General features: G+C 58.7%; 53 protein-coding genes and 1 pseudogene (2 of these 54 running past the window's edge). 34 read left to right on the top strand and 20 right to left on the bottom strand.

Annotated features, from left to right (window positions below):
- From E0F99_RS08545 to E0F99_RS08530, 4 genes are all read left to right on the top strand, one after another.
- Positions 1–517, top strand: partial view of a HesA/MoeB/ThiF family protein gene (locus E0F99_RS08545; protein WP_083355744.1) — the final stretch only. 569 nt of this gene lie to the left of the window's left edge; 517 of the gene's 1086 nt are visible here — the last part of the coding sequence; the start codon falls outside the window, past its left edge; it ends in the stop codon at positions 515–517.
- A 430-nt stretch (positions 518–947) separates the two neighbouring features.
- Positions 948–1625: a vWA domain-containing protein gene (locus tag E0F99_RS08540; protein ID WP_083360328.1), complete on the top strand. Its 678-nt coding sequence runs from the start codon at positions 948–950 to the stop codon at positions 1623–1625.
- Positions 1603–2370, top strand: a complete 768-nt coding sequence (locus E0F99_RS08535; protein WP_165447610.1) for a PP2C family serine/threonine-protein phosphatase — start codon at positions 1603–1605, stop codon at positions 2368–2370. Before E0F99_RS08540 ends, E0F99_RS08535 begins: the two co-directional genes overlap by 23 nt.
- Before the next feature lie 32 nt (positions 2371–2402).
- Positions 2403–4568, top strand: coding sequence for a helix-hairpin-helix domain-containing protein (locus E0F99_RS08530; RefSeq protein WP_162276177.1), 2166 nt, complete (start codon positions 2403–2405; stop codon positions 4566–4568).
- Positions 4569–4836: 268 nt separating this feature from the next.
- Here E0F99_RS08530 and E0F99_RS08525 read toward each other — a convergent pair whose 3' ends face one another.
- Together E0F99_RS08525 and E0F99_RS08520 are read right to left on the bottom strand one after the other, a co-directional pair.
- The gene (locus E0F99_RS08525) at positions 4837–5124 is read right to left on the bottom strand and encodes a type II toxin-antitoxin system RelE family toxin (protein ID WP_083355746.1); all 288 of its coding nucleotides are present in this window, start codon (positions 5122–5124) and stop codon (positions 4837–4839) included.
- Positions 5114–5353: a type II toxin-antitoxin system RelB/DinJ family antitoxin gene (locus tag E0F99_RS08520; protein ID WP_083355747.1), complete on the bottom strand. Its 240-nt coding sequence runs from the start codon at positions 5351–5353 to the stop codon at positions 5114–5116. The genes E0F99_RS08525 and E0F99_RS08520 overlap by 11 nt, the downstream gene beginning before the upstream one ends.
- A 697-nt stretch (positions 5354–6050) precedes the next feature.
- On the opposite strand from E0F99_RS08520, the gene E0F99_RS08515 reads away from it, so the two are divergent.
- A complete protein-coding gene (locus E0F99_RS08515; RefSeq protein ID WP_083355748.1) occupies positions 6051–6335 on the top strand; it encodes a DUF3077 domain-containing protein in 285 nt (94 codons plus the stop codon).
- Between the two features lie 115 nt (positions 6336–6450).
- Here E0F99_RS08515 and E0F99_RS30850 read toward each other — a convergent pair.
- The 3 genes and pseudogenes from E0F99_RS30850 to E0F99_RS08500 all read right to left on the bottom strand — a co-directional run bounded on the left by E0F99_RS30850 (position 6451) and on the right by E0F99_RS08500 (position 8682).
- A pseudogene (locus tag E0F99_RS30850) lies at positions 6451–6997 on the bottom strand (SDR family NAD(P)-dependent oxidoreductase).
- Between the two features lie 14 nt (positions 6998–7011).
- Complete coding sequence (locus tag E0F99_RS08505) at positions 7012–7215, bottom strand: tautomerase family protein (protein WP_083355749.1); 204 nt, start codon at positions 7213–7215, stop codon at positions 7012–7014.
- 150 nt (positions 7216–7365) lie between these two features.
- Positions 7366–8682 carry an OprD family porin gene (locus E0F99_RS08500; RefSeq protein WP_083355750.1) on the bottom strand — a complete coding sequence of 439 codons (1317 nt, stop codon included), beginning with the start codon at positions 8680–8682 and terminating at the stop codon, positions 7366–7368.
- 411 nt (positions 8683–9093) lie between these two features.
- Between E0F99_RS08500 and E0F99_RS08495 the strand changes: the two genes are divergently transcribed.
- On the top strand, positions 9094–11181 hold the full coding sequence (locus tag E0F99_RS08495) for a TonB-dependent receptor (RefSeq protein WP_083355751.1): 2088 nt from the start codon (positions 9094–9096) through the stop codon (positions 11179–11181).
- Between the two features lie 263 nt (positions 11182–11444).
- Here E0F99_RS08495 and E0F99_RS08490 read toward each other — a convergent pair whose 3' ends face one another.
- The 3 genes from E0F99_RS08490 to E0F99_RS08480 form a co-directional block, all read right to left on the bottom strand.
- A complete protein-coding gene (locus tag E0F99_RS08490; RefSeq protein WP_083355752.1) occupies positions 11445–11660 on the bottom strand; it encodes a hypothetical protein in 216 nt (71 codons plus the stop codon).
- Positions 11661–11894: 234 nt separating this feature from the next.
- A complete protein-coding gene (aguA, locus tag E0F99_RS08485; RefSeq protein ID WP_083355753.1) occupies positions 11895–13001 on the bottom strand; it encodes an agmatine deiminase in 1107 nt (368 codons plus the stop codon).
- A 121-nt stretch (positions 13002–13122) separates the two neighbouring features.
- Positions 13123–16026: an aminotransferase gene (locus E0F99_RS08480; protein ID WP_083355754.1), complete on the bottom strand. Its 2904-nt coding sequence runs from the start codon at positions 16024–16026 to the stop codon at positions 13123–13125.
- A 152-nt stretch (positions 16027–16178) separates the two neighbouring features.
- On the opposite strand from E0F99_RS08480, the gene rfbB reads away from it, so the two are divergent.
- The 4 genes from rfbB to E0F99_RS08460 are packed head-to-tail and all read left to right on the top strand — an operon-like array spanning position 16179 to position 20972.
- Positions 16179–17261 (top strand): dTDP-glucose 4,6-dehydratase, encoded by a 1083-nt coding sequence (gene rfbB / locus E0F99_RS08475; protein WP_083355755.1) that lies wholly within the window; start codon positions 16179–16181, stop codon positions 17259–17261.
- A 38-nt stretch (positions 17262–17299) separates the two neighbouring features.
- The gene (locus E0F99_RS08470) at positions 17300–19108 is read left to right on the top strand and encodes a sensor histidine kinase (protein WP_083355756.1); all 1809 of its coding nucleotides are present in this window, start codon (positions 17300–17302) and stop codon (positions 19106–19108) included.
- Entirely contained in the window at positions 19105–20490 is a 1386-nt protein-coding gene (locus tag E0F99_RS08465; RefSeq protein ID WP_083355757.1) for a sigma-54-dependent transcriptional regulator, read from the top strand. The genes E0F99_RS08470 and E0F99_RS08465 overlap by 4 nt, the downstream gene beginning before the upstream one ends.
- A 26-nt stretch (positions 20491–20516) precedes the next feature.
- Complete coding sequence (locus tag E0F99_RS08460) at positions 20517–20972, top strand: thioesterase domain-containing protein (protein ID WP_083355758.1); 456 nt, start codon at positions 20517–20519, stop codon at positions 20970–20972.
- Positions 20973–21038: 66 nt separating this feature from the next.
- Here the strand turns inward: E0F99_RS08460 and cysQ are convergent, their stop codons facing one another.
- Positions 21039–21875 carry a 3'(2'),5'-bisphosphate nucleotidase CysQ gene (gene cysQ / locus E0F99_RS08455; protein WP_083355759.1) on the bottom strand — a complete coding sequence of 279 codons (837 nt, stop codon included), beginning with the start codon at positions 21873–21875 and terminating at the stop codon, positions 21039–21041.
- Positions 21872–22438, bottom strand: coding sequence for an ADP compounds hydrolase NudE (gene nudE / locus E0F99_RS08450; RefSeq protein ID WP_083355760.1), 567 nt, complete (start codon positions 22436–22438; stop codon positions 21872–21874). Before nudE ends, cysQ begins: the two co-directional genes overlap by 4 nt.
- A gap of 87 nt (positions 22439–22525) precedes the next feature.
- Between nudE and yrfG the strand changes: the two genes are divergently transcribed.
- Positions 22526–23188, top strand: a complete 663-nt coding sequence (yrfG, locus tag E0F99_RS08445; protein WP_083355761.1) for a GMP/IMP nucleotidase — start codon at positions 22526–22528, stop codon at positions 23186–23188.
- Between the two features lie 109 nt (positions 23189–23297).
- Here yrfG and lysM read toward each other — a convergent pair whose 3' ends face one another.
- Positions 23298–23738: a peptidoglycan-binding protein LysM gene (gene lysM, locus E0F99_RS08440; protein WP_083355762.1), complete on the bottom strand. Its 441-nt coding sequence runs from the start codon at positions 23736–23738 to the stop codon at positions 23298–23300.
- Between the two features lie 130 nt (positions 23739–23868).
- On the opposite strand from lysM, the gene E0F99_RS08435 reads away from it, so the two are divergent.
- The 4 genes from E0F99_RS08435 to E0F99_RS08420 all read left to right on the top strand — a co-directional run bounded on the left by E0F99_RS08435 (position 23869) and on the right by E0F99_RS08420 (position 28812).
- Entirely contained in the window at positions 23869–24756 is an 888-nt protein-coding gene (locus E0F99_RS08435) for a LysR family transcriptional regulator (protein ID WP_083355763.1), read from the top strand.
- Between the two features lie 97 nt (positions 24757–24853).
- Positions 24854–25693 carry a formate dehydrogenase accessory sulfurtransferase FdhD gene (fdhD, locus tag E0F99_RS08430; RefSeq protein ID WP_083355764.1) on the top strand — a complete coding sequence of 280 codons (840 nt, stop codon included), beginning with the start codon at positions 24854–24856 and terminating at the stop codon, positions 25691–25693.
- Positions 25690–28038: an FdhF/YdeP family oxidoreductase gene (locus tag E0F99_RS08425; RefSeq protein ID WP_083355765.1), complete on the top strand. Its 2349-nt coding sequence runs from the start codon at positions 25690–25692 to the stop codon at positions 28036–28038. The genes fdhD and E0F99_RS08425 overlap by 4 nt, the downstream gene beginning before the upstream one ends.
- Before the next feature lie 291 nt (positions 28039–28329).
- The gene (locus E0F99_RS08420) at positions 28330–28812 is read left to right on the top strand and encodes a glycine zipper domain-containing protein (RefSeq protein ID WP_083355766.1); all 483 of its coding nucleotides are present in this window, start codon (positions 28330–28332) and stop codon (positions 28810–28812) included.
- 141 nt (positions 28813–28953) lie between these two features.
- On the opposite strand, the gene E0F99_RS08415 is transcribed toward E0F99_RS08420, so the two are convergent.
- Both E0F99_RS08415 and E0F99_RS08410 read right to left on the bottom strand, forming a co-directional pair.
- Positions 28954–29385: an acyl-CoA thioesterase gene (locus tag E0F99_RS08415; RefSeq protein WP_083355767.1), complete on the bottom strand. Its 432-nt coding sequence runs from the start codon at positions 29383–29385 to the stop codon at positions 28954–28956.
- Positions 29386–29408: 23 nt separating this feature from the next.
- Complete coding sequence (locus tag E0F99_RS08410; protein ID WP_083355768.1) at positions 29409–31346, bottom strand: RecQ family ATP-dependent DNA helicase; 1938 nt, start codon at positions 31344–31346, stop codon at positions 29409–29411.
- A gap of 293 nt (positions 31347–31639) precedes the next feature.
- On the opposite strand from E0F99_RS08410, the gene E0F99_RS08405 reads away from it, so the two are divergent.
- The 6 genes from E0F99_RS08405 (at position 31640) to E0F99_RS08375 (ending at position 35939) form a co-directional block, all read left to right on the top strand.
- Entirely contained in the window at positions 31640–31810 is a 171-nt protein-coding gene (locus E0F99_RS08405) for a YhfG family protein (RefSeq protein ID WP_096236773.1), read from the top strand.
- On the top strand, positions 31810–32409 hold the full coding sequence (locus E0F99_RS08400) for a Fic/DOC family protein (RefSeq protein ID WP_083355769.1): 600 nt from the start codon (positions 31810–31812) through the stop codon (positions 32407–32409). Before E0F99_RS08405 ends, E0F99_RS08400 begins: the two co-directional genes overlap by 1 nt.
- A gap of 171 nt (positions 32410–32580) precedes the next feature.
- On the top strand, positions 32581–32904 hold the full coding sequence (locus E0F99_RS08395) for a hypothetical protein (RefSeq protein ID WP_083355770.1): 324 nt from the start codon (positions 32581–32583) through the stop codon (positions 32902–32904).
- 267 nt (positions 32905–33171) lie between these two features.
- Complete coding sequence (locus tag E0F99_RS30395; RefSeq protein ID WP_232000114.1) at positions 33172–34296, top strand: DUF1493 family protein; 1125 nt, start codon at positions 33172–33174, stop codon at positions 34294–34296.
- Between the two features lie 263 nt (positions 34297–34559).
- On the top strand, positions 34560–34916 hold the full coding sequence (locus E0F99_RS08380) for a DUF1493 family protein (RefSeq protein WP_083360330.1): 357 nt from the start codon (positions 34560–34562) through the stop codon (positions 34914–34916).
- 159 nt (positions 34917–35075) lie between these two features.
- Positions 35076–35939, top strand: a complete 864-nt coding sequence (locus E0F99_RS08375) for an EamA family transporter (protein WP_232000115.1) — start codon at positions 35076–35078, stop codon at positions 35937–35939.
- 57 nt (positions 35940–35996) lie between these two features.
- Here the strand turns inward: E0F99_RS08375 and E0F99_RS08370 are convergent, their stop codons facing one another.
- Together E0F99_RS08370 and hslO are read right to left on the bottom strand one after the other, a co-directional pair.
- Positions 35997–37538 (bottom strand): phosphoenolpyruvate carboxykinase, encoded by a 1542-nt coding sequence (locus tag E0F99_RS08370; protein ID WP_083355773.1) that lies wholly within the window; start codon positions 37536–37538, stop codon positions 35997–35999.
- 179 nt (positions 37539–37717) lie between these two features.
- On the bottom strand, positions 37718–38620 hold the full coding sequence (gene hslO, locus E0F99_RS08365; RefSeq protein WP_083355774.1) for an Hsp33 family molecular chaperone HslO: 903 nt from the start codon (positions 38618–38620) through the stop codon (positions 37718–37720).
- A 125-nt stretch (positions 38621–38745) separates the two neighbouring features.
- On the opposite strand from hslO, the gene E0F99_RS08360 reads away from it, so the two are divergent.
- A complete protein-coding gene (locus tag E0F99_RS08360; RefSeq protein WP_083355775.1) occupies positions 38746–39549 on the top strand; it encodes a phosphatase PAP2 family protein in 804 nt (267 codons plus the stop codon).
- 71 nt (positions 39550–39620) lie between these two features.
- Here E0F99_RS08360 and E0F99_RS08355 read toward each other — a convergent pair whose 3' ends face one another.
- The gene (locus E0F99_RS08355; RefSeq protein ID WP_083355776.1) at positions 39621–40028 is read right to left on the bottom strand and encodes an RNA-binding S4 domain-containing protein; all 408 of its coding nucleotides are present in this window, start codon (positions 40026–40028) and stop codon (positions 39621–39623) included.
- A 116-nt stretch (positions 40029–40144) separates the two neighbouring features.
- Between E0F99_RS08355 and rimA the strand changes: the two genes are divergently transcribed.
- The 3 genes from rimA to rimK are packed head-to-tail and all read left to right on the top strand — an operon-like array spanning position 40145 to position 42322.
- Positions 40145–40924, top strand: coding sequence for a S6 modification regulatory phosphodiesterase RimA (gene rimA, locus E0F99_RS08350; RefSeq protein WP_083355777.1), 780 nt, complete (start codon positions 40145–40147; stop codon positions 40922–40924).
- Between the two features lie 13 nt (positions 40925–40937).
- Positions 40938–41420, top strand: a complete 483-nt coding sequence (rimB, locus tag E0F99_RS08345) for a retropepsin-like aspartic endopeptidase RimB (RefSeq protein WP_083355778.1) — start codon at positions 40938–40940, stop codon at positions 41418–41420.
- Positions 41417–42322, top strand: a complete 906-nt coding sequence (gene rimK / locus E0F99_RS08340) for a 30S ribosomal protein S6--L-glutamate ligase (RefSeq protein WP_025855543.1) — start codon at positions 41417–41419, stop codon at positions 42320–42322. The genes rimB and rimK overlap by 4 nt, the downstream gene beginning before the upstream one ends.
- Before the next feature lie 138 nt (positions 42323–42460).
- On the opposite strand, the gene E0F99_RS08335 is transcribed toward rimK, so the two are convergent.
- Both E0F99_RS08335 and ompR read right to left on the bottom strand, forming a co-directional pair.
- Positions 42461–43774 (bottom strand): ATP-binding protein, encoded by a 1314-nt coding sequence (locus E0F99_RS08335; RefSeq protein WP_083355779.1) that lies wholly within the window; start codon positions 43772–43774, stop codon positions 42461–42463.
- 117 nt (positions 43775–43891) lie between these two features.
- Positions 43892–44632, bottom strand: a complete 741-nt coding sequence (gene ompR, locus E0F99_RS08330; protein ID WP_053255745.1) for an osmolarity response regulator transcription factor OmpR — start codon at positions 44630–44632, stop codon at positions 43892–43894.
- Between the two features lie 356 nt (positions 44633–44988).
- Between ompR and E0F99_RS08325 the strand changes: the two genes are divergently transcribed.
- The 9 genes from E0F99_RS08325 (at position 44989) to E0F99_RS08285 (ending at position 55206) form a co-directional block, all read left to right on the top strand.
- Positions 44989–47313 (top strand): Tex family protein, encoded by a 2325-nt coding sequence (locus E0F99_RS08325; RefSeq protein ID WP_083355780.1) that lies wholly within the window; start codon positions 44989–44991, stop codon positions 47311–47313.
- Entirely contained in the window at positions 47313–47696 is a 384-nt protein-coding gene (locus tag E0F99_RS08320; protein WP_083355781.1) for a PaaI family thioesterase, read from the top strand. Before E0F99_RS08325 ends, E0F99_RS08320 begins: the two co-directional genes overlap by 1 nt.
- 214 nt (positions 47697–47910) lie before the next feature.
- Positions 47911–49494, top strand: coding sequence for a glutamate--cysteine ligase (gene gshA / locus E0F99_RS08315; protein ID WP_083355782.1), 1584 nt, complete (start codon positions 47911–47913; stop codon positions 49492–49494).
- Positions 49495–49740: 246 nt separating this feature from the next.
- Positions 49741–50718 (top strand): taurine ABC transporter substrate-binding protein, encoded by a 978-nt coding sequence (tauA, locus tag E0F99_RS08310; RefSeq protein ID WP_083355783.1) that lies wholly within the window; start codon positions 49741–49743, stop codon positions 50716–50718.
- A gap of 17 nt (positions 50719–50735) precedes the next feature.
- Entirely contained in the window at positions 50736–51515 is a 780-nt protein-coding gene (gene tauB / locus E0F99_RS08305) for a taurine ABC transporter ATP-binding subunit (protein WP_083355784.1), read from the top strand.
- On the top strand, positions 51512–52348 hold the full coding sequence (tauC, locus tag E0F99_RS08300) for a taurine ABC transporter permease TauC (RefSeq protein ID WP_083355785.1): 837 nt from the start codon (positions 51512–51514) through the stop codon (positions 52346–52348). Before tauB ends, tauC begins: the two co-directional genes overlap by 4 nt.
- Positions 52349–52359: 11 nt before the next feature.
- On the top strand, positions 52360–53196 hold the full coding sequence (gene tauD / locus E0F99_RS08295) for a taurine dioxygenase (protein WP_083355786.1): 837 nt from the start codon (positions 52360–52362) through the stop codon (positions 53194–53196).
- 126 nt (positions 53197–53322) lie between these two features.
- Positions 53323–54000: a hypothetical protein gene (locus tag E0F99_RS08290; RefSeq protein ID WP_083355787.1), complete on the top strand. Its 678-nt coding sequence runs from the start codon at positions 53323–53325 to the stop codon at positions 53998–54000.
- 3 nt (positions 54001–54003) lie between these two features.
- Entirely contained in the window at positions 54004–55206 is a 1203-nt protein-coding gene (locus E0F99_RS08285; RefSeq protein ID WP_083355788.1) for a helix-turn-helix domain-containing protein, read from the top strand.
- Positions 55207–55271: 65 nt separating this feature from the next.
- Here the strand turns inward: E0F99_RS08285 and mgrA are convergent, their stop codons facing one another.
- A complete protein-coding gene (gene mgrA / locus E0F99_RS08280) occupies positions 55272–56309 on the bottom strand; it encodes an L-glyceraldehyde 3-phosphate reductase (protein WP_083355789.1) in 1038 nt (345 codons plus the stop codon).
- Between the two features lie 108 nt (positions 56310–56417).
- Positions 56418–57671, bottom strand: partial view of an OprD family outer membrane porin gene (locus E0F99_RS08275; RefSeq protein ID WP_083355790.1) — the 3' portion only. Its footprint extends 96 nt past the window's final position; 1254 of the gene's 1350 nt are visible here — the last part of the coding sequence; its start codon lies beyond the right edge, outside the window — the gene reads right to left on this strand; the stop codon is at positions 56418–56420.

The following is a 57671-nucleotide window of genomic DNA, read 5'->3' as shown; positions in this document are numbered from 1 at the left end:
AGCATACGATGTTGACATAACCGCCGTCTGCAAAAAAATGGAATCAGTCGAAGATTTATCGCTAACCGACTTCCCAGATCTAGTTATAAATTGCGCAGACTCTCCGAGCGTGGACACCACATCTAAAATTGTTTCAGACTTTTGCCTGAACCACAAAATACCACATATAATTGGAGGCGGATATAACTTACATCTAACATTGATTGGACAAGTAATAATTCCTGGTGTTACTGCTTGTCTTCACTGCTTCGACAAAATACTCTCCCCCACTAATGCGGCAGAATTATTTGGCGTAAAGAAGCTAAATAGAAAATATCGCAAGATTGGTAGCATGGGACCTGTATGTGGCGTTTCCGCATCAATTACTGCCACAGAAGCAATTAAAGTAATCTTCGGAGTCCCCATCCGATTTTTAGCAGTAGTCAATAAACGACTAGAGTTCAATCTGAGCACTTTTGATTTCGGCGCATTTTCAGTAGAACGAGACATTACTTGCGCCTATTGCGCCACTGACTGATATTTTTGGTAAATTTTTTATCGTAAACATTTACCATAAGTCGCCTTTCTGAGCGAGACAGCGATACCACCCCTAATACTAAAGCTTTATATTTTTATTTATAAATTTATGACTGAATATTAATTAACAATCTCCGTTGTGGATATACCCACACAGATCAGACGCAGCGCTCATACGTCGAGCAGGCCATCAAACACCATCGGTAGGTAGCCCGCTTGGTGGCCATAAGCTATGATCAAGAGTCAGGACGATGGCAAGCGGACTCTGCCAAAAAGCATCGCCCGCTGGTTAGTTTCGCGGAAATACCCAGCGCCCTGCTGAATGGCTAGCAGCTAAGCCTTTTTAAAGACTGTGCTTCTGCACATCATTTGGCTGGCGCGCATTTTGCTTACTGAGCAGATTGAAGTCAGGAACGATGAACGAGGGAAAAATGGATAATTTCGAGCAACAACCTTTTGCGGATGCGGAGTTCGCGGAAAACCCCGAACAGCGTTGCCCTTGCGTGCTATTGCTTGATACCTCTGGATCGATGCAAGGTCGTCCGATCCAAGAGTTAAATGATGCGCTGCAGTTCTTCAAAGAAGACCTGCACGCCGACACCATGGCCGCCAAACGCGTAGAGCTCGCTGTGGTGACGTTCGGTCCTGTCTCTGTCCGAACAGAATTTACTACAGTGGATGGCTTCTACCCCGAAATGTTGGAGGCGAGCGGCACGACGCCGATGGGGGAGGCTGTGGTACGCGCGTTAGACCTTTTGCGCGAAAGGAAAGATAGCTACCGCGCAAATGGCATCAAGTACTACCGGCCATGGGTATTCCTCATTACTGATGGAGCTCCCACGGACAGTTGGAGCGAAGCTCGTCAACGAGTTCATTCTGGCGAAGAGCGTAAAGAGTTCATGTTCTACGCGGTAGGGGTAGAGGGCGCTGATATTTCCATCCTCACGCAGCTCGCGACCCGGCAACCCCTCAAGCTAAAGGGCTTAGCGTTCCGTGAACTGTTCGCATGGCTCTCTAGCTCCCTGAGTGCAGTTTCGCAATCCAATCCAGGGGATGCTGTGCCGCTGACGAATCCTACTGCTCCCGATGGGTGGGCCGTTGCTGGCTAACCCTCGCTGGCGCTGGGCGGCAGCTTCTAGAATCGGCACATCCCACCAGCGACTGGGAACCCGGAAGCAGGACGCCTACGGCGTCCGGCTCACTTCGCGTGCGCTTTGTACGGTGGTTTCCGACGGTGCGGGCAGCGCCAGCCACGGTGGCGAAGGAGCATCCTTGGTCTGTCGTCACCTTATACTCGCTTTCAAGGATTGGTTCTCAAATCACGATCATCTGCCGGGTGACGAGGTCATTCGGTGCTGGATAGACGAGTTGCGTGACCGCCTCAGCGCGGTGGCGGCACGACGTAATCTCACTCGTCGTCAGTTTGCTGCAACTTTGGTCATGTTAGTCGTGTTCAAAGATGAGCTCCTGACTCTTCAGATCGGTGATAGCGCACTTGTGGGCCGTCAAAAGGGGGCGTGGGAGGCTTTATGTTGGCCCGAGAATGGCGAGTTCGCGTCCACTACGTATTTCGTCACGGATGATCCCGAGCCTCGATTGCGTCTCTTCCGTGGTCAGTGTGAATACGATGCCTTTGCACTTTTTTCTGACGGGCTTGAGACAATTGCGTTAGAGCAGGCAACCCAGCAGCCATATGCCCGCTTCTTCGACCCGATGATCAAGGCCGTAGACGGGGCCGACGGTAAAGGGCGGCTCGCCGGATTGTCGGACGCGCTTGCCCAGTATCTCGATAGTCCACGGCTGTGCGAACGCACGGACGACGATAAAACTCTGATCTTGATTTCGAGGCGATGAGTAGTTCTCCGATTCGCATTGATGGGAAGAGCATGGAGCTCGGTAAGCGCCTAGGCAAAGGGGGCGAGGGTGACGTCTACGCCATACCTGGTCGCACCGATCAAGCAGTCAAGGTATACAAGGAAAATTTACGGAGCTCACGTGAATCTAAAGTCCGTGCCATGGTGGAAAGCCAGCTAGCGGAAAAGACCAGCCTGATTGCATTCCCGTCTGAGATCGCGACTGATAATTTGGGAGTCTTCGCCGGTTTCACCATGCGATTGGTGTCGGGATACCGCCCAATACATGAGCTCTATAGCCCCAAGTCCCGGAAGATTCAATTTCCCGATGTCGATTATCGCTTCCTGATCCGGGCCGCACAAAACGTCGCGCGTGCTGTGGCGACCGTACATCAAGCCGGATGCGTCATCGGAGACTTTAACCACTCCGGCGTCCTGGTTGCTCCCGACGCCACTGTGGCGCTAATTGACGCCGACAGCTTTCAGTTCAACTTGAACGGCCGTTCCTATCCATGTGTTGTCGGAACTGAGGATTTTACGCCGCCGGAGCTACATGGTCTGAACCTGAGCCAGGTCGAACGAACATACGCGCATGACAATTTTGGCCTCGCTGTCGCGATCTTCCAGTTGCTGGCCATGGGTAAACACCCTTACTCCGGCCGCTATAGCGGCGCAGACCTCTCTCTTGGTCAAGGCATTGCGCAACACCGATTTGCTTATTCGGTGGTACGACGGAGCACGACGCAAACCATACCACCGCCTGGAGCGATCCAACTCATTGACTTGCCGCAACCAGTCGCGGAGGCATTTGAGGCCTCGTTTGGTCTCGATCCCGCAGCCCGCCCCAACCCTACGATCTGGGTCAAGCTTCTGCAGGAACTGGAAACCAGCTTGCGTCGGTGCCCAAAAACGCCCACGCACTACTTCCCTAATGCAGCATCAAGCTGCGTGTGGTGCCGGATCGCCAGTCAGTCCGGTGTTGAGATGTTCCCTGCAGTCTTTACTTCAGGAACAGCGTCAGTGCCCACCTCAGGGGGCGAGCCCTTTGATCTCGTCAAGATCGCGGCGGCCATTCGAGCGGCCCCCATGCCTCGCCCCGCAGACATCCTTCCGACGTGGAAGGGTGATCCTGGCTCCTCGCCCAGCACCCTCAGGGAAGCCAAAAGCAGGCAAACGACCCAACGGTTTGTCGGTGGCCTGATCATGCTGGCTGCCCTTATCGCATTTGCAATCGCTCCGCGTGGTGCGATTGTCTGGATCGGTTTGGGTGTTTTCGGTTTGTCTCGCTTACTGTCCGCGAAAGTCGATCATGCACCACCACTTAAGGCTTATGCAGATGCCGACAATCGGGTGCAGGTGGCTTCTATTGCTCACCTTCAGCGAGTCGGCTTCACTGAACTCTTCCACTTACGCAATGATCTGGAAAATTGCATAGGGCAGTACCAACAACTCGAAGCAGGGTTGGCCCGTGAGCTGGAACGCTTGAAGACAACCCGCGAAGCTCGTCAACGTCACCAGTTCTTGGATCGATTCCTTCTAAGTCGAGTGAAGATCTCAGGGATCGGTCCGGCAAAGATGGCCACATTGGCCTCATTTGGCATCGAATCTGCGGCAGATATCAGCTACGACGCAGTGATGGCTGTACCTGGTTTCGGCGAATCGTTGACCGGCAAGCTTCTCCAATGGCGTCGTGAGCAAGAGATGAAGTTTCGATATAACCCAACGCCTGGTCCTTCAGATCAGCAAGTCGAAGATGCTGCTCGGGCAGCGGCAGCATCCAAACGAGCAGCCTTGCAGGGCAAATTGCGGGCAGGGCTGGCGGCCCTGCGGGGTGCGCCATCGAGACTGATCAGCAACAAAGGTCTGCCTGAGCCGGCTCTAATACAAGCCTTGGTCGATCGCGCCCAAGCCGAACAGACTTGTGCCGCTCTGGGAATTAAGACGCCACCACACGGTGCTCTTAATTTGCCCATACTAAAGCCTATGCCAGCCCCATCGAGCCATTACCATGCGCCGCCGCATGTCCCTCCTTCTTCAAACATACAACGGGGATCAGCTCCAGGTCGGGCAACATCTGTCCTCACGTGCCCAATATGCCGTGCTTCGATGGTGAAGCGTAAGGCCAAAAAAGGTCCTTACGCCGGGAAGTCGTTCTGGGGGTGCTCGCGATATCCCCAATGCAAAGGAACGCGAAATTAGAGTGCCACCCCGAGATTAGCTGAGAGCTCAGCAGAGAGTTGGTGTGACAAATAAAATGCGAAGGCTGATCAGGATAATCATAGGGATAGTAATCTTTATAATTGATATTAAAAATATATAAATCAGTTCGTTAATTTCTTATTCGACTCCTGGTGCCCCATCATGTCCCACTGAATGCTTCGTAGCACTACGCACTACTCCCAGAATCATGCTCGCGTTTTCACACAATCTGACCCGGTGAGGTTTCACTTACACGTTGCATACTCCGCTAACTTAACCGCTCAGCCGCTTTGCGATAAACCTGCTCACGCTCGTGCTTATCGACGGCCACCACGAACACCATGATCTCCTGGTCGATCACCTGATAAACTAGCCGATAGCCGCTACTGCGCAGCTTGATCTTGTAGCAGTCGGGTAAGGCATGCAGACGGTTGGCTTCAATGCGCGGATTGACCAGAATCGTGGCCAACTTCTTCTTGAGTTGCTGGCGTACGGTATCCCCCAATTTGTGCCACTCCTTTAATGCCCGCGCATCGAATTCGAGGCTATAGGTCATCTAGTGAAACTTTAACCCGCTGGGGAGCAGCCAGCCGCTCGCGCACCGTTGCGATCAAGGCTTCATCTTCCTCGGTCATCAGGACTGGCTTAAAAGGTAGCTGACCGCGCTCTGCTACGTACTGCAAGGCTTGGCGCATCAGCTCAGAAGGGGTGACGCCGAGCTTTTCCAGCTCGTGGTAAGCACGCGCTTTGAGATCGTCGTCGATACGGACATTGATGGACGCCATGGGATGGCCCTCACTGTAAAGACATTAGTCTTTACGGTGAGGTAAAAACCTCATTTGGGCAAGCCTACAAACGGTTGGTTTTTACACAACTCACAGGGTTACGTGTGTCGCTCGCAACTCTACGTACCGAGCACAGCACATGCTCACAGTTTACTAGTCCCGAATTCGATTCCACCGAACGCCATAACTAGCTGATTTATCTATAGTTACTAGTTGGGGTACGCCGAAATTTCCACCAAAATCCAGACGCCCGGAAAACATCGCCCCGCAGAAACATACCGTTCGTCTGGTGCCGGCACCATATAAGACGAAGCCCTCACAGCAATGTGAGGGCTTTGTTGTTTCTGGGGTTTGGGTGTGCGTCATGCGTTGAAATAGACGGGTTATAGCCCCGGAAGCCACCTCCTCCGCTGGCACTTCTATCTTTATGCAAAATTATGGCTGGCCAATAATTATGGCGTATCCATAAAACAAATAATTTCCTCAGCAGCCTATCCATCACGCTCGGATAGGCTAAAAAACAACCAATCCATTTTCCCGATTGCTCCCCCTCCCCCCACCACGCTAACCTCCGCTCCGTCACTGCCAATGCAGCGACCGGGCCTGAGAACCCGATTTTGATGCAGGCGCCCAAAGCGCCACGTATTCGTTGAAACTACGAACGTGGTAGCTCTCACTCGATATGGGAGTCTCACCAATGACCGTTACAAATCCCTCCGCGTTAACCACCCTCGGCGTCACCCCTTTCTCCTTCCACTGCGATCAACCTCTGTTCCGCGTTAACAGCGGCGTCCCTCTGCATGAAGCCTTGCACCACGTTTCCGATTTGCTCCACGTCGCCAAACTGCTAGCAGAAGATGCGGCGATGACGAAGGAGACGGACCGTTATGCTTGGGCGTCGCATTATTTGCAGGAGATGGTCAAGGCGGTGATTGATGATGTGGTGAAGGTGTTGGAGTCGCCCTGCAATGCCGAGCAATAAGAGGTGAATGGGGTGGCCGGGCGGGCGCTATCGCGGGCAAGCCCGGCTCCCACAGGTGGTTTACATCGGTAGTTGATAGAGCGCCTCGGCTTGGAAAGGCCGGGGCGTTTTTTTGTCAGTGCCCGGCGCTTTGGCGGCCGTCCACGTGCAGGATCTCGCCGGTGACGAACCCGGCGTTTTCCAGGTAGATGATCGCCTGGGCAATGTCACTCGCTTCGCCCATGTGCCCGACCGGATGCAGGCGGCCCAGCGCCGCGTGGGTTTCTTCGCCGTGCATGGGCGTTTTGATAATCCCGAGGCTCACTGCGTTCACGCGAATACCGCGTTTGGCGTATTCAATTGCCAGGGATTTGGTCGCGGCGTTCAGGCCGCCTTTGGTCAGCGAGGCCAGCACTGACGGCACGCCGTCAATCGCGGGGTCGACCAGGCTGGTGGTGATGTTGACGATGTGCCCGGCCAGCATGTTTGCGTAGTCTTCGTGGGTGTAGCCGGTGAAGGGTTTGGCAACGAAGATGCCGGCCACGGTGTGGATGTTCGGGTCAGTGGACGGCTAAATCGAGCGCGAGGTGGCGACCACGCGATAATCGAGGGCGCGGTAGCGCGTGGACCACGGCGGCGCCGATGCCTTGGGAGGCGCCAGTAATGACGACGACTTTGCTCATGATAGTGCTCCAGTTCAGGCTTGGGATTTGCGATATTCGGTGGTGGTGATACCGGCGTAGCCCCAGCTATCGGTGTCGGCTTCTTCGATGACGATGTAGGTCAGGTCGGGGCTTTTGCTGAGAACGCGTTCGAAGGTTTCGGTGAATTCGGCGATGACCTGGGCTTTTTGCTCCGGGGTAACGCCGTCACGGGTGATGGGCGGGCAAGTGGGGCTCATTTAGGCGGGCGCCTGAAGGGGATAAAGGTGGCGCGGAGCACTTCATTAGTACTGCGATGTAACAAATCAGAGGCCGGCAGGCGCGCATAAAAAAACCCCGAACCAGTCGGGGTTTTTTATCGCCTGGAATCAGGCGCGACGCCGAATCAATTAGAAAACGTTGATTGGGTAGTCGGCGAACAGACGGATTTCGTTACCGCCTACGTTGTACTCGCTGGCGTTGCTGGAGACGCGCAACCAGGAGGCACGAGCGCGCAGGCTCAGGTCTTTGGCTGGGCCGCTCTGAACGACGTATTTGAACTGGTTGAAGATTTCACGCTCGGTGCCACGGCCGCGGTTGGTACCGTCGTCAATGTTGGTGCCGCGCACGTAGGCGATGTTGTAGGTCAGGCCAGGTACGCCGAAGGCGCTGAAGTCCAGGCCGTAGCCTGCTTGCCAGGAGCGCTCGTCCTTACCGTTGAAGTCGGACCAGTAGGAGTTGGCCAGCAGGATGGTATTGCCGCCGTCGCCGATGCCGCCAGCGTTGCGGTAGCCGCCGTACAGGTAGCCGGTGTCGCCGGTGCTGCGCTGGTGAGCGACGGTGAAGCTGTGCGGGCCAACAGCCCAGGTAGCGCCCAAGCTCCAGATTTTGTTGTCGCGGGCGTCTGCATCACCTTGGTTTTCCAGGGCGAAGCTGCGGTCCAGCTTGGTTTTGTAGCCGTTGAAGTCAAAGGTCAACGATTGCTTCTCTGGCAGGGCCAGCACGTAGTTAACGTTGACGTATTGCTTCTTCAGCACGTCCTGCATGTCGGAAGCGTACAGAGCAGCCGACAGGCTTTCGGTGAATTTGTAGCTACCGCCGAGGTAGTTGATGCTTTTCAGGCGACCGCTGTCGGTGCCTTCCATGCTCTTGCGGGCTTCTTTGGTGAAGTGACCGGCGTCCAGTTGCAGACCGGCGATCTCTTTGGAAACGATCGAAGTACCGGTGTAGGTTTCGGACAACAGACGGGAGTTGTCGTACTGCAGCACAGGCACGGCCGGGAACTGGTCACCGTACTTGAGCACGGTGTTGGAAACGCGGAACTTCACGGCAGCGCCGCCTTTGGCCAGGTCGTGCGGTGCCGAACCTGGGTTGTTCGTGCCGTCAGGGTTGGTCGTGCCATTGCCCTGCTTGAAGAAGTCGATACCGCCTGCGCCAGCGCGACCTTTACCACCGTCCAGACGGATAGCGTATTGGCCAATCACGTCCACACCCACACCAACGGTGCCTTGGGTGAAGCCGGATTCAAACTTACCAATGAAGCCTTGGCCCCATTCGGCTTTGTCTTGCTTACCGTTTTTGTAGTCACGGCTGATGTAGGCGTTACGTGCTGCGATGTTCAGGTGGCTGTCTTCAACAAAACCTTTGGATTGCTCCTGGTCGTTGGCCATTGCTTGAGTGGCGCTCAAAATCCCCAGAGCGATCAAACCCATCCGTTGCTTCAACATTTCTTATATTCCTTATTACTGGTTGAGTACGCGCTGTGACACCAGGCTCCGTGTTGCTTTTCTGGTGTCAACTTTCTCCAGGAAAAAGAAGGCCTGCGGACGACTGAACTGCCGCAGGCCTTTTTTTATTAGATGAGTTATGGCTGTTAGCCACAGGCGTTGGGCGCAATCCTATGCGCGCGTTGAACTATGTGTCAATTTCGTGAATCGTCTGTATTTAGGCGAAAAAAGTCTAAGCGGTGCAGTCCAAGGCCTTCGCACACGCCCTAAAAACCATCCAATTCGTCAAGAAAACACATCATGTAACATTTTCGACGACGTATATTTTTGGGAATAGATAACGCGCGCAAATGCAAAGCATTACCATTAGCGCAAATTTTCTCCTCCCGCACTTTTTGGATACATTCCTCCATGCCTGCCTCCCGCCTGACGCCTATCACCCTTGGGCTTTCTGTTCTGCTGTCTGCCGGTTTTGCCTGTGCCGCCACGATCTTGCCGGAAACCTCGATCAGCACCGAAGCTGATGAAGACGACCCACGCGTCAAAGAGACCAACACCGCCACTCGCACCAACACGTCGGTGCGTTATGTGCCCCAGGCCATCGATTCGGTCAAAACCGAAAACCTGCGCGCCTACGGCACCAACGACCTGGGCCAGGCACTCAGCGGGATTCCCAACGTCAGCAGCGGCGCCGACACGCGCTTCGACAGCCTGCGCATTCGTGGTTTTGACGCGAGCAATGACTTCTACCTGGACGGCATTCGCGACGACAGCCAGTACGTGCGCGACTTGCACAACATCGAGCGCATCGAAGTGCTCAAAGGCCCGGCAGCCGTACTGTACGGGCGAGGCGGCCAGGGCGGTATCGTCAACCGCGTAAGCAAATTGCCCACGGCGGGGCAAAAATCCAGTATCGAAGCCCAAGGCGGCAGCAACGATCTGCGCAGCCTGTATGCCGACCTCAGCACCGACCCCACCGACACCATCAGCCTGCGCCTGAACATGGGCAACCAGGACAACAACAGCTTCCGTGACGGCGTCAGCGGCAACCGCCAGCTGTTTGCGCCATCGATGAGCTGGCAGCTGACGCCCGACCTGAATTGGTTGGTGCAATACGAATACAGCCGCTACAACCGCACACCGGACCGTGGCATTCCCGGGGTCAACGGCCGCCCGGCAGACGTGAGCCGCAGCAGCACCTACTTCGACAGCCGCGACTACATCGATGACAAATCCCAGTCCCTGCGCTCCAAGCTCGCCTATGAACTCAACGCCAACTGGCAACTGCGCCACACCCTCGGCGTGTTCAAGCTCGACAGCGATTTCGACAACACTTACCAGACCGGCTACGACCCCAAAACCAACCAGGTCACGCGCCAGCGCTGGCAACAGGACCTGAACACTCGCAACGTCTTCAACAACCTGGAGCTGGAAGGTGGCTTTGACACGTTCGGCCTGGAACACCGCCTGCTCACCGGCATAGAGCTGGGCAGCCAGCGTCGCGATCCGAAGCTCTACAGCGCCACCGCCGTCAACCGTGGCGGCCAGGCCGTGCCGAGCCTGGACCTCAACTCGCCCAACCGCCACCGGAGCCACACGGGGCGCATGAGTCTTTCAAGTGACAACCACACCGAAGTCGAAAGCCGCGCGGTGTATGTGCAAGACCAATTGCGTTTCAACGATCAATGGCAACTGTTGGCAGGCCTGCGTTACGACCACTTTGAAGTGGACACCACCAGCAAGGTGCTCAACACCCAGCAAGACGTCGATAGCCGCAGCACCAGCCCGCGCGTGGGCCTGGTGTGGACGCCGCTTGAGAATCACTCGTTCTATGCCTCGTGGAGCAAGACCTTCTCCCCGGCTGGCGGCGGCCTGATCGGCATCACGCCAAACGCCGCCGGCAGCGTTAACGACCTGAGCCCCGAGCTGACCAAACAAAAGGAAATCGGCGTGAAGAGCGACTGGCTCGACGACCGTCTGAGCACCACCCTTGCCGTGTACGAGCTTGAACTTTATAACCGTCGCACCAGCGACCCGCTGGACCGAACCATTACCCTGCTCAGCGGCCTGCAACGCTCACGCGGTGTGGAGCTGACCGCCACCGGCAAAATCGTCGGCAATTGGTATGTGCGCGGTGGCGTCGGCCTGCAGGATGCCAAGGTCGAGAAGGACAACAACGGCTTTGAAGGCAAGCGCGTCAGCGATGTGGCCAAGCGCAATGGCAGCCTGTTTATCACCTGGAAACCGGAGATGGGCTGGTACGCGGAAACCGGTTTGACGCTGGTGGGCGACCGTTATGCCGATAGCCTCAACACGGTGGCGCTGCCGGGGTATGGCCGTTGGGACGCGTTGGCCGGGTTCCGCCAGAAGGAATGGGATGTACGCGCGGCGCTGAACAATATCGCCGACAAACACTACTACGAATCAGCGACGAGTGCGGCGCAGATTCAGCCGGGTGAGCCGCGTAGTTTGGTGGTCACAGGCACCTACAGTTTCTGAAGCCGATCACGCTCTAATGTGGGACCAAGTTTGTGGTGAGGAGTGGGCTTGTTGTTGAAAGCGGGCTTGTTGTGGCGAGCGGGCTTGCCCTAATGCCGTTCAGTTAAGCGAACGCAATGCTCAGAGCAGCGAAGATCAAAGGTGGGAGCGGCGGTGCGACGATTCGACTTGCTCGCGAAAACGTCGGCCCAGCAAACATTGATGTTGACTGACGCACCGCTTTCGCGAGCAAGCCCGCTCCCACAATTGATCGCGGTGCTTTTTCAGTTTTGCATCAACTCACACAACGCATGCACTTCATCCTCACTGAACAACCCCACCGGGTAACGTTCACTCATCACGCTGCGCAAGTCAGGCTGTTGCCTTGCCTGTCGCGAGCCGTTTGCCTTCAACCAGAGCGCCAGCGCCTGGATCGCTTCACCGTCGACCCGCGTGGGGTGGAATGGGCGCGTGTGGATCAGGTTGATATCGGCATTCATTTCAGCGCTCTCTCCTACTGCTTGAGCGGCTAACTTACTCAAGGTTTATGACAGAACTGTGCAGTCACGACCTTGGGTTACTGTGCCAACACCGATACAAGAGCTATGCCAATGTCCTGTGTTTATAGACATTCGAACACAAAAAAGCCCGCGACCTTGCTGGGCCGCGGGCTTGCTGTGAGCGCTATAAACAGGTAGCGCTGGGGTTTCGCTCAAGCGCTGTTACAACTGCACTCAGTTTTTGTGCGGCGCCGGCTGTTGTTGGGTCAGGCAGTGGATATTGCCGCCGCCCAGTAACAGTTCGCGCCCCGGCACCATCACCACTTCGTGCTGCGGGAACAGGTTCTGCAGGATTTGCTTGGCCTGGCCGTCCATCGGGTCGTCGAAGCTCGGCGCAATAATGCCGCCGTTGACGATCAGAAAGTTTACGTAGGACCCGGCCAACCGCACGCTCGGGTTACGCTCCTGGCTGCCATCCACCGGGTCGACACCGGCGCACTCTTCTTCGGTGGCGTACAGCGGCCCCGGGATTGGCATTTTATGCACCGTGAACGCGCGGCCCTGGGCGTCGGTGCTGCTTTGCAGCACGTTCATGGCCGCGTGGCAGCGCGCGTAGTTCGGGTCTTGCGGGTCATCGGTCCAGGCCAGCAACACTTCACCTGGGCGCACGTAGCAGCAAAAGTTATCCACATGGCCGTCGGTTTCGTCGTTGAACAGGCCGTCCGGCAGCCAGATAATCTTATCCACCGCCAGGTTGTCGCTGAGCACCGCTTCGATGGCCGCGCGATCGAGGTGCGGGTTGCGATTACGGTTCAACAGGCATTCTTCGGTGGTGATCAGCGTGCCTTCGCCGTCGACGTGGATCGAACCGCCTTCCAGCACGAAGCCTTCGGTGCGGTAACGCGACGCGCGCTCGACCTCGAGGATCTTGCCACCCACCTGCGAGTCACGGTTCCACGGCGCGTACAGGCCGCCGTCAAAGCCGCCCCAGGCGTTGAAATCCCAGTTAACGCCGCGCACTTCGCCGCTGTTGTTGATCACGAAGGTTGGGCCGGTGTCGCGCACCCAAGCGTCATCGCTGGACATTTCCACCACGCGGATATTGGGCACGTCCAAACGCGCGCGGGCATTTTCGTATTGCCCGGCGGACACAGCGACTGTCACCGGTTCAAAACGCGCAATGGCCTTGGCTACTGCCACGTGGGCCGCTTGCGCCGGCTTGCCGCCCAGGCGCCAGTTGTCTGGGCGCTCAGGCCAGATCATCCAGGTTTGAGTCTGTGGCGCCCATTCGGCGGGCATGTAGAAGCCATCGGCGCGAGGTACGCTGTGCAAGGTGGTCATGGCGTTCAGGACTCCGAATGGGGTGAAGGCTGACTTTATAACGGATAAAAATCGGCTTTAAAAGTGATAAAAGATCATAGGCCGCAAACATGACGGTTAGTAGCCGATAACAATCGATTATTTACAGTTGCTCATCCAGCACCTTCGACAGCATGTCGACAAAAAAGTCCACGCTGCGCTTGGAGGTGACCATCGGCGGCTTGATCTTCAGGATGTTGAGGTAGTCGCCGGTCGGCTGCATGAAAATCCCCAGCTCACGCAAGCGCTCACACAGCAGCGTGGTCTCTTCTGTGGCGGGTTCCAATGTGTGGCGGTCGCGAACCAACTCCAGCCCCAGATAGAAACCGGAACCATGAACAGCGCCCACCAACGGATAACGGTCAATCAACTGTTCCAGGCGCGCCTTGAAATGCCCGCCCACCACTTGGGCGTTTTCCCACAACTTTTCTTCCTCCATCACATCCAGCACGGCCATACCGATGCGACAGCTGACCGGGCTGCCGCCCGACGACGAGAAGAAATACCCTTCGGCCTCCAACGCCTCGGCGATTTCCCTCCGGGTAATCACCGCACCCAACGGCTGGCCGTTGCCCATCCCCTTGGCCATGGTGATGATGTCCGGCACCACGCCCTGCTCTTCAAAGCCCCAGAAGAAATGACCCATGCGGCCGTAACCGACCTGCACTTCATCGGCGATGCACACGCCGCCTTGGGCGCGCACCAACCCGTAGACCTGCTGCAAATAGCCCGGTGGCAGGGAGATACCACCGGAGTTGCCGTACACCGGCTCGCAAATGAAACCCGCCAACTGGCGCTTACTCGCGGCGATTTTCGCCAAGTTGTGTTCCACGCTTCGCACGTAGTGCGGCGCACTGTCCTGCCCGCGGAACTCGCCGCGATAGGTATTCGGCGCCGTCACCGGGTGCACCCAGTCCGGGCGGCTGCTCAGTGCTTGCGGGTTATCGGCAATCGAGGTGGACACCGCATCCGCCGCCACCGACCAGCCGTGGTAAGCCTCCAGCACGCTGAGCATGTCGCGCCCGCCGCTGTAGGCCCAAGCCAGGCGAATCGCCAGATCATTGGCCTCGGTGCCGCTGTTGACCAGGAATACCCGGTCCATGCCGTCCGGTGCCAACGCCAGCAAACGCTCGGAAAACTCGGCAATCGCGGCGTAGTGAAAGCGCGAATTAGTGTTGAGCAGCGACCATTGCCGCGCCGCCACCGCCGCCATCCGCGGGTGGCCGTGGCCCAGCACGGCAACGTTGTTGAGCATGTCCAGATAGGAACGGCCCTGCATGTCGATCAGGTGGTTGCGCCAGCCGCGCTCGATGCGGGGTGGGTCGGCGTAATAGTGCTTTTGCGAGCGGGCGAAGCTGGCATCACGGCGCGCCAGCAACGCCTCGGGGTCCAGCTCGGGCTGCGCATCACAGGCCAAACCGAGCAGCACAGCCGGCGACGGGCAGAGGACCTGCCACGCCTGCGCCCGGGTCGGCGTGCAGAACAGCGGCGGCTCAATAAGGGCGCGGCATACCTGTACGGTGAGTGGCGCATGAACCTCGCCCAGAACTTGCCCTTTTACCACCACCGCGCCAGGCTTCAACGCGGTGGTTACACCCCATAAACGCAGACTCAGCTGGGCGTCATGCACGCACAGCAAACCGTCAGCGCCATGGCGTAGCGTGCCACCAAAGGGCGCTTCCAACTCGGTGCCATGAGGCAGGTGCAATTCCACATGAAGGGGGAAAGTGTCGGGTTCGACGGCACTGTCGGCACAGGTACGTGACAGCCGATATTGACCATACCGGCTGGCCGCCAACCCATGCACCGCCGCCGCTTCATCCAGCAATCGACGGTCTATGCCAGGCTGCTCCCAATTGCCAGCCTCGAAATGCGGGCTGAGTACGCCCAGGTCGATCAGCGCAAACTCACGCCCCACCAGGCCTGGCAATAAAGGCGCGAAATCCTCGCTGGTTATTGGCGACACGGTCTCACCGACGCAACGCAGAATCGCCGCGTCCATCAACTCAACCGGTACCGAGGTCGCCACATGGAAGATCTCCCACTCATGCTCGGCGTTTTTCAATAAGTAGGCGTTATCCGGGTCCAGACGTTGCTGTTGCTCGCTGCTCAGCACCAGTACCGCCGCGCGGGCGAGAATCAAAGGCCACAGCGCTTGCAGTTCTTCGCGTTGCAGCGGCGTCACCGCATGAAAGGCCTGGATCGCCGGCAGAATGGCAAAGGGGTCGCCGTCAGCATGGTGCAACAAGGCTGCGCAGGTTACCGACAGGTCGGCAATGCGCCAGGTGTGCACCAGATCGCCGAAATCAATCACGCCCTGGACCTGCCAATGCCGCTGGGCATCACGCTGCCAGACCACATTATCATCGGTGATGTCCATGTGCACCGCCTGCCACGGCAGGTGCTCGGCCAAAGGCCGAACGCGCGCGTCTACCTGCTCGGCCACATGCTTGATGGCGTCACGATGGGGCACGTTTTCCAAAGTAGCCAGCAGGTGCGTGATCAGTTCGTAAGCGTGGCGCGGGTCCCATTGCAGCGTGCGGTCCAGGCCCGGGTGTTCGAAGCGCGAAAGTGCGTGACTGACCTGCCCGCACAGTTGACCAAAGCCTGCGATCACGTCGCGGCCCAGATGAGGCAGGTGGGTCAGGGGCTGGCCGTCGATGTAGTCCAGCACCCGCACGTGCACGGTTTGCCCGTTGACGGTCACGGTCAGCAATTCCTCACCACTCAGTGCGCGGATCACCTTGGGCACCCTTACTTGGGTTTGCAGGTTGTTCAGAGCGCCATGCTGGGCCTGCAGCTCAACGGCCGCGTAGTCACCTCGGCAGATCTTCAAAACAAATCGGCCACGGGCGCTGTCAATGCGGTAGTTGAGGTCCTGTTGGCTGCCCAGCGACCGCAAGGTGCCTCTGAGGCCATAATGCTGCTCGAGCAAATGCGCAGCTTCATCAGCGCTTACTTGCGGGCAAGGCAAACTGACACGATGGATCAACGTGGCGAGCAACATTGTGACGACCTCGGTTTTATCAGGCGCCTATATCGCCATTGTTCTGGGGCGTTAATCAACCCCTCACGCATCCCGCGCTTGCACCGGCCCAATTCACACCCCAAGCTATGCTTCATTCGCCCAGTGTCCGTCTAAGGAAAAGGCCCCTCGACATGCGTATTCTCATCACCGGTGGTGCCGGTTTTATCGGCTCTGCCCTGATCCGCCACCTGATTCAACACACCGAGCACGAAGTGCTCAACCTGGACAAACTCACCTACGCCGGCAACCTCGAATCGCTGACCAACATCGCGTCCAACAGCCGCTATGAGTTCGTCCAGGCCGATATCATCGACCAGGCCAAGGTCAGCGCCATACTGGCGCGCTTTGAGCCCCAGGCGATCATGCACCTGGCTGCCGAGTCGCATGTCGACCGCTCCATTGACGGCCCGTCGGATTTTATCCAGACCAATATCGTCGGCACTTACAGCCTGCTGGAAGCCACGCGCGCTTATTGGCACACGCTTGAAGAGCCGGCCAAGAGCGCATTTCGCTTCCACCACATCTCCACCGATGAGGTCTACGGCGACTTGCACGGCGTGGACGACCTGTTCACTGAAACCACGCCTTACGCGCCCAGCTCGCCTTACTCCGCCAGCAAGGCGGCCTCCGACCACTTGGTTCGCGCCTGGCAGCGCACCTATGGCCTGCCCGTGCTGCTGACTAACTGCTCGAACAACTACGGGCCGTTCCACTTCCCTGAGAAGTTGATCCCGCTGGTGATCCTCAACGCCCTCGCAGGCAAGCCACTGCCGGTCTACGGTGACGGTTTGCAGGTGCGCGACTGGCTGTTCGTCGAGGATCACGCCCGCGCGCTGTTAAAAGTCGTGACCGACGGTGTGGTCGGCGAGACCTATAACATCGGCGGTCACAACGAGCAGAAGAACATCGACGTGGTGCGCGGCATTTGCGGCCTGCTGGAAGAACTGGCGCCACAACGCCCCGCTGGCGTTGAAAAATTCACCGACCTGATCACCTTCGTCAAGGACCGCCCGGGCCACGACCAGCGCTACGCAATTGATGCGAGCAAGATCGAGCGCGAACTCGGCTGGGCCCCGGAAGAAACCTTCGACACCGGCCTGCGCAAAACCGTGCAGTGGTATCTCGATAACCTCGATTGGTGCCGCAGGGTTCAGGACGGCAGCTATCAAGGTGAACGCCTGGGCAACACCGAGCCCAAGGACCTGATCGCCTAATCAGGCATAATGCGCCTGTCCCCACAGGCGCATCTCCCATGACTCCACCCCTTCCGCGAAGACCCCGCTGGCGCAGCCTCGCCCTGTTGGCGTTGTGCCTGGCACCGCTGCTGTGGCCGCTGGAGCACTTGGCCGAGCGCTATTACCGCAGCGAGTTGGCCGGGCAAAACCGCCAAACCCTCGATCTGTACGTCGCCAACCTGCTCGGCACGTTGCACCGCTATGAGGTATTGCCGCAGATCCTCGGTGACTTGCCGGCCCTGCGTACCGCGCTGGATGCGCCCCACGTCAGCACGAACCTGGTCAACGCCAACCTGCTGCTCAAGGACGTCGCCGCCCAGGCCGGGGTGGAAGTGATGTACCTGATGGACACCACCGGCAAGACCCTCGCCACCTCCAACTGGGATAAACAGGACAGCTTTGTCGGCCGCAACTTCTCATTCCGCCCCTACTTCAGCGAAGCCATGGCCGGGCGCCTGGGGCGGTTTTTCGGCCTGGGCACCACGTCGGCCAAGCGCGGTTACTTCTTCGCCGCCGCCGTGCGCGATGGCGACACCGTCATCGGTGTGCTGGTGGTCAAGGTCGACCTGGACCACACCGAACGCCTGTGGGGTAATACGCCGGAACAACTGCTGGTCACCGACCACAACGGCGTAGTGATCCTCACCTCGCGCCCGCAATGGCGGTTTCGCGCGACGCGGCCGCTGACCGCCGAAGAACACCAGGCAATCATCGCCATCCAGCCCTACCCGACGCGCGACCCGCAGCCGCTGGCCCTCAGCTCCACAGCGTGGCTGCGCCAGTCCACGGCCATCGCCGAAACCGGCTGGAACGTAGAAATTCTCGCCCCGCGCTCGCTGATCAACCGCCCGGTGCGCACGGTGGTGGCCGTGGGTGGCGCCACATTGCTGGTGCTGATGTTGCTGCTCGGGTTGATGATGCAACGCCGTCGGCATTACCTGGAACGCATCGCCTTCGAAGCCAAGGCGCGCCGTGAGCTGGAAGCGCGCGTGGTCGAGCGTACCAGTGACCTGGAAGGCCTTAACCGGCGCCTGAAACAGGAAGTGCTGGAGCGCGAGCATGCCCAACAGGAATTGGTGCGTGCCCAGGATGACCTGGTGCAGGCCGGCAAGCTGTCAGCGCTGGGCACCATGTCGGCGAGCATCAGCCACGAACTCAATCAGCCGCTGGCGGCGATTCGCAGCTATGCGGAGAACGCCGAAATCCTGCTCGACCATGAGCGCACCAACGACGCGCGCGGCAATCTCAAGCTGATCAGTGAGTTGACCGGCCGCATGGCCTCAATCATCGCGCACTTGCGCGCGTTCGCTCGGCGCGACCGTCACGCCCCGGAAAGCGTCGCCCTGCAACCAGCCTTGGACGATGCGATGGCATTGCTGGCCAAGCGGCGGCGGTCGATGGAAGTCGAGCTGATCCGCGACTTGCCGGAAGCCACCCTGTGGGTGCAAGCCGGCGAAACGCGCTTGCGCCAGGTGCTCGGCAACCTGCTGGCCAACGCCCTCGACGCCCTCACCGAAAAAGGCCCACCGCGCAAACTCTGGCTGAGTGCCGAAGCCACCGAACAGGGCGTCAACCTGTACATTCGCGACAATGGCCCAGGCTTTTGCATGGAAGCCCTGGGCCGCGCCAGCGAGCCGTTCTACACCACCAAGACCCGCACCCAAGGCTTGGGGTTGGGGCTGGCGATTTGTGACACGCTGATGCGTGCCTTTGGCGGCGATTTGTCGTTCGCCAACCACAAGGAAGGCGGCGCGCTGTTAACCTTGAAATTGCGTGCCGGCTCGCCGGGCGTCAGTCTGCAACCGTCCGAGGACCGCAGTGTATGAGTATCGATAACCAGATTCAGGTGGTGCTGATCGACGACGATCCACACCTGCGTCAGGCCCTGTGCCAGACCCTGGACCTGGCCGGGCTGAACGTCCTGACTCTGGGCGAAGCCACCGGCCTCACCGCGCGCTTGTCGCGGGACTGGCCGGGCGTGGTGGTCAGTGACATCCGCATGCCTGGCATGGACGGCCTGGAGCTGCTCACCGAACTGCACGGCCAGGACCCGGAGCTGCCGGTGCTGTTGATCACCGGCCACGGCGACGTACCGCTGGCGGTGCAAGCGATGCGCGCCGGCGCTTACGACTTCCTGGAAAAACCCTTCGCCAGCGACGCGCTGCTCGACAGCGTGCGCCGCGCCCTGGCCCTGCGCCGGCTGGTGCTGGACAACCGCAGCCTGCGCCTGGCCCTCAGTGACCGCCAGCAATTGAGCACGCGGCTGGTGGGGCACTCGCCGCAGATGCTGCGCTTGCGCGAGCAGATCGGCGCCCTGGCCGCAACCCGCGCCGACGTGCTGATCCTCGGCGAAACCGGTGCCGGTAAGGAAGTGGTGGCGCGTGCGCTGCATGACCTGTCGAACCGGCGCAGCGGGCCGTTTGTGGCGATCAACGCCGGTGCCCTGGCCGAATCGGTGGTCGAAAGCGAGCTGTTCGGCCATGAGCCGGGCGCGTTTACCGGCGCGCAAAAACGCCGTATCGGCAAATTCGAATTCGCCAATGGCGGCACGCTGTTTCTCGATGAAATCGAAAGCATGAGCCTGGATGTGCAGGTCAAGCTGCTGCGCCTATTGCAGGAGCGTGTGGTCGAACGCCTGGGCGGCAATCAGCTGATCCCGCTGGATATCCGCATCATCGCCGCCACCAAGGAAGACCTGCGCCAGGCGGCCGATCAAGGCCGCTTCCGTGCCGACTTGTATTACCGCCTCAACGTCGCGCCGCTGCGCATTCCGCCGCTGCGCGAGCGCGGTGAAGATGCCTTGATGCTGTTCCAACATTTTGCCGACGAAGCCAGCAGCCGCCACGGCCTACCCTTGCACGAGCTGCAACCGGGCCAGCGGGCGCTGCTGTTGCGCCACAGTTGGCCGGGCAACGTGCGCGAGCTGCAAAATGCAGCCGAACGCTTTGCCCTTGGGTTGGAGCTGGCACTGGACGCCACAGCGGATAACCCCGCCGCCGGCGTGCTGACTTCCACCCCAGGTGGTTTGAGTGAGCAGGTCGAGCAGTTCGAAAAAAGCCTGATCGCCGCCGAACTGACCCGCCCGCACAGCTCCGTGCGCAGCCTTGCCGAAGCCTTGGGCATACCGCGCAAAACCCTGCACGACAAACTGCGCAAGCACGGTCTGAACTTCGCCGACAGCGCCAGCCACAGCGCCGACGACGAATGACCCCGCCCATCCGCCAAGAGGCCACCATGAGCCGCGACAGCCGTTACCTGGAATCCATCCTTCACCACGACATCCCCCTCACGCGGGAAATGGGCCTCAAGGTGCTCGACTGGCAACACGGCCAACTGCAGCTGCACCTGCCCTTGCAAGCCAATATCAATCACAAGAGCACGATGTTTGGCGGCAGCCTCTATTGCGGCGCAGTGCTGGCGGGCTGGGGTTGGCTGCACCTGCAATTGCGCGAAGCAGGTATTGAAGACGGGCATATCGTGATTCAGGAAGGGCAGATCAGTTATCCGCTGCCGGTGACGCGGGATGCCACCGTGGTGTGCCAGGCGCCAGAGGACAAGGTGTGGAAGCGCTTTGTGGCGACGTACAAGCGTTACGGCCGGGCGCGATTGACGCTGGAGACGTGGATTGTGAATGAGGGCGGTGAGGAGCGGGCGGTGGCCTTTACTGGCCAGTACGTCCTGCACCGCTAAGCGCCACAACACAAAATAAATGTGGGAAGGCGCTTGCTCCCTCCCACATTTTGATTTGTTCAGGCCTTAAGAACGAGCCAGGGCCAGCAATCGCTCGCGCCACGCGGCCTTCGCCGGCAAGGCCAAAAAGAACGGGTTCAACAATGATTCCCGCGCCGGATAGCTGAACGGTTTACCACTCAACTCCAACACCTCACCACCCGCGCCTTCCAACACACCCTGGGCCGCAGCCGTGTCCCACTGCGAAGTCGGCGCCAATCTTGGGTAGCAATCAGCACTGCCCTCGGCCAACAGGCAGAATTTGAGCGAGCTGCCGATGTTAGCCAGCTTCAACTCCCCCAGACCTTCGCTCAAACCGTCGAGCAGGCGTTCCTGTTCCGGGCTGGTATGGCGACGGCTGGCCACCACGGTAAAGGCCTCGCCCGCTGCCGGGGTTTGACGCACTTGAATCTGCTTGGGCGCTTCATTCACATCGGAGCGCCAGGCCCCCAGGCCCGCGCCACCGAAGTAGCAGCGGCCACTGGTCGGCATCGACACCACACCGAACACCACGCGGCCTTGCTCGATCAGGGCGATGTTGACGGTGAACTCCTCGCTGCCGGCGATGAACTCTTTGGTGCCATCCAACGGGTCCACCAACCACCAGCGCTGCCAGCCTGCGCGCACACTCTGGTCGATACCCGCGTCCTCTTCGGACAGCACCGGAATGCTCGGATCGAGGGCGGTGAGGCCCGCCAGAATCAGGTGGTGAGCGGCCAGGTCCGCCGCCGTCACCGGCGAATCATCAGCCTTGGAGGTGACCACCACATCGGCGCGCCAATACGGCAGGATCACTTCACCGGCCTGACGCGCCAACTCAATCACAGGGGCAATAAACGGGTGGCCTAAAAACAGTTCGCTCATGCGCTAAACGCTCCACGCTGGGTCAACAGGTCTCGTACCAGATACAGTGCGGCCAAGGCACGGCCTTCGCTGAACTGCTCGTTTTGCGCCAGTTGGGACAGCTCACGCAGGCTGACCCTCTCTACACGCATTGGCTCAGGCTCATCACCCTCCAGGCGTTCTTCGTACAGGTCGGTGGCCAGCACCACCTGGATCTTCTGGCTCATGTAGCCCGGCGACAACGACAGCTCGGTAATGTGTTCCAACTGGCGCGCGCCATAACCGGCTTCTTCCTTGAGTTCACGGTCGGCGGCCGCCAGCACGTCTTCGCCGGGCTCGATCAGCCCCTTGGGCAACGACAACTCATATTCGTCGGTGCCGCCGCAATATTCTTCAACCAGCAACGCGTGGTCCTCATCAATCATCGCCACGATCATCACCGCGCCGTAGCCGGCACCGCGGCCTACCAGGCGCTCGTAGGTCCGTTCAACGCCATTGGAAAAGCGCAATTGCACTTCCTCCACGCGGAACAAACGGCTACTGGCGACTATTTCGCGGGCGAGGACGGTGGGTTTCTGGCGCATAAGCGGCTCCTTGGCGTGATCGGGTTACTATACCGTGGCTTTTCCGATTGTCTGTGTCGGATATCTTTACTTACATGAGAACGCCCCATGCCCGCTTTGAACTGGCACGCCATCGACACTGTCTTGCTGGACATGGATGGCACCTTGCTCGACCTGCATTTCGACAACCACTTCTGGATGGAGCACCTGCCCCAGCGCTACGCCGAGCTGCACGGGGTGAGCCGCGCCTTGGCGCAAATGGAATTGCAGCCGCTGTTCGAGCGTAACGCCGGACAGTTGCAATGGTATTGCCTGGACTTCTGGAGCACGGAGCTGAATATTCCGGTGCGCGAACTCAAGTTGGAAACTGCCCACCTGATTGCCCTGCGCCCGGATGCGGACACCTTTCTGGCGGCGATCAAACAGGCCGGCAAGCGCGTGGTTCTGATCACCAACGCTCATCGTGATTCGCTGTCATTGAAATTGGAACGCATTGAACTGGCGCCGTATTTCCAGCGATTGATCAGCTCCCATGACTACGGTTTCCCCAAGGAAGACCCGCAGTTCTGGGCAGCCCTGCAAGCCGACATCCACTTCGACCCGGCCCGCAGCCTGTTTATCGATGACACCTTGCCGATCTTGCGCAGTGCCCGGGATTTTGGCGTGGGGCATTTGCTGGCGGTGAAAAACCCGGACAGTAAGAAGGGGCCAAAGGACACAGCGGAATTTGCGGCGGTGGATGATTACCGGGATCTTATTGCCGGACTCTAATCAATGTGGGAGCGGGCTCGCTCGCGAAGGCGGAGTATCAGTCAATATATTGGTTAACTGATCTACCGTATTCGCGAGCAAGCCCGTTCCCACATTTTTGTTCTGCGTGTTACTCAGGAATACGCAGGGTTTGCCCGGGGTAAATTTTGTTCACATCTTTAAGCATCGGCTTGTTGGCCTCGAAGATTTTGTTGTACTGATTGGCATTGCCGTACACCGCCAGGGAAATCGCGCTAAGGGTGTCGCCTTTTTTCACTACCACGAAACGCGCAGCAGCCACGGCCGGGCCAGTCACGGTGATCTGGTCATCTACACTGCCAACACCGGCAATATTGCCTGCGGCCAGGATGATTTTTTCTTTCTCTTCCTGGGTGGCAACTTCGCCCTTGACGGTGACCTTGTCGCCATCAACGGTGGCGGTGACATTCGGGTTTCCAAGCCCGACATCGCTGATGTGCTTCTTCAACTCATCACTTGCGTTGGCATTACCCGGCGTCAACAGGTCAATAAGCTTCTCGCCAGCTTCCTTAACAAAGCTAAAAATACTCATGGTGCGCTCTCCTTGGGGTTTAAGTTCCAGATGCCCAAGACTAGACCAGTCCTGCCGACTTGGGTTCCAGGCCGACCAAAGACCCAAACGCGCTAGAATCCCCCGCCATTGGAATACGCCCGGAGCGAAGATGGACATCAAACAGCTGAAATTCCTCATCGCCCTCGACGAGACCCGGCACTTCGGCCAGGCGGCTGCGCGCTGTCATATCACCCAGCCCACCTTGTCGATGCGCCTGCGCAACCTGGAAGAAGAGCTGGACTTGCCGTTGGTCAATCGTGGCCAGCGCTTCGAAGGCTTCACCGCGCCGGGCGAACGCGTGTTGGCGTGGGCGCGCACCGTACTGGCGGCCTATGACGGCTTGCAGGCTGAAGCGGCGGCCTGTCGCGGCAATTTGGTCGGCACGCTGCGCCTGGGCGTGGTGCCGCTGTCGAGCTTCGATCCTTTGGCGCTGATGAAACAGCTGCATAAAGAGCACCCGAGCCTGCGCTTTGAACTCTCGGCATTAAGCTCCGAACAAATCCTCGAACAGCTGGCGAGCAATCGCCTGGACCTCGGGGTGTCCTACCTGGAGCGTCTGGACAACGAGCGCTTCGACTCGTTGGCGCTGGGCGAAACCCGCATGGGCCTGCTCTACGACCAGCGTTTTTTCAGCTTCGGCGACAAGCCGTTGAGCTGGGAAGCGCTGATCGAACTGCCGCTGGGCATGCTCACCAGCGGCATGCACTTTCGCCAATCCATCGACCACAACTTCCACAGCCGGGGGCTCATCCCGCAGCTTTTGCTGCAAACCGATGCGGTGCATCAATTGTTACAAGCCGTGCACGGCGGACTGTGTTGCGCCGTAATGCCATTGGACGGCGGCCTTGACGCCCTCACTGAGCATTTGCGCCTGCAACCCATTGAAGACGCTCACACGCTGGCCCGACTTGGGCTGATCATGCGTCGTAGCGCGCCGCGTTCAGCGCTGGCGGAAGCCTGTTTTGCGCTGTTTCAGAAATCGCAGCAAGAGCCTTGATCGACGTCATCTATCGGTAGATCAGTACTGGCAATTAGACGCGACGCTTTGTCGCGCCTAGTCTGAACACTGATCAATCCGCCGGTGGTACTGCCCCATGAACGCCAAGCGCCCAGTCTGCGCGGCACCCTCCCTCGAAACGCCCGCGCCCGCCGCCAGCCAGAGCTACCAGTTTTGCAACCTCGAACACACCGAAGTCGCCAGCACTGCGTTGGCGGAAGAAGTGGCGTTGGCGATTGCTTATAACGATATCAGCCAGGCCGTCATGCTGGTGACGCCGACGGACCTGGAAGACTTCATCGTCGGCTTCAGCATCGGTAGCGGCATTATCGCCGACGTTAGCGACATCTATGATCTAAAACTCAGCGGCTCGGGTTCTGCCCAGTACGCCCAGGTGCAGATTTCCAGCCGTGCCTTCTGGAACCTCAAGCAGCAGCGCCGCCAATTGGCCGGCACTAGCGGCTGCGGTTTGTGCGGTGTGGAGGCGGTAGAGCAAGCCTTGCCCGACCTTCAAGTGCTGCCGGGCGCGCCCTTGCCACCCGCCGAATGGCTCGACGGCCTGCGCCAACGCATCAGCGCGTTCCAGCCCTTGGGCCAGCACAGCGGCGCGGTGCATGCGGCGGTATTTATGAATAACCAGGGCGAATTGCTCATGGGCCGCGAAGACATTGGCCGGCATAACGCCCTGGATAAATTGATCGGCGCCCTGATCCGCCAAAAGATTCCGATCGACGGTGGCCTGGCGATTGTCACCAGTCGCTGCAGCCTCGAATTGATTCAAAAAGTTTTGCGCGCGGGCATCCAGACCCTGGTCAGCCTGTCATCACCCACCGGCCTGGCCCTGCAATGGGCGCGCCGGCACAACCTCAACCTCATCCACCTGCCGCAGAAAAGTGCGCCGCGGGTCTACAGCCCCGCGATGGAGTACCAGCCATGAGCATGCATCACCAAGCCGACCAAACCCCAACCCCGCGCTACAAGCCCTATAAAGGCCCGGCCGGCGGCTGGGGCGCGCTGATCAGCGTGGCGCAGGCCTGGCTGACCAGCGACAACGCGATGAAAAACCTGCGCATGATGCTCAAGACCAACCAGAACGGCGGCTTCGACTGCCCGGGCTGTGCGTGGGGCGACTCGCCGGAAAGCGGCATGGTCAAGTTCTGCGAAAACGGCGCCAAGGCCGTTAACTGGGAAGCGACCAAACGCCGTGTGGATGCTGCATTCTTTGCCAAACACAGCGTCACCGCGCTGCTGGAGCAAAGCGACTATTGGCTGGAATACCAAGGCCGTCTGACCGAACCGATGCGCTATGACGCCGAAACTGACCGCTACAAGGCTATCAGTTGGGAAGCGGCGTTCGACTTGGTCGGCAAGCACCTCAACGCCCTGCCAAGCCCGGACATGGCCGAGTTCTACACCTCGGGCCGGGCCAGCAACGAAGCGGCGTACCTCTATCAGCTGTTCGTACGCGCCTACGGCACCAATAACTTCCCGGACTGCTCGAACATGTGCCACGAAGCCAGCGGCGTGGCCCTGGCGCAAAGCGTGGGCGTGGGCAAAGGCACCGTGACCTTTGATGACTTCGAACATGCCGATGCGATTTTCGTGTGGGGCCAGAACCCCGGCACCAACCACCCGCGCATGCTCGAACCACTGCGTGAGGCGGTTAAACGCGGTGCCCAGGTGGTGTGCATCAACCCGCTGAAAGAACGTGGCCTGGAACGCTTCCAGCATCCGCAACACCCGCTGGAAATGCTCACCAACGGTGATAAGCCGACCAACACTGCCTACTTCCGCCCGGCGCTGGGTGGCGACATGGCCATCTTGCGCGGCATGGCCAAGTTCCTGCTGCTGTGGGAACGCCAAGCCCAGGCCGAAGGCAAAGAAGCGGTGTTCGATCACGACTTCCTCAACGAGCACACCACTAACGTGCTTGAGTACCTCGGCCAGATCGATGACACCTCGTGGGATGAAATCGTCGAGCAGTCCGGCCTTAGCCTGGTTGAGATCGAGCAAGCGGCGCGCATGTACGCCAAAGGCAAGAACGTGATCATGTGCTGGGCAATGGGCATCACCCAGCACCGCCACTCAGTGCCGACCATCCAGGAAATCGCCAACCTGATGCTGCTGCGCGGCAACATCGGCCGCCCAGGTGCCGGCCTGTGCCCGGTGCGTGGCCACAGTAACGTGCAGGGCGACCGCACCATGGGCATCAACGAACGTCCACCGGTGGCGTTCCTCGACTCACTGGAACGTCGCTTCCAGTTCCAGGTGCCGCGCCACAATGGCCATAACGTGGTCGAAGCGATCCACGCGATGCTCGAAGGCCGCTCCAAGGTATTTATCGGCCTGGGCGGCAACTTCGCCCAAGCTACGCCAGACAGCCCGCGCACTTTCGAGGCGCTGCGCAACTGCGACCTGACCGTGCAGATCAGCACCAAGCTCAACCGCAGCCACCTAATGCATGGCAAAGACGCGCTGATCCTGCCATGCCTGGGCCGCACCGACATCGACATACAGGCCGAAGGCCCGCAAGCGGTGACGGTGGAAGACTCGTTCAGCATGGTTCACGATTCCAATGGCCAGTTGCAGCCGCTGTCGAAGCTGATGAAATCCGAGCCTGCGATCCTCGCCGGTATTGCCGCCGCGACCCTGGGTAGCAAACCGGTGGACTGGAACTGGCTAGTGGCTGACTACAGCCGTATCCGTGACCTGATCGCGGACACCATCCCAGGCTTCAAGGATTTCAACGAACGCCTCAAACACCCGGGCGGTTTTTACCTGGGTAACTCCGCCGGTGCACGCCGTTGGAACACGCCTTCTGGCCGCGCCAACTTCCGCCCGAACGTGCTGCCCAAAGACCTGATCCACGAACGCACCCACGCCACAGGCCGGGTGCCGGACCTGATCATGCAATCGATGCGCTCCCACGATCAGTACAACACCACCATTTATGGCCTGGACGACCGCTACCGTGGCGTGAAAGGCCAGCGTGACGTGCTGTTCGTCAACGAAGCCGACATCATCCGCTTGGGCTTCAAGCCGGGGCAAAAGGCTGACATCGTTTCGCTGTGGGAAGACGGCCGTGAGCGTCGCGTGAAAGGCTTCACCCTGCTGGCATTTGATATTCCGGCGGGTCAGGCAGCGGCTTATTACCCGGAAGTGAACCCGCTGGTGCCGCTGGAAAGCACCGGAGATGGCAGCCATACGCCGACATCTAAGTTTGTGGCGATTCGTTTGGAAGCGGCGAGCGCGACTGGCCTGATCATGGCGCGTTCGGCCTGACGGGGGGTTGTTGTAGTGAGCGGGCGTGTTTTGGCACCGGGAATTATTGTGGCGAGCAGGCTTGCCACAAAAGCCGCTCGCCGACATGGCAAATCCCAGGCACAAAAAAGGCCGCTTTTGCATAAAAGCGGCCTTTCCCAAGTAGCTAAAGACTCGCAAAAACCACTTAAGTTCCCTATATAAAACAGTAAGTTAGAAAATTGTATACAACCTGTACCACCGGTCGGTTTTCGATTGTCAGCGACTCGATACAACCTCAGGATCGCGCCGTCATCCTCTTGAGGTCTCTCTATGAAGTTCTCCTCGATTCTCTTGTTGTCCCTTGGCCTGGTCAGTGGCGCAGCCATGGCCGGTGGCACCACCGAAGCCGGTGTGGGCGGCGCATTGGGCGGGGTTTTAGGTTCGGTTGTCGGCCAGCAGATGGGCGGCAACACCGGTTCGGCCATCGGCGCAGCCTTGGGCGGCGCAGGCGGTAGTGCGGTCGGCGCCGACAAGCGCAGCCGTGGCGAAGCCGCTATTGGCGGAGCCCTGGGCGCGGCAGGCGGCAATGTGGTAGGCCGCAGCATGGGCGGCAACACCGGCAGCCTGATCGGCGCAGCCGCCGGCGGTGGCGCGGGTGGTGCGCTGGGCAACTACATGGGCAACAAGAGCGATGACGACGACCGCCGTTATCGTGGGCGGGATAACCGCCGTTATGACCGTGATGATCATCGTGGTCGTGGTCATGCCTATGGGCATCGCAAGAACAAGCATCACTACCGTAATCATCGGTAAGGCAACGGTCTAAAGCACGAGGCAAATCCCTGTGGGAGCCGGGCTTGCCCGCGATGGCGTACTGTCAGGAACCACAGTTGAACCTGACCCATCGCTATCGCTGGCAAGCCACAGTTGATCTTCGCTGATCAAAATGGCGAGTCACACCACCAACCGCTGCAACGCCTCGCGTAACTTCCCAGGAATCGTCACGGGTTGGTTCGTCGCCCGATCCACAAACACATGCACAAAGCGCCCCGCCGCGCAGGCGTCCTCTTCGCCTGACTTGAACACCGCCAACTCATACTGCACCGAGCTGTTACCCAACTTGCCGACCCGCAGGCCGATTTCCAGGCGGTCGGGAAACGCGATCGAGGCGAAATAATCACACGCCGAACTCACCACAAATCCCACCACTTCACCGTCATGAATATCCAACCCGCCCTCTTCAATCAGGTAGGTATTCACCGCTGTGTCGAAAAAGCTGTAGTAAGTAACGTTATTCACATGGCCGTACACATCGTTATCGTGCCAACGCGTAATGATCGGCTGGAAGTGACGGTAGTCGGCGCGCAAAGGCATTGAGTCAGGCATAGGCAAGTCTCGTGAAAGTGGGCTTACAGATCATTCAAATGGGCTTCGGCCCACTCACGCACTTCGGCGTAGGGGTAGGCTTCCAGCGCAGCGAAACCCGCAATACCCCGCGCTTTCAACTTGGTAAACAACGGCACGCTGATGCCACCAAGGAACCGCGTCAGCCGCTCCGCGCCAGGCAAACTCCCCGTGTACTCATGATGCCTGTGGATAAAATCACCGCACAGCCCCATGAAGTTTTTATCCACAAGCGGCGGCAGACTCGGCGCAGGCGGTAAATGCGCAACGTGGCCGTGGCATACCGAGCAATGCCCACAACGCAACGGCGCGTTTTCATCGCCAAAGTACTTGGCCAGGCGCTGACCCAGGCAATGCTCGGTAGCAAACAGATCGAGCATGGCGTGTATGCGCGCCACCTCCGTCACCTCGTGCTGCTTGAAGCCTGTGTATAACTGCACGCTCAACGCCTGTGGATCAAAGTCGGTATTGAGCAGGCTGTAGACCTCCGTCATCTGCTTGCTTTCCAGCTCAATCAAGCCCTGTTCCTGGAAGTAATCCAAGGCTTTCACCACGCGGCTGCGTTCGGCATTGTGTTGCTGGTAAAGCGCGTCGAAATCCACCGTCGCCCAGGTCCTGGCGCGATTGCACACTTGGATAATCGCTGCGACAAACTGCTGTCTCTCGCCGGAAAAACGCGCCAGCAAGGCCTCGGGTTCAATCAGGTATTTGAAGCGGTACTCGGCGTAAAACGCATAACGCGGCGCAATCACGCCCTTGAGCTCCAACTGCACCAACAGCGTCTTGAGCGGCAGCTCGCGGATGTTGCTGTGGTCCGATAGCGACCTCAGCAAGAATTCCCACTGCCCATCACTGCGCGCCGCCTGCAACTCGGTGAGGACACGAAGAATGCCCTGCTGTTCCGGGGTATCGCCGTACACGAAATTTTCCAGCACATTGAGGCTGTCGCGGTTGGCCAATACCAAGCAGTCGGACGGCTGCCCATCACGTCCTGCGCGGCCGATCTCCTGGCTGTAGTTCTCAATGGATTTGGGCAGGTCGAAGTGCACCACATTGCGGATATCACTTTTATCGATCCCCATGCCAAACGCGATCGTGGCAACGATGCAATTGGAGCGCCCGCCCATAAAGCGTTGCTGGATACCCTCGCGTTTATCGTGGGGCAAACCGGCGTGATAAGCCTCGGCCTGAATGCCGTTGCGGTTCAGGTGCTCGGCAATCTGCTCGGCAGTTTTCTGCAGGGTGACGTAGACGATGCTCGGCTGGTTGGCGCGTTCATTCATCCATTCGACCAGGCGCCGACGTTTGTCGTGGCCGCTCACCGGTTCCACCAGCAAGTTGAGGTTGGGCCGGTAGAAGCCCGTGGTGATGACATCGTCCGGCGCAATCGCGAACTTCGCCTGCATGTCGGCAATCACCTTGGGCGTGGCCGTCGCCGTCAGCAGCAGCGCTTGTGGGATATTGAACTGGCGCTGGTAGTCCGGCAGCTTCAAATAGTCCGGGCGGAAGTTGTGGCCCCACTCAGAAATACAGTGCGCTTCATCCACCACCAACAGCGAAATCTGCACGCTTTGCAAAAAATTACGGAAGCGCTCGTTCTTCAAGCGCTCCACGGAAATCATCAGGATTTTCAGCTCGCCCGAACGCGCACGGGCCATCACATCATTGGCGTCCTCGCGGCTCTGCGCCGAATCGATACTGCCGGCTGAAATGCCATGGCGCTGCAGGAAACCCAGTTGGTCCTGCATCAACGCCAACAGCGGCGACACCACCAGCGTCAGGTGCGGCAACAGTACCGCCGACAGCTGATAACACAGGGACTTGCCCGAGCCGGTGGGAAAAATGGCTGCGGCCGAACGCCCGGCCAACACCGCGCTGACCGCGGCTTCCTGGCCCAGACGAAACTGTGGATAACCAAAGATCTGTTGGAGGGTGCTGTGCATAGACTGTCACTCCATTGACCGCTGAAAGAGTCAAAAACATAGCCCAGCACGCTCAGCGAATCGAGAAAGGTCGCAAGGAAAAAAGAGACAGGATGATACACAGACTGGGGAGTGGCCTTGGGCCGGAGTGGGATGTTTCGCACGGCTTTGCAGGAGCACCGCAAACCCATTGTGGAGCTACGTTTCAAATCCGCGTTACGCGCAGAATCAGCGGTTCCGCATTTGATTTTATCCCGCCTGCGAACTGAAGCATTGCGCTACAATCAACCCTTGCGACCCAGGAGTACGCTGCAATGAGCGAACCGACGTTTGAGCAAAAACAGGATCACTACCACAAGATCCGCCGTTCCAATTACTTGGCAAGCCTGCGCCTGGAGGGGTTCGACACTCAACCGGCCGACGTCGACAAACCCCTGCCGACCCGCGAAGCCGTTCTTGCCAAGTACCGCAAAACCCCGCACTGATGCTCGACAAATACGGGGTGGGCCAGGATCCGTACTGCTATCCCGGTAGCGGCGTCCTGTGCAACCGCCTCGATTTGCGCGACGAAATACTTCTACATCAAGCCGAGCGCGAACTATCCGAAATCGCTCTAGGCAGCCTCCCACTCTATCCGCCGCCCTACGACCTCACACGACTGCAACACATCCACCGCACCCTGTTCGGCGACATCTACGACTGGGCCGGGGAGCTGCGCAGCGTCAACATCCAGAAAGGCGACACCCTGTTCTGCACACCGGAACGTATCCCGCCGGAAGCGGCGAAAATCATCCGGCACATGGAACAAGCGAACTGGTATGTCGATGCGACCCAGGCTGAGCTAGTGCCCCTGATTGCCGAGGCTTATGGCGACCTCAACGTCATACACCTCTTTCGCGAAGGCAACGGCCGGGCGCAGCGGATTTTGTTCGAACAGATAATCGTGAATGCCGGGTTTTCGGTGAACTGGTGGCTGGTGAAACACGCGGCGTGGATACCGGCGAACATTGACGCGGTGGCGTGTAATTATCGGGGGCTTGAGGCGATTTTTGAGCGGTGTATCAGCAGGCCAGTCAGTGCTTGATAGAAACGCCAATGGTTAAACTATATGTTTATGGCTCGAAATAACACGGACTTATAAGGTTCGCTCCGTCGCTATCAAGTCAGCGACCGAGCTTGGTCACTCGAACAACAGCAGAGATAAACGTGCCAATTTTTTTGGCGTATTTCTTTGATTTTTTTCGGAGTGCCCTTTATGACAACGTTCAATGTCCCTGCCAATCGCTATCGCCTTCTACGCACCAACTTCACCGACACTCATTCTCTCGTCATCGACACCGAAGCCACAGCAGAAGACATCCAGAGCGCCGCACACCAGCGCATCCGCGCTGCCACCGACTTACTGGAAACCTTCACCTGCCTGACCTACGAACACGCTGACCTCAACGATATTTCCCACATCATTAACGCCTTGTACCTGCTCGTGCAGGATGGCTGTGATCTGCTGGAAGCCGCGCAACACGTTCAACTGCAACCGGCAGCCGATAACCCACCACAACCAAGCCAGCCACTGAGCTAAACCTGTGGCTTGCCTGCGATAGCGGTATATCAGGCTATATTTCTGCACCTGACACACCGCAATCACGGGCGAGCCCGACTCCCACATTGAATGGGTGTTGACCAAAAAATCACTGTCAAACCGAAAATGCCGGAAAGCCATGTGGGAAACCGCTAAATACAGCGTAGTCCTCTTCCTAAACTGCTTAAAACACTTGCTCTGCCCTCTACATAACCCCCCTTCGCATGACCGAAACTAGCGCCCTCTCAACTGCCCCGGCAAAAATCCGTGAACCTCGAAAGGACTCAATACATCGGCCACTACGGCGTCACCTTCACAGTGATTCGCCTTACCGTTTTACCCACCCACAAGCACGCTTTGGCAAACCTCTGTTTGTTAGAAGCTGGTACTTCGGCAAACGAAGTGCGCTATCGACTGGTGGATATCTACGAAAAGATGTTCGCCCGTGATTTGCCTTGCAAGATGACAGTCGCGATCTCCAAACCACTGAGCCGACAACAAGTTGATCTGCTCAACGAGCGCGGGACCATCGTCATCTTACTGTTGGCTGGGGCCTTCAGCGTTCCCATTCACCCGCTTTCGAAACCTGTAGCACGCGTTGTCAGCGTCACAGTGGGTCTAATCACCAAAAACATCATTCGCAATTATCACGCAGGTGATGTGATCGTCGGAATTGAAGCTCAGGTAGAGGGAGGAATAGGTCCTCAGCGCTCTAAGCGCTGCAATGGTCATTCAATTTCAGGGAGGAGGGAGACGGTGATGGAATACGTCCAATGGATCATTTTTATCGTGATGAGCGGTGTCCTGGACAACAAAATGAGGTCCCAAAACCTTAGAAAATATGTCGGTTTGTTACTGTTCGCTGGAGGCCTGGCCTGCGCAATATGGCTCCCTTACTGGGCCCATGAAGTCCGACTCCCAAGCGTGCCTATAGGTGCGATGCTGTTAGGCTCGGGCCTATATCTAGACCGGCACCGCTATCGCCGAATCAGGTCCTCTCACCCATTGCTCGTCGCCCCCACACTTAACCTGGCAGCCGACTTTCCCGACGACTCCGTCATGCTTCACCTTTTGCAGCTCGTGAATGAAGACGTGGGCCTGCCCAAACATCAAGCTCTCAGCCTCAGCACTTCAATAAATCATGACCTCGGATGTAGCAGCTCTGAGGCTAGAAAATTGATGGCTGCACTGAAGCAAGATTTCGGCATGAGGTTCGGAGACTACAGGAGCAATCGCTATTTCAAGCGTCGAGGCTTTGACATGTATTTGCGACATGTGGACAGAGGCAGCAAAGGCAAAATCCCGCTCACCATTGACATGCTCTACCAAGCCGTCCAAGCCAAACGCTGGAACACACAGGCACTCGAAGCAAGGAGATTTCAAGCGTCATGAATATCGTCCTGCAAATAGCCTGTTTCTTCGGTTTTTACCTTGTACTGCATTACCAAATCACTGACGCTATTCTGAGAAAACGCCTCGCAGTCACATGCCTCGTAACCGGCCTGGCATTGACGTTCTTATTACCCTACGTGGCAGTAATCCTCAGAATGCCCTTCCTCCCTATCTTCGTATTCTTGATAGGCTTGGCACTCTTCATCAGCCGCAACAAATACCGACTAAAACGCAACCCTCACCCACTCCCGCGTGCGCCCACCATGAACCTGGCCCCCAACTTCCCCGAAGACCCCGCGATGCAGCAGCTTCTGCAATTGCTGCACGAAGAAATCGGCCTGCCGAAACACAAGACCCTTCGCCTCGATACCTCAATCAACTTCGACCTTGGCTGCGACCGCGCCGAGGCTATGCAATTCATGGAGGCGTTGGAGCAGGATTTTGCGGTCGACCTGGGCGACTACGATGCTTATCGCTACTTCCAACCGCCGGTGTTCGATGTGTTCCTCAAGCGCCGCGCCAAGGGCCGGGGCGACAAAATCCCGCTGACCATCGGCATGCTCTACCTGGCCATCAAGACCCATAGCTGGGACACGCAGACCCTGGAAAACCTGAGCTGACCAAGAGCACCGAGCATCAAATGTGTGTGTGGGGCTTGCTCGCGAATGCGGTGGATCAGTGAAAAATACTCAACCTGACACTCCACATTCGCGAGCAAGCCCGCTCCCACACTGGTTATGCGCTAACCTGGCGAATTGCCTACCTATCAAGGACCGTACATGGACGTAATAATGGGCCTGCTGGCCGCCCTGCTCTGGGGCGGCACGGATTTCCTCGTGGGGCTCAACGCCCGGGCCGTCGGCGTTAAACGCGCCGTGTACTTCGGCCAAGCTCTCGGCTTTTTGATCATGACCCTGTTGCTGGTCATCTTCCCGGCCTACCTGTTCAAATCCCTGAACGCCCCGTTGAGCGTCTGGCTCCTGGGCATCACGGCCGCGCTGCTCACCGTCTCCGGCGCCCTCGCGCTGTCCAAGGCATTCGCCCTGGGCAAAGCCGCCATCGTCGCGCCGCTGGTGACGTCCTACGGCGTTGTCACCACGCTGCTGTCCTGGGCCAGCGGTGAACACATCAGCCTGATCCAACTCGGCTGCATCGGCCTGTGCGTCATCGGCGTGATCCTTTCCAGCATTCACAAGGACAACGGCGTGCCCCACAACAACCCGCGCCTGTCTATCGCCTACGCCCTGCTCGCCGCCTTGCTGTACGGCACCAGTTTCTGGTTGCAAGGCCGCTACACACTGCCCGCGCTGGGGCCGATTACCATGTTGTGGCTGGGTTATTTGGTGGGTTTGTGCGTGCTGGTGGTGATGGTGCTGAAGATCCAGGACGGCCTGAAGATTCCGCCACTGAAAAACTGCGCGACGTTGACCGGTGCAAGCTTGATGAACCTGGGTGGTTTCTCGGCGTTTTCGTGGGGCGCGATGGCGGGGTCGGTTTCCGTGGTGACGGTGATCAGTACGTTGTCGGGTGGGATTGCGGCGATTCTTGGGTTTGTGTTTTTCAAGGAACGATTGTCGACGATACAGGTGCTTGGGGTGGTGTTAGTGCTGGTCGGTGCAGTGGTTTTGCACATCGCCGACTAACCCTTCGCGCACAAAAAAGCCGCCCACAAGAGGCGGCTTTTTCACAACAACCGAACCTTACAACTTAGGCCCAGCCGCCTTGATCGCATCGCTCACTTCAAACTTCTTGAAGTTCTCGACGAACAGAGCCGCCAGCGCTTTCGCCGCTTCGTCGTAAGCAGCCTTATCAGCCCAGGTGTTACGTGGGTTCAACAGGCCAGTCTCAACGCCCGGCACCGCCAATGGCACATCGAGGTTGATGGTGTCGAGGTGTTCGGTTTGCGCACCGATCAACGCGCCGCTCTGGATCGCTGCGATCACGCCGCGAGTGGTCGGGATGTTGAAGCGTTTGCCGACGCCGTAGCCGCCGCCGGTCCAGCCAGTGTTGACCAGGTAGACCTTGGAGCCGAAGCCGCGCACGCGCTTGATCAGCAGTTCTGCGTATTCACCGGCCGGGCGTGGGAAGAATGGCGCGCCGAAGCAGGTGGAGAAGGTCGACTTGATGCCGCTGCCCGAACCCATTTCGGTCGAGCCCACCAGCGCGGTGTAGCCGGACAGGAAGTGGTAGGCCGCTTGTTCTTCGCTGAGGATCGACACGGGCGGCAGTACGCCGGTCAGGTCGCAGGTCAGGAAGATCACCGCGTTTGGCTCACCGCCGAGGTTCTTCTCGGAGCGCTTGGCAACGTGTTCCAGCGGGTAGGCGGCGCGGCTGTTCTGGGTCAGGCTGACGTTGGTGTAATCGGCGTGCTTGGCATCGTCGATCACCACGTTCTCGAGCACGGTGCCGTGCTTGATGGCTTTCCAGATAACCGGCTCGTTCTTCTCGGAGAGGTCGATGCACTTGGCATAGCAACCACCTTCGATGTTGAACACCACGCCTTCGCCCCAGCCGTGTTCGTCGTCACCGATCAGGTAACGGCTTTCGTCGGCGGACAGGGTGGTTTTACCGGTGCCCGACAGGCCGAAGAACAGGGTCACGTCGCCTGCTTCGCCGATGTTGGCGGCGCAGTGCATTGGCAGCACGTCGGCGGCCGGCAGCAGGAAGTTCTGCACCGAGAACATGGCTTTTTTCATTTCACCGGCGTAACGCATGCCGGCGATGAGGACTTTTTTCTGTGCGAAGTTGAGGATCACGCAACCGTCGGAATTGGTGCCGTCACGCTCTGGCACGCACTCGAAGTTGGCTACGTTGAGCACTTGCCACTCATCACGACCGGCCGGGTTGTACTGGGCCGGGTTGATGAACAGGCAACGACCGAACAGGTTCTGCCAGGCCGTCTGGGTGGTCATTTTCACGGCCAGGTAGTGGTCTTGCGCAGCCCCTACGTGAACGTGGGAAACGAAATGCTCTTGCGCATTGTTGAACGCCTCGACGCGAGCCCACAGGGCGTCGAACTTGTCGGCCGGGAACTTGCGGTTGATCGGGCCCCAGGCGATTGCGTCCTGGGTGGAAGGCTCTTCAACGATGAAACGGTCGACCGGAGAACGGCCGGTACGGTGACCGGTTTCTACGACCAGCGCGCCAGTATCGGCAAGCACGCCTTCACCGCGCTGCAGGGCTTCTTTGACCAGATCGTCAACACTCAGATCGGTGTATACGGCGTTATTGGCTTGCGTCATGAGGTTCCCCGTCGGCCTATGGCCGAGTGCTCCAAACGTTTTGTAGTAGAAAGTTGCGCACTACTACCGCGAAAAAAGTGGGCCGGATTATGCCAGAAAAGCCCAAAAAAAGTAGGGCCCTCCCGTCAGAACTGCGCTGATCCGGCATTTGTCAGGTGATTTACCTGTGCTTAAACGTTTTAGTGGCGGGTGTCGGAAGGGGTGTCGATGCCTGCGCCGGCGAATAATTGGGCGACATCGGCGGCATCGAACAGGTAGCGCTGGTTGCAGAACTGGCAGTCGATCTCAATGTTGCCGCCGTGCTCCACCACCAGATTCTGTGCATCTTCCAGGCCCAGGCTGACCAAGGCATTCGCCGAGCGCTCGCGCGAGCAGCTGCAACGGAAGCGCAGGCCCTGTGCGTCGAACAGGCGCACGGCCTCTTCATGGTACAGGCGATGCAGGATGGTTTCGTTGTCCAGGCCCAGCAGCTCTTCAGCGGTCAGGGTGCCGGCCAGAGCCGTCAGCTTGCGCCAGCTGTCGGTGCGCTCGTCGTCGTCCTTGATGCGGTCAGCCGGCAGTTGTTGCAGCAGCAGGCCACGGGCGCGCTTGCCGTCGGCATTCAGCCAAAACTTGGTGCCGACTTGCTGGGACATCACGAAATAGTTGGTGAAGCAGTCCGACAAGGTTTCACCGTCAAGGTCGACGATGCCCTGATAGCGCTGGCCTTCAGTCGGGTCGACGGTGATCGCCAGCACGCCGTTGGCCATCAGATCGGACAGCGTAGCGTCCGGCTTGATCAAATCGGCGTCGTAACGGGCCAGGCCACGGATTTCGCGCTCGCTTGAGCACTCGATCATCAGCATCGGCACCGGGCCTTCGGAACGCGCCTGCAAAATCAGCAAACCGTCGAACTTCATGGTGCCCACCAGCAGCGACGCCGCCGCCATCAGCTCACCGAGCAACTGCGCGACCGGCTCCGGATAGGGGTGCTTGGCGAGGACTTCGGCGTAGCTGCGCTCCAGCGAGACCAGTTCGCCGCGAGCGTCGTTCTCGTCGAAGATGAAGCGTTGGGTGAAGTCGGTATCCGGTAGATCAGTCATAGGTCTGGGTATCTGAATTGATGACAAATTGATTACAAGGTTTATAAAATTAACCGCTTTAGCACCACATTGGTGCGGCTTTCTCCTGGAAACGGAGAGCTAAATAGAGCGAAGAGGGACAGTTTATGAACAATCCGGGTTTGTTCCAAGCCAAGTGGAACCTCCGGCGATGGGCTCTGTGCAATCTACTCGCTATCGGACTGCTGTGTTTTTGGCTGTGGCCCACGGGCCAGATGCTGTGTGTGATTTTCGACGAATGGCTGTTTCATCTGCTCAATGACCCACTGGCGAGCAATTCGACTTGGCTGCACGTGTGGGCAGTGGCCAGCTTGCGGCCGTTTGATGCTGTAGTCGGGGTGATTTTGCTGGCACTGCTGATTCGCGGTGATTGGGTGTTCAAGGCCGTCCAAGTACGCCAGGCGTTCTTTGGTTTCCTTGGCATTCTGCTGCTATTGCTGTTTGTCCGCATGCTGTTCTCCAAGCTCGCCGCGCAGATGGGCTGGCAACACAGCAGCCCGTCGATGGTGATCAGTGGCGCGATTCATATGAGTGACTATTTCCCTGGGCTGGAGAAAACCTGGGAACTGAAGGACCGCTCGAGCCAGAGCTTCCCCGGCGATCATGCTTCCGTGTTACTGATATGGGGCATGTTCATGACGGTATTTGCCAAGCGAATCGGCCAGGTGTTGGTGATCTGGGGCTTGGCGCTGTTGTTCATGATGCCGCGCTTGGTGGCGGGCGCGCATTGGGGGCAGGACGATTACATCGGCGGCGTGTTGCTGGCGTTGTTGGCGCTGGGCTGGGGGTATTACACGCCGTTTGCGGCAAAGGTGTCGGGCGCGTTGTTGCGGGTGACGGCGCCGTTGTTTGGGTTGCTCGGCAAGCTGCCGGTGATCGGGCGATTGAGCGTCATGCGCACTACCGCGTAATACCGCAGGCTTAATGTGGGAGCGGGCCCGCTCCCACATTTCGATCGCCTATTTGCTGGAGACGGGCGCTATCAATCATCATTGCCACTGCCGCGAAACTTAAACAAATCGCGACGCTGCTTCTTGCTCGGTTTGCCATCGGTGGTCATGCCGGTAGCGCCCGCCTTACGCATGGCCGCCGCGTTTTCGCGCTTGGCGATACTGGCCTCGGTTTCGGTATACAGTGCCTGCGCTTCGGGTGCACCGCGGCGTACGACGGACAGACCCTGCACCACGACGGTCCTTTCATCAAAACCGGCACGAATCTGCAACTCATCACCGACGCGCGGTTCCTTGCCCGGCTTGCAGCGCTCGCCGCGATGGTGCACTTTGCCACTTTCAATGGCGGCCTTGGCCAGCGCACGCGTTTTAAAGAAACGCGCTGCCCACAGCCACTTGTCCAAACGGACTTTTTCTTCCTCTTCCTGCTTTTGAGCCACTTGAATTCCTCGCTCTGAAAAATGTCGCAACTTTACCGTTGAAGCCCTTCGACGCATAAACCCCAAGGCTCACCTAAGATACGCCAGGTACCACCCTGTTTTCGCGAGGATACGCTGTGACCGACTTCCCCACTTCACTCACCTCGCCCGACCAGCGCTGTGTGGGTTGCCAGCAAAGCGAACCCCTGGGTTTTGATTTTGCCTTCGCCTATCAGCCTATCGTAGACCTGCGGGATCATTCGATCTTCGCGCACGAGGCTTTGGTGCGTGGCACACAGGGCGAAGGGGCGATGTCGGTGTTAAGCCAAGTCAACGCAAGCAACCGCTACCGCTTCGACCAACGTTGCCGTACCCAAGCGATTGCCGGGGCCGCAGCCTTAGGGATGCAAACCCATCTTTCGATCAACTTCATGCCCAATGCCGTTTATCGGCCAGAGTTATGTATCCGCAGCACTCTGGAGGCGGCCCGCGCGCATAATTTTCCGCTGAACCAGCTGATTTTTGAAACGCTGGAAAGCGAGCACGTAGATAACTATCGCCATTTGACCAATATTCTGCGTGAATACCGCGAATTCGGCTTCAAGACCGCCATCGACGATTTCGGCGCGGGCTATTCGGGGCTGAATCTGCTGGCCGATTTCCAACCTGACCTGATCAAACTCGACATGGCGCTGATTCGCGATGTCGACCAGGATCGTGTCCGCCAGGTAATCGTCCAAGGGATTGTCACAATCTGTGAGCAGTTGGGCGTTACTGTCATCGCCGAAGGCATCGAAAGTGCCGGCGAGCGCGACTTCCTATCCGACTGCGGAATATTTCTGATGCAGGGTTATTGGTTCGCCAAGCCTGCATTTAAAGCCTTGGCCGAGGTTCCACCTCACGCCTGGGCGAACTGATCGGTTACCCATATTGAAGACATTTGACCATTTGACCGTTGTGGGTCTGCGTGAGTGGGTGGCTCTTCCCGACTTGGGAGTGGCTGGCCTGCGCGCAAAGATCGACACCGGGGCCAGCACCTCGAGCCTGCACGCCACCGATATCGAGCCCTTTGTACGCGACGGTGAGGAGTGGGTGCGCTTTACCGCGCACCTGGGCAGCGTGGTGCAACTGCGTCACCGCCGCTGCGAAGCGCCGCTGGTGACGATGAAAACCATCAAGAGCTCCAATGGCCACGCGCAGGTGCGCTATGTGATCAGCACCACCCTCGCGTTGGGTAATCGGGTGTGGCGGGTAGAGTTCACCCTCGCCTGTCGCAAGGCCATGCGTTACCGCCTGTTGCTGGGCTCCAAGGCGCTGATTGACGGCCACTTGGTGGTCAGTCCCGGCGTCAAGTACGTTCAAGACAAGCCGGTGTTCCCGGTCTCTACTATTTCTACCCCAGGTGCTGCATGAAGATTGCTGTGCTGTCGCGAAACCCGCGTCTGTATTCCACCCGCCGCCTGGTCGAGGCCGGCACCGAACGTGGCCACGAAATGGTGGTGATCGACACGTTGCGTGCCTACATGAACATTGCCAGCCACAAGCCGCAGATCCACTACCGGGGCAAGCCGCTGGAAGGCTTCGATGCGGTGATCCCGCGTATCGGTGCCTCGGTGACGTTTTACGGCTGCGCGGTGTTGCGCCAGTTTGAAATGATGGGCGTATTCCCCCTCAATGAATCGGTGGCCATTGCGCGCTCGCGGGACAAGCTGCGTTCGCTGCAGCTGCTGTCGCGGCGCGGGATCGGCCTGCCAGTGACCGGTTTTGCCCACTCCCCTGATGACATCCCTGACCTGATCGACATGGTCAACGGCGCGCCGCTGGTGATCAAGGTACTGGAAGGCACCCAGGGCATTGGCGTGGTGCTGTGCGAAACCGCGACTGCTGCGGAATCGGTGATTGAGGCGTTCATGGGCCTCAAGCAGAACATCATGGTGCAGGAATACATAAAGGAAGCTGGCGGTGCGGATATCCGCTGCTTCGTGGTGGGCGACAAGGTGATTGCGGCCATGAAGCGCCAAGCCAAACCAGGGGAGTTCCGCTCCAACCTGCACCGTGGTGGCAGTGCCAGCCTGATCAAGATCACCCCGGAGGAACGCATGACCGCGCTGCGGGCCGCCAAGGTAATGGGGCTGGCGGTAGCGGGCGTGGATATCTTGCGCTCCAACCACGGGCCTTTGGTGATGGAAGTCAACTCATCACCAGGTCTGGAAGGGATTGAGACCACCACCGGCAAGGATGTGGCGGGGATCATCATTCAGCACCTGGAGAAGAATGGTGGGCCGAATATGACACGGACCAAGGGTAAGGGCTGAATCAGCTCATTTATCAAACACCACAAAACAGTGTGGGAGCTGGCTTGCCGGCGATAGCGGTGGGTCAGCAACCTATACGTTGACTGATACACCGCTATCGCCGGCAAGCCAGCTCCCACATTTGATTTCTGTTGCTTGTTAAACCGCGTCTCGCGGCAGCATCAGGCCAAGCGGCAACCGCACGCGCGCTTCCAGGCCCCCCTCCTCGCGGTTGCGCAGCTCAACATTGCCGCCATGCATCGAGGCAATCCGCCGCACAATCGCCAGGCCCAGGCCCGTGCCCTTGCCACCACGGGCACGGTCGCCACGGGTGAACGGGTTGAAAATACCTTCCAGTTCCGCGGGGTCGATACCCGCGCCACGGTCCATCACACTCAACACCACATAAGGCGCAGCACTGTCGCCGGACACATACGCCGCCACTTCCACATCGGAACCAGCATGGTGCAAGGCATTGCCAATCAGGTTGTTCAGCAGGCGCTTCATCGACACACGACGCAACGCGAATGGCTGGATCGGCTCCAGACGCATGCGCACCTGTTCGCCGTTCTGGTTATAGGGTGCCACGACCTCGCGCACCAGGTCCGTGAGATCGACTTCCTCTACCACCTCATCGCGACCATCACGAATGAACGCCAGGAACTGGTCGAGAATCGCGTCCATGTCCTCGATATCACGCACCATGTCATCGGTCAGGTCGGTGGGGTTGCCCATCAACTCCAAGGACAGTCGCAATCGCGTCAGCGGCGTACGCAGGTCATGTGACACGCCCGCCAGCATCAGCTCGCGCTCGCGGCCAGCCTGCTCGACGTCTTCCGCCATCTGATTGAAGGCGCTGTACACCTCAGTCATCTCACTGGGTGTATCGCTGACCGGCAGGCGCACGCTGCGCCCCTGTCCCAATTGGCGAGCCGCAAATACCAAGCGTTTGAGTGGTTGGTTGAGCTGGCGCACAAAAATCCACGCGGACGCCGTTGAAAGCAGCCCGATGGCCAGGAACCAGCCCAGCACGTTCCAGATCTTCTGCCCCCGCAGTGGGTGCGGGTACAACGGCACTTTCAGCCAATCCTGCCCCAGGCTCGGTGCCCGCACCCACAACGCTGGCGACACATGCATACGCAGCCGCACCTCGGTGTCTTCACCCAGTTCGGCCTGCATCTGGCGCTGGTAAATCTCACTGTAGGGCCAATGCTGCTCGCCTTCCGGCACACCCGCGCCAGCCACACGCACCAGGGTAGCGGCCTTGGCGATCTTCTCGCGGTTCTCAGGGTCGGCCGCCCAATAGGCGCGCAGCGTCAAGGCGACGCCATGGCTGTACTGCCTGTCCACCAGCACGTCTTCGTTCATCAGCAGATAAACCAGCGTCAGTGCCTTGGAAAACAGAACGACGATCAGCACCAGCCAAAGGGTGCGTGAGAAGAAACTTTGCGGGAACCACAACGGGGTTTTCATAGGGGACTGCCAGACACCTTGCAGATACGAGCGGCGCTCGCAGAAATGCAGACGCCGGGCAGCCCGTTGACCCCCAAGGAGTCAAACGCGTGGCTGCCCGCGCCTGCAAATCATCGATTACTTGGTTGCAGTGCCATCCGGCACAAACACATAACCCACGCCCCACACCGTCTGGATATAACGCGGCTTGGACGGGTCTGGCTCGATCATCCGGCGCAGACGGGAAATCTGCACGTCGATGGAGCGCTCCAAGGCGTCCCATTCCCGACCACGGGCCAGGTTCATCAACTTGTCGCGCGTCAGCGGCTGGCGAGCGTTCATCACCAGAGCCTTGAGCACGGCGAATTCACCGGTGGTCAGCATGTGCACTTCTTCGCCACGCTTGAGTTCGCGGGTCGCCAGCGACAGCTCGTAGTCGCCAAAGGTGACGCTTTCGTCTTCGCTGCCTGGCGCACCCGGTACCGGGGCTGCCTGGCGGCGCAATACGGCTTTGACCCGCGCCATCAGCTCGTCCGGGTTGAACGGTTTGGCCAGGTAGTCATCAGCGCCCAGTTCGAGGCCCTTGATGCGGCTCAGCTCATCACCCTTGGCGGTAAGCATGATGATTGGAATCTGGTTGTTCGCACCGCGCAGGCGTTTGCAGGCGGTGAGGCCGTCTTCGCCGGGCAGCATCAGGTCGAGCACGACCAGATTGAACACTTCACGCCCCAACAGGCGATCCATTTGCTCGGTGTTCGGCACCGCGCGGGCACGGTAGCCCTTGGAGTTGAAGAAGCGCTCCAGCAGGCTGCTCAGCCCCGGGTCGTCGTCAACGATGAGAATTTTTTCGCCTTCAGCAGTTTGTGCAGTGCTGCTCATTAGATGCTCCTCTTATCTCGGCGCGCATTATGGCGTAGCTGCCGTTATACGCACCGTGTGCATTGTTAGCAGATTTTTCCTCTACCGCCAGCGAACCCTTGCCCTGCAACCTGCGGCGCAATCCCCACGGGGCTCGGAACGCTGGTTATAATGCGCCGCCTTTGTGCAGGGTAATGTCAGACTTTACTGCTTACTGCCTCAATCGTTTTTTCAGCGACGGGCAGCAATTTTCCGATTTCGAGGGTCAATAGGCTGCCTTTTGACCCAGGCAGCGGCGCCGACAGGGCCGCTCAACCAGCCTCGCAACGCCTTGTTTTCTGGGCCTGCGAGCTGCTTTTCAGAATTCAGGTGGTTTTATGGACAGCATCAACAGCCGCATCGCCGAGGAACTCGGTGTACGCCCACAACAGGTCGAAGCGGCCGTCGCTCTACTGGATGAAGGCTCCACGGTGCCCTTCATCGCCCGTTACCGTAAGGAAGTCACCGGCAGCCTCGATGATATCCAGTTGCGGCATCTGGAAGAGCGCCTACGCTACCTGCGAGAACTCGACGAACGGCGCGTCAGCATCCTCGCCAGCATCGAGGAGCAAGGCAAGCTGACGCCGCAATTGGAACGCGACATCAAGCTCGCCGACACCAAGACTCGCCTCGAGGACCTTTACCTGCCGTACAAACAGAAGCGCCGCACCAAGGGCCAGATCGCCCTGGAAGCTGGCCTCGGCGACCTGGCTGACGGCCTGTTCAACGACCCATCGCTGACCCCGGAAACCGAAGCCGCACGCTTCATTGATGCTGACAAAGGCATCGCCGACGTCAAGGCCGCCCTCGAAGGCGCCAAGTACATCCTGATGGAGCGCTTCGCCGAGAACGCCAGCCTGCTCGAAAAACTGCGCACCTACCTGAAGCAGGAAGCCACCCTCAGCGCCCGTGTCATTGCCGGCAAAGAGGAAGAAGGCGCCAAGTTCCGCGACTATTTCGAACACGACGAACCGCTCAAGAGCATGCCATCCCACCGTGCGCTGGCGATTTTCCGCGGCCGTAACGAAGGTATTCTCAGCTCCGCACTGAAAGTCGGTGACGAGCTGCCGGGCACCATGCACCCGTGCGAAGGCATGATCGGGCAACAATTCGGCATCCGGAATCAGAACCGCCCTGCGGACAAGTGGCTCGGTGAAGTCGTGCGCTGGACCTGGAAGGTCAAGCTCTACACCCACCTGGAAACCGATCTGCTCGGCGAGCTGCGCGACGGCGCCGAAACCGAGGCGATCAACGTCTTCGCCCACAACCTGCATGACCTGCTGCTGGCCGCCCCGGCTGGCCCTCGCGCAACCCTGGGCCTGGACCCGGGCCTGCGTACCGGTTGCAAGGTCGCGGTGGTCGACTCGACCGGCAAGATGTTGGACCACGCCACCGTGTATCCGCATGTGCCGCACAACAAGTGGGATCAGACCCTGGCCATCCTGGCCGCCCTGTGCGCCAAGCATTCGGTGGACCTGATCGCCATCGGCAACGGCACCGCCAGCCGTGAAACCGACAAGTTGGCCGCCGAACTGATCAAAAAATACCCCGCTATGAAGATGACCAAGGTCATGGTCTCCGAAGCGGGCGCTTCGGTGTACTCGGCGTCGGAGCTGGCTTCCAAGGAATTCCCGGACCTCGACGTGTCGATCCGTGGCGCCGTTTCCATTGCTCGCCGCCTGCAAGACCCGCTGGCCGAGCTGGTGAAGATCGACCCTAAATCCATTGGCGTCGGCCAGTACCAGCACGACGTGTCGCAACTGAAGCTGGCGCGCGGCCTGGATGCGGTGGTGGAAGACTGCGTAAACAAGGTCGGCGTGGACGTGAACACTGCCTCGGTCGCGCTGCTGGCTCGTATTTCCGGCCTCAACTCAACACTGGCGCAGAACATCGTCACCCACCGCGACGAAAACGGCGCGTTCAAAACCCGCGCGGCACTGAAAAAAGTCGCACGCCTGGGTGAAAAAACCTTCGAACAGGCTGCAGGCTTCCTACGCGTAATGAACGGCGATAACCCGCTAGATGCTTCGGCAGTTCACCCGGAAGCCTACCCGCTGGTGCAACGGATTGCCGCCGAGACTGACCGCGATATTCGCTCGCTGATCGGCGACGCCGCGTTCCTCAAGCGCCTGGACCCGAAGAAGTACACCGACGAAACCTTCGGTGTGCCGACCATCACCGACATCCTGCAAGAGCTGGAAAAACCTGGCCGCGACCCGCGTCCCGAGTTCAAGACCGCCGAGTTCCAGGACGGCGTCGAAGACCTCAAGGACCTGCAACTGGGCATGATCCTCGAAGGCGTTGTGACCAACGTGACCAATTTCGGTGCCTTTGTGGATATCGGCGTGCATCAGGACGGTTTGGTGCATATCTCCGCACTTTCGGAGAAGTTCATCAAGGACCCTCGCGAAGCGGTGAAAGCCGGTGACGTGGTCAAGGTCAAGGTCATGGAAGTCGACATCCCGCGCAAACGCGTCGGCCTGTCGATGCGCATGAGCGACACCCCGGGCGAGAAAATCGACGGTGCCCGTGGCGCACGCCCAGGTTCGGCGCCGCGTCAGTCGCAAAACAACGCATCCCGTAAGGAGACCGCCACCGCAGCGCCGAGCAACAACGCTATGGCGTCGCTGTTCGCCAATGCCAAGCAGTTGAAGAAGCGCTGATGGAAATCCCCGTCGGCTTGACCCAGAGCGCATTCAGCGAGCTGATCGGCTGCCGCCTGCAACACCTGGATGAAGGTGTTGCCGAGGTGGCCCTGACCCTGGAGCCGCAGCTGCGCAACCGCGCGGGCAAGCTCCATGGCGGGGCGATTTTCAGCCTGGTAGACATCACCATGGGGCTGGCATGTTCCAGTTCCCATGGTTTCGACCAGCAGAGCGCGACCATCGAGTGCAAAATCAACTATATACGCGCCGTTGAAGACGGTGACGTGCTGTGCATCAGCCGTGTGATTCACGCTGGCCGACGCACGCTGGTGGTCGAAGCCGATGTGCATCAAGGCGAAAGACTTATCGCAAAAGCACAAGGTACCTTCGCTGTCCTCTAGCTCCCCGCCCTCGATTTGAGTTAATTTCGGCGCTGCGACAAAAGCGTCGGAATTTTCTTGCTGCGCTATAGCCCAATTCATGGAGTGAAGTAGGCTTTTTCAAAGCGGGTCAAATCGACTCAAAACCAGGCGATCACGCCAGTTTCAACTTCACCCTTGTAGACCGTCCTGCCCACCCCCATATTGGGGCGACTGACGCGTGAAGGAATCCAACTTGAGCGAACTTCTCAACCGCCGCCTGGCCTTGCTCGGCAAGCGCGAACACCTCTCCCTGCTAGAGCAGTGCTTGCACGGCATCGAGCGCGAATGCCTACGTGTCACCAGTGAGGGTCGTCTGGCGCAAACGCCGCACCCTGAAGCCTTGGGCGCCGCGTTGACCAATGAACAGATCACCACCGACTACTCGGAGTCGCTGCTGGAGTTCATCACCCCAGCCCTGCCGAACCCGGCCGATACCCTGAGCAGCCTGGACAAGATCCATCGCTTTGCCTACAGCAAGCTCGGCAACGAGTACCTGTGGAGCCCTTCTATGCCGTGCCCGTTGCCGGCCGAGGAAGATATTCCGATTGCCTACTACGGCACCTCCAATATCGGGCAGCTCAAGTACGTGTATCGCAAGGGCCTGGCGCTGCGTTACGGCAAGACCATGCAGTGCATCGCCGGCATCCACTACAACTTTTCCCTGCCGGAAGCGCTGTGGCCGTTGCTCAAGGAGACTGAAGGTTTCGTCGGCACCGACCGCGACTATCAGTCCACCGCCTACATCGCGCTGATTCGTAATTTCCGCCGCTACAGCTGGCTGTTGATGTACCTGTTTGGTGCCTCACCGGCCCTGGACGCCGGTTTCCTGCGCGGCCGCTCACACCAGTTGGAAGTGCTGGACGCCGACACCCTGTACCTACCCTATGCCACCAGCCTGCGCATGAGCGACCTGGGTTACCAGAGCAACGCCCAGGCCGGTTTGACGCCGTGCTACAACGATTTGAGCAGCTACACCGACAGCCTGCGCGAAGCGGTGGCAACGCCTTACGCGCCTTACGTCGAAGTCGGCACCCATAAAGACGGTGAGTGGGTTCAGCTCAACACCAACATCCTGCAGATCGAAAACGAGTACTACTCCAATATCCGCCCCAAGCGCGTGACCTACACCGGCGAACGGCCGATCCAGGCGCTGATGGCGCGTGGCATCCAGTACATCGAAGTGCGCTGCCTGGACATCAACCCGTTCCTGCCGATGGGCATCGACCTGCCGCAGTCGCGTTTTCTCGACGCGTTCCTGCTGTACTGCGCGCTGAACGACAGCCCGCTGTTCGCCAATAACGAATGCGGCAATGCCACTTCCAACTTCCTCAGCGTGGTCAAGGAAGGCCGTCGTCCGGGCCTGCAGTTGCAGCGTCAGGGCCAGCCTGTGGACATGAAGGAATGGGCCACCGAGTTGCTGGAGCAGATCGCGCCGCTGGCGGCGCTGCTTGATGAGAGCCACGGCATCACCGAGCACAGCCAGGCGCTGGATGCTCAATTGGCCAAGGTCAAGGATCCGTCCCTGACGCCGTCGGCTCAGGTGTTGGCGGCGATGGCCGAACGTAAGGAGAGTTTTGCGCAGTTCTCCCTGCACCAGAGCGAGGTGCACGCCGAATATTTCCGTAAAGAACCGTTGCCGGCGCTAGAGCAGGCACGCTTTGAAGAACTGGCGCACAATTCGCTGGCGCAGCAGGCGGAGCTGGAGCAGAACGAAGTGGGCGACTTTGATGCGTTTGTCGGGTCGTACCAGGCGAGCATCTTGGCGATCAGCAACTAAAAGCATCACGCCGCCCCTGTGGGAGCTGGCTTGCCTGCGATAGCATCATCTCGGTGTATCTGAAATACCGAGTCGTGCGCATCGCAGGCAAGCCAGCTCCCATATTTGGCTGATGCGCCCTCAACATCAGCGTTCACTCTTATCCTAATAAGCTAATTCCAAAAAAATGTTATTTATTTTAGGATTCTTAGATCATTTAGTCTCCTCACACGCCAACACTCGGCCGCCTGATTGAGGAGCTTCCCCTTGAAACGTTTAACCCCTCTGCGCCTCTTGGGCGCATTGTCCCTGGCCGGTGCCAGCCTGTTTGCCCAGGCGGCGGATGTGACGATCGCTTACCAGACTACCGTGGACCCGGCGAAAGTCGCCCAGGCCGACGGCGCGTATGAAAAAGCCACCCAGGCCAAGATCGACTGGCGCAAATTCGACAATGGCGCCGACATCATCGCCGCCATCGCCTCCGGCGACGTGCAGATCGGCTACCTCGGTTCCAGCCCGCTGACCGCTGCCGTTACCCGCAAAGTTCCAGTGGAAACGTTCCTCGTGGCCACTCAAATCGGCGGCGCCGAAGCTTTGGTGGCTCGCAACGGTTCAGGGATCAATAGCCCGCAGGACCTGATCGGCAAAAAAATCGCCGTGCCCTTCGTCTCCACCGGCCACTACAGCCTGTTGGCCGCGTTGAAGCATTGGAACATCGACCCCGCGAAAGTGACCATCCTCAACCTCGCGCCACCGGCAATCATCGCCGCTTGGAAACGCGGTGACATCGACGCCACTTACGTGTGGGACCCCGCCCTGGGCGTGGCCAAGGAAAACGGCAAGGTGCTGATCACCTCCGGCGAACTGGCCAAGTTCGGCGCGCCGACCTTCGATGCGTGGATCGTGCGTAAGGATTTCGCCGAGAAGCACCCGGAAATCGTCACGGCCTTCGCCAAAGTCACTCTGGATGCCTACGCCGCATACCGCAAAGCCCCCCAAGCCTGGCTCGCCGATAAAGGCAACGTCGACAAACTGGTGAAGCTCTCCGGCGCCAAGGCCAGTGACATCCCACTGCTGCTGCAAGGCAACGTCTACCCGCTGGCCGCTGACCAAGTGACCCTGCTGGGCGCACCGACCACCAAGGCTGTGACCGACACCGCCGCGTTCCTCAAGGAACAAGGCAAGGTCGACGCCGTGCTGCCGGACTACGCGCCTTACATCAGCGCCAAGTTCATCACTCACTGATTCGGGAGTTCATTGCGATGGCCTTGCTACAACTGGAGCGCATCAGCGCACAGTACCCAGGCGCCACAGAACCGGTACTGTCTGACATTTCACTGGACCTTGGGCCCCAGCAATTGCTGGTGGCCCTCGGCCCGTCCGGCAGTGGCAAGACTTCGCTGTTGAACCTGATTGCCGGCTTTGTTGAACCCTCTGCCGGGCGCATCACCCTCGATGGCGTGCCGGTCAAAGGCCCCAGCGCCGAACGCGGCGTGGTGTTCCAGGACGACGCCCTGCTGCCCTGGCAGGACGTGCTGGCCAACGTCGGTTTCGGTCTCGAACTGGCCGGCGTGCCCAAGGCGCAACGTGAAGTGCGCGCCCGGGAAATGCTTGCCCTGGTTGACCTCGCCGGTTTCGACAGCCGGCGCATCTGGCAACTTTCCGGCGGCCAGAAACAACGTGTGGGCCTGGCCCGCGCCCTGGCGGCCGACCCGCGCGTGTTGCTGATGGACGAACCCTTCGGCGCCCTCGACGCCTTCACCCGCGAACACATGCAGCAATTGCTTCTACAAGTCTGGCGGCGCACGGCCAAGCCGGTGTTCCTGATTACCCATGACATTGAAGAGGCGGTGTTCCTCGCCACCGATTTGATCCTGCTGGCGCCCAACCCGGGCCAAATCGTCGAGCGTCTGCACCTGGACTTCGGCCAGCGCTACGCTGGCGGTGAATCGGCACGCGCGATTAAGTCCGACCCGCGCTTTATCGAAACCCGCGAACACGTGCTGGGCAAAGTGTTCTCGCAACGGCAGGTGTCCGCATGAGCAGCTACGAACTCCCCGCCACCGCCGCCAAGCCGGTAGCGCACGCGGTTATTGCGGTGCGTCGCAGCCTGAGCACACGTTGGATCAGCGTGCTCACCTTGGTCGCCTTGCTGGCGATCTGGTGGGCGGTGACCGCCACCGGCTTGATCGAACCGTTGTTCCTGCCACCGCCGTCCGCCGTGTTGCAAAAAGGCTGGCGGCTGGCGACCACCGGCTACATGGACTCCACCTTGTGGCAGCACTTGGGCGCAAGCCTGCAGCGTATCGGCCTGGGTCTCGGTTTTGCGGTGCTGACCGCCGTGCCGGTGGGCATTGCCATCGGTGCCAACCGCATCGCACGCGGCATTCTCGACCCGCTGATCGAGTTTTACCGACCGATTCCGCCGCTGGCTTATCTGCCGCTGATCGTGATCTGGTGCGGCATCGGCGAGCTGTCCAAGGTGTTGCTGATTTACCTGGCGATCTTCGCGCCCATCGCCATCGCCACCGCGACCGGCGTGCGCACGGTCGACCCCGCCAAGCTGCGTGCCGCGCAGTCGTTGGGCGCCACCCGTGCCCAACTGATTCGCCATGTGATCCTGCCGAGCGCCCTGCCCGACATTCTCACCGGTGTGCGCATAGGCCTGGGTGTGGGCTGGTCGACATTGGTCGCCGCCGAGTTGATCGCGGCCACCAGCGGCCTGGGCTTCATGGTGCAGTCGGCGGCGCAGTTCCTGGTCACCGATGTGGTGGTGCTGGGGATTTTGGTGATCGCCCTGATCGCCTTCGCCATGGAAATGGGCCTGCGTGCCCTGCAGCGTAAATGGGTGCCTTGGCATGGCCAGGCACACTGAGTGAGAATCGCATGAGCAGCCTGACCGTTACGCCAATAAGCACCGCCCTGGGCGCCCTGATCAGTGGCGTCGATATCACCCAGCCGCTGAACCCTGAAGAACGCGACGCCATCGAGCAGGCGTTGCTCAAGCACTCGGTGCTGTTCTTCAGAGACCAGGCCATCAACCCGCAGCAACAGGCGCGGTTCGCGGCGAATTTTGGCGACCTGCATATTCATCCGATTTACCCCAACGTGCCGGAACAGCCCGAAGTGCTGATCCTCGACACCGCCGTCACCGACGTGCGCGACAACGCGGTGTGGCACACCGACGTGACCTTCCTGCCGACTCCGGCCCTCGGCGCGGTACTGAGTGCCAAGCTGTTGCCGGCGTTTGGCGGCGATACGCTGTGGGCCAGCGGGATTGCAGCGTATGAGGCGCTGTCGGAGCCGCTCAAGCGGCTGCTCGACGGATTGACTGCCACCCACGACTTCACCAAATCCTTCCCGCTGGAGCGCTTTGGCAACACCGCCGAGGACTTCGCGCGCTGGGACGAAACCCGCAAGAAAAACCCGCCGCTGTCGCACCCGGTGGTGCGCACGCATCCGGTGAGTGGTCGCAAGTCGCTGTTTGTCAGCGATGGGTTTACCACCAGGATCAACGAGCTGGAGCCGGCCGAAAGCGAAGCGATTTTGAAGCTGCTGTTCGCCCACGCGACCCGCCCAGAATTCACAATTCGCTGGCGCTGGCAGGAGAATGACGTCGCGTTCTGGGATAACCGCGTGACCCAGCATTACGCGGTGGATGACTACCGGCCGCAGCGGCGGGTGATGCATCGGGCGACGATTCTTGGGGATGTGCCGTTTTGAAACATCAAATCACAAGGCTCAACAACCAACAGAAGAGTGCTTGCTGGATAAAAAACCAGTAAACCACTTCCATAACGAAGAAAAAAGGCGTAAAAATCCGCTTACCGAATAGTAAGTGGTGATTACGTGGTCACAAAACAAGAAATCCAGGGGTTCATTCGCGCGCAAGTAAACAAAGAATTTTTTGAAGAGTTGGGAGTTTTGCTCCCTCAAACCTTTCAAAAAGCCTTGAAAGAAACTCAGGAGCTGCTGATTCATACCCCTCACGAAGATTTGCGGGGGCATTTACGGCATTCTTTAGTCCAAGAGTCCTTGGCTGGGATGAAGCGATGGAACCCAATCGTCAAAACTACAGATCCTAAAGGGCACAATTATGTGCTGCTGGAGTTGGGCTCTTTAAGGATCACTGCGGTAGTGCTTCCTTGGCAGAAAGAAATCCGCGGTGCAAAACACCGAAGCGAGCTAAAAACGCTTAATGAGTCCCTTGCGGACACCCAAATGGACTGGATCGATGGGCTCAAACATACCGCAGCCGAACAATTGATTCATGCGCTTGTCGTAGTCCATGCACCTCCCCCACGTTCAGGGGATCAATCAGAACCACGCGCAATCATGATGGCTGTACCGTATTTCAACGGAAGAGGCTTTCACATGAGTTGCACTTTTGAAGATTTACTTCAAAGCTACTCTGACAATGAGGCGGTTCAGCGAAAACCAGTTGAATTGGTGAAATTGCGAGATAAGATGCGCCGCGCCGAAGAAACCGAAGACCAAACTGATGACGAGCAAAACGCCAAGAGGTAAAGCATGAGAACGGGAGTCGCGGGCTTTCAGTCAGAGCGCCTCAAGCAGCTGCGCCTTGCGTTTGGAATGACCCAAACCACTCTCGCCGAAATGGTAGGGCGCGCCTCTGGCAATATTTCAAAATGGGAAAACGGCCTTCAAGTGCCAGAAGCTGATGCCTTCCAGCGTCTGTGCGAGGTTTTTGGAGTCAGTGAAAACTGGTTACTTGAGGAGCAATTCAAAACTGGCGAGAACACTCCTTTTTTCTTCCGCTCACAGGTCAGTGCTACGGCCAGCGCGCGGGAAATAGCGGAAGTACGCTTGGAGTGGTTACAGGAGGTCTCCTACAAGCTTCAAGAAAGCCTTGAATTCATCGAAGTCAATGTGCCGCATTTAGAAGAACGAAACTGCGAGCTGATCTCTGATGAGGAGATCGAGCAGATGGCTAGCACATGCCGTCAAACCTGGGGACTAGGAATAGCTCCGATCTCCAATGTGGTTCAAGTATTAGAAAATGCGGGTATTGTCTGTGCTCGAACCACACTCGGCCACCTTAAGATGGATGGCGTTTCAAACTGGTACGAGCTGGACCAACGCCCATATGTTTTGCTTGTCGCAGATAAGGCCAATGGGATCAGAAATCGCTTTGATGCGGCTCATGAGCTCGGACATATCGTTCTGCACAGATACATATCCAAAGAACAGTACGAGTCGAATTACACACTCCTTGAAACTCAGGCACACCGTTTTGCAAGCGCCTTTTTACTACCCGCAGAAAGCTTTTTGCGAGAAGTTCGTTGGCCCACGCTGGATACATTGTTAGCTCTGAAACCACGCTGGAAAGTCTCAGTAGCTGCGATGGTGAGACGTTGCCTAGATTTGGAAATCATCAACGACACCACGACAACACGACTATGGAAAGCAAGATCTGCCAGAGGCTGGGTAAAGGGAGAGCCCATGGACAGTGATTTTGACTTCGAAAAGCCTCAACTGATCGCCCGTGGGGTCAAAATGCTTGTCGAAAATCATGTGCTCTCGCGATCTCAGGTAAGGCAACTGCTCGGATTGCCGCTGCACATCGTAGAGAATCTATGCAGCTTGGACGAAGGTTACTTCAACCTTCCTGACAAATCACAGGTGATAGACATGCAGTTGAGAAAGAGATCCGCACGCGAAACCTTTTTCAGCGAAACCGCTGAAATACTTGGGTTTCCGAGCAAAAAATAGCGTCATCTGCTGGCTGTCCTGATGGAAAGCCCTACCCTTAAAATGGTAGGGCCCGTTGTCCGACGCTATTCAGCGGTGGATGGCTTTTCCCACAAGTTAATCCCGCCTTCCTGCGCAAACCGATCAATCTCCGCCAGCTCTTCCACGCTGAAGCTCAAGTTCTTCAACGCCCCGACGTTCTCGATGATCTGCTCCGGCCGGCTTGCACCGATCAGCGCACTGGTCACCCGCGGGTCACGCAGGGTCCAGGCCAGCGCCAGTTGCGCCAAACTCTGGCCGCGACGCTTGGCGATTTCATTCAGTGCGCGTACGTGTGCGATGTTGGCTTCGGACAAGTGCTTGGCCTGCAACGACCCGCCACCCGGGCGGTTAACCCGCGCATCCGCTGGCACGCCATTGAGGTACTTGTCGGTGAGCAAACCCTGAGCCAGCGGCGTGAACGCAATCACCCCGGCACCGAGTTCTTCTGTGGTGTCCAGCAGGTCTTTTTCCACCCAGCGGTTGAGCAGGTTGTAGGCCGGCTGATGGATCAGCAGCGGCACTTTCCACTCTTTGAGCAAGGCTGCGATTTCGCGGGTTTTAACCCCGGAATACGACGAGATGCCGATGTACAGCGCCTTGCCCTGCTGCACCGCCGTGGCGAGGGCGCTGGCGGTTTCTTCCAGCGGGGTGTCGGCGTCAAAACGGTGGGAGTAGAAAATATCCACGTAGTCGACGCCCAGGCGTTGCAGGCTTTGGTCCAGGCTCGCCAGTATGTATTTGCGCGAACCGCCGCCCTGGCCATAAGGGCCGGGCCACATGTCCCAGCCGGCTTTGCTGGAGATGATCAATTCGTCGCGGTAATGCTTGAAGTCTTCGCGCAGCAAACGGCCGAAGTTGATCTCGGCGCTGCCGTACGGCGGGCCGTAGTTGTTGGCCAGGTCGAAGTGGTTGATACCCAAGTCAAACGCGGTGCGCAGCAAAGCGCGCTGGGTGTCGATTGGGGTGCTGTCGCCAAAGTTGTGCCACAGCCCCAAGGACAGTGCAGGCAGCACCAATCCACTGCGACCTACGCGGCGATAGGGAATAGATTCATAGCGGTTTTCGGCAGCAATATACGTCATCGAATCCTCTCTGGGCTTAGGGCAAATAAGGCCTGGGAATAACGCTATTCCCAGGCCTTATAACCCGCTGAATCGCTTAACTATGCCCTTCCGTTTTACAGCAATTACCTACCAGAGTGGAACGACATAGCTGACATAGAAGCGATTTTCATCTTGCACGGTGGCACCGGTAATGTCCGGGCTGGCGTGCGCGTTTTTCCAGGTCACGCCCAGCCCTTTGAGGGTGCCGGTCGGTACTTGGTAGGCCACCGCAATGTTGCGTTCCCATTCGCTGGTGGTGCCTTGCGCAGTGCGGATGTCATCACCGTGAGCGTAGGCGGCGGAGAACGTCAGGCCAGCGAAGCCGAGTTTGCCGAAGTCATATTTGTACTGCGCCAGCCAGGTGCGTTCGCCCGCGTGCTGGAATTTGTTCAACTGCATGTTAGTCAGTGCCGGGGTGTCGGCACCTGAACCTGGGCCCTGGTGCGCATCACCGCTGTTCAGGCCGGAATCGAGGTACGGGAAGTCACTGTCGCCGCTGTTTTTCTGGATGCCAAGGCCCACGGTATGGCCGTCCAGGCTGTAGCTTTCAAGCAAGCTAGCGGTGGTTTGGTTGATGCGGCCTTTGCTGGCGCCGTCACCGTAGAGGCCGGCCCCGGCAAAGTCCTTGTCACCATCGGCGTTGGCGCCCACACCGAGGCTGCGGAACACACGCACATCGGTGTCGATTGCACCCACGGACAACGCGTCATGACGCTTGGCGCCGAGGAAGAACTGCTGGTAATAATCCTCAAGGTTGGAATACCACAGGCTGACGGTGGTGTTCTGGATGCCGGTGTAGTGCGCACCGCCGAACAGGAAGCGATCACTTTCTTGGGTGCCGCCAGCGGTGATCATGCCCTGGTCACCGGTTTCGTTGCGAATTTTGGTCTTGAAGATATCGCCACCGGTGAAGGTGAAGTCGCTGAGGTTTTTGGACACCAGTTGCACACCGGTATTGGTCTGCTGGTACAGGCGCCCGTCAGTGTTGGCCAGCACTGGGTTATTGCCGTACAGCGTGCCGACGCGCAGCTCATCCTTGGCGACGCGCATCTTGAACGTCGGGCTGAGTACGCCGAACTGGTCGGCGGATTTGCCGTTATCCAGTGGGAACATACTGCCGGGGTAGCGACCTTGGTGATCTTTGTCGTTGAGGTCACCACCAGAGTCCAGTTTCAAGCCGTAGAACGCCTGCAAGTCCAGGCCAAAACCCACCGGCCCCTCGGTGTAGCCGGACCTGAAGTTGAACTCGAAACCCTGGCCCCAATCCCGCACGCTGTGGGCCTTGGCGCTGCTGTTGACCACATCACGCCCCTGCTGGTTGAGGTAGCGATTGAGCAGGGT

Origin of the sequence: Pseudomonas antarctica (assembly GCF_900624995.1) — a bacterium.
In the GTDB taxonomy this organism is placed as follows: Bacteria; Pseudomonadota; Gammaproteobacteria; order Pseudomonadales; family Pseudomonadaceae; genus Aquipseudomonas; species Aquipseudomonas antarctica.
The sequence above is the reverse complement of the archived record's forward strand: the minus strand, read 5'-3'. Positions and strand labels throughout refer to the sequence as shown.

Bases quoted from the DNA above. Each gene is read 5' to 3' on its own strand.
- tauC (WP_083355785.1), top strand. From the start codon at position 51,512: ATGAGCAGCTACGAACTCCCCGCCACCGCCGCCAAGCCGGTAGCGCAC.
- rimK (WP_025855543.1), top strand. From the start codon at position 41,417: ATGAAGATTGCTGTGCTGTCGCGAAACCCGCGTCTGTATTCCACCCGC.
- E0F99_RS08495 (WP_083355751.1), top strand. From the start codon at position 9,094: ATGCCTGCCTCCCGCCTGACGCCTATCACCCTTGGGCTTTCTGTTCTG.
- E0F99_RS08480 (WP_083355754.1), bottom strand. From the start codon at position 16,026: ATGTTGCTCGCCACGTTGATCCATCGTGTCAGTTTGCCTTGCCCGCAA.
- E0F99_RS08405 (WP_096236773.1), top strand. From the start codon at position 31,640: ATGAGCGAACCGACGTTTGAGCAAAAACAGGATCACTACCACAAGATC.
- E0F99_RS08540 (WP_083360328.1), top strand. From the start codon at position 948: ATGGATAATTTCGAGCAACAACCTTTTGCGGATGCGGAGTTCGCGGAA.
- E0F99_RS08460 (WP_083355758.1), top strand. From the start codon at position 20,517: ATGAGCCGCGACAGCCGTTACCTGGAATCCATCCTTCACCACGACATC.
- ompR (WP_053255745.1), bottom strand. From the start codon at position 44,632: ATGAGCAGCACTGCACAAACTGCTGAAGGCGAAAAAATTCTCATCGTT.
- yrfG (WP_083355761.1), top strand. From the start codon at position 22,526: ATGCCCGCTTTGAACTGGCACGCCATCGACACTGTCTTGCTGGACATG.
- hslO (WP_083355774.1), bottom strand. From the start codon at position 38,620: ATGACTGATCTACCGGATACCGACTTCACCCAACGCTTCATCTTCGAC.
- E0F99_RS08500 (WP_083355750.1), bottom strand. From the start codon at position 8,682: ATGTTGAAGCAACGGATGGGTTTGATCGCTCTGGGGATTTTGAGCGCC.
- cysQ (WP_083355759.1), bottom strand. From the start codon at position 21,875: ATGAGCGAACTGTTTTTAGGCCACCCGTTTATTGCCCCTGTGATTGAG.
- rfbB (WP_083355755.1), top strand. From the start codon at position 16,179: ATGCGTATTCTCATCACCGGTGGTGCCGGTTTTATCGGCTCTGCCCTG.
- E0F99_RS08375 (WP_232000115.1), top strand. From the start codon at position 35,076: ATGGACGTAATAATGGGCCTGCTGGCCGCCCTGCTCTGGGGCGGCACG.
- E0F99_RS08525 (WP_083355746.1), bottom strand. From the start codon at position 5,124: ATGACCTATAGCCTCGAATTCGATGCGCGGGCATTAAAGGAGTGGCAC.
- E0F99_RS08515 (WP_083355748.1), top strand. From the start codon at position 6,051: ATGACCGTTACAAATCCCTCCGCGTTAACCACCCTCGGCGTCACCCCT.
- E0F99_RS08285 (WP_083355788.1), top strand. From the start codon at position 54,004: ATGAGAACGGGAGTCGCGGGCTTTCAGTCAGAGCGCCTCAAGCAGCTG.
- E0F99_RS08490 (WP_083355752.1), bottom strand. From the start codon at position 11,660: ATGAATGCCGATATCAACCTGATCCACACGCGCCCATTCCACCCCACG.
- E0F99_RS08395 (WP_083355770.1), top strand. From the start codon at position 32,581: ATGACAACGTTCAATGTCCCTGCCAATCGCTATCGCCTTCTACGCACC.
- E0F99_RS08425 (WP_083355765.1), top strand. From the start codon at position 25,690: ATGAGCATGCATCACCAAGCCGACCAAACCCCAACCCCGCGCTACAAG.
- E0F99_RS08325 (WP_083355780.1), top strand. From the start codon at position 44,989: ATGGACAGCATCAACAGCCGCATCGCCGAGGAACTCGGTGTACGCCCA.
- aguA (WP_083355753.1), bottom strand. From the start codon at position 13,001: ATGACCACCTTGCACAGCGTACCTCGCGCCGATGGCTTCTACATGCCC.
- E0F99_RS08535 (WP_165447610.1), top strand. From the start codon at position 1,603: ATGGGTGGGCCGTTGCTGGCTAACCCTCGCTGGCGCTGGGCGGCAGCT.
- E0F99_RS08380 (WP_083360330.1), top strand. From the start codon at position 34,560: ATGAACCTGGCCCCCAACTTCCCCGAAGACCCCGCGATGCAGCAGCTT.
- E0F99_RS08335 (WP_083355779.1), bottom strand. From the start codon at position 43,774: ATGAAAACCCCGTTGTGGTTCCCGCAAAGTTTCTTCTCACGCACCCTT.
- E0F99_RS08520 (WP_083355747.1), bottom strand. From the start codon at position 5,353: ATGGCGTCCATCAATGTCCGTATCGACGACGATCTCAAAGCGCGTGCT.
- E0F99_RS08320 (WP_083355781.1), top strand. From the start codon at position 47,313: ATGGAAATCCCCGTCGGCTTGACCCAGAGCGCATTCAGCGAGCTGATC.
- E0F99_RS08435 (WP_083355763.1), top strand. From the start codon at position 23,869: ATGGACATCAAACAGCTGAAATTCCTCATCGCCCTCGACGAGACCCGG.
- E0F99_RS08505 (WP_083355749.1), bottom strand. From the start codon at position 7,215: ATGAGCCCCACTTGCCCGCCCATCACCCGTGACGGCGTTACCCCGGAG.
- E0F99_RS08410 (WP_083355768.1), bottom strand. From the start codon at position 31,346: ATGCACAGCACCCTCCAACAGATCTTTGGTTATCCACAGTTTCGTCTG.
- lysM (WP_083355762.1), bottom strand. From the start codon at position 23,738: ATGAGTATTTTTAGCTTTGTTAAGGAAGCTGGCGAGAAGCTTATTGAC.
- nudE (WP_083355760.1), bottom strand. From the start codon at position 22,438: ATGCGCCAGAAACCCACCGTCCTCGCCCGCGAAATAGTCGCCAGTAGC.
- E0F99_RS08420 (WP_083355766.1), top strand. From the start codon at position 28,330: ATGAAGTTCTCCTCGATTCTCTTGTTGTCCCTTGGCCTGGTCAGTGGC.
- E0F99_RS08465 (WP_083355757.1), top strand. From the start codon at position 19,105: ATGAGTATCGATAACCAGATTCAGGTGGTGCTGATCGACGACGATCCA.
- tauD (WP_083355786.1), top strand. From the start codon at position 52,360: ATGAGCAGCCTGACCGTTACGCCAATAAGCACCGCCCTGGGCGCCCTG.
- E0F99_RS08530 (WP_162276177.1), top strand. From the start codon at position 2,403: ATGGAGCTCGGTAAGCGCCTAGGCAAAGGGGGCGAGGGTGACGTCTAC.
- E0F99_RS08400 (WP_083355769.1), top strand. From the start codon at position 31,810: ATGCTCGACAAATACGGGGTGGGCCAGGATCCGTACTGCTATCCCGGT.
- fdhD (WP_083355764.1), top strand. From the start codon at position 24,854: ATGAACGCCAAGCGCCCAGTCTGCGCGGCACCCTCCCTCGAAACGCCC.
- E0F99_RS08470 (WP_083355756.1), top strand. From the start codon at position 17,300: ATGACTCCACCCCTTCCGCGAAGACCCCGCTGGCGCAGCCTCGCCCTG.
- E0F99_RS08415 (WP_083355767.1), bottom strand. From the start codon at position 29,385: ATGCCTGACTCAATGCCTTTGCGCGCCGACTACCGTCACTTCCAGCCG.
- tauB (WP_083355784.1), top strand. From the start codon at position 50,736: ATGGCCTTGCTACAACTGGAGCGCATCAGCGCACAGTACCCAGGCGCC.
- E0F99_RS08370 (WP_083355773.1), bottom strand. From the start codon at position 37,538: ATGACGCAAGCCAATAACGCCGTATACACCGATCTGAGTGTTGACGAT.
- mgrA (WP_083355789.1), bottom strand. From the start codon at position 56,309: ATGACGTATATTGCTGCCGAAAACCGCTATGAATCTATTCCCTATCGC.
- E0F99_RS08360 (WP_083355775.1), top strand. From the start codon at position 38,746: ATGAACAATCCGGGTTTGTTCCAAGCCAAGTGGAACCTCCGGCGATGG.